The 41669-nt window shown below is 42.4% G+C and carries 32 protein-coding genes, 4 tRNA genes, 1 pseudogene and 1 riboswitch; of the genes and pseudogenes, 15 read left to right on the plus strand and 22 right to left on the minus strand.

Translation table 11 applies throughout. The features are described 5' to 3' along the window. Window positions 1-593: 593 nt before the first annotated feature. The 8 genes from SE27_RS11690 to secA all read right to left on the minus strand — a co-directional run bounded on the left by SE27_RS11690 (window position 594) and on the right by secA (window position 6990). Window positions 594-670 (minus strand) — tRNA-Pro (locus tag SE27_RS11690). Window positions 671-673: 3 nt separating this feature from the next. Next, window positions 674-749 (minus strand) — tRNA-His (locus SE27_RS11695). Between the two features lie 39 nt (window positions 750-788). Beyond that, window positions 789-865, minus strand: a tRNA-Arg gene (locus tag SE27_RS11700). Window positions 866-911: 46 nt separating this feature from the next. Continuing rightward, window positions 912-988, minus strand: a tRNA-Pro gene (locus SE27_RS11705). 149 nt (window positions 989-1137) lie between these two features. After that, on the minus strand, window positions 1138-2205 hold the full coding sequence (gene nadA, locus SE27_RS11710; protein WP_039623597.1) for a quinolinate synthase NadA: 1068 nt from the start codon (window positions 2203-2205) through the stop codon (window positions 1138-1140). Window positions 2206-2352: 147 nt separating this feature from the next. Then, entirely contained in the window at window positions 2353-3573 is a 1221-nt protein-coding gene (argJ, locus tag SE27_RS11715) for a bifunctional glutamate N-acetyltransferase/amino-acid acetyltransferase ArgJ (protein ID WP_039623598.1), read from the minus strand. A gap of 158 nt (window positions 3574-3731) precedes the next feature. Beyond that, window positions 3732-4091 (minus strand): hypothetical protein, encoded by a 360-nt coding sequence (locus SE27_RS11720; RefSeq protein WP_039623599.1) that lies wholly within the window; start codon window positions 4089-4091, stop codon window positions 3732-3734. 178 nt (window positions 4092-4269) lie between these two features. Then, window positions 4270-6990 (minus strand): preprotein translocase subunit SecA, encoded by a 2721-nt coding sequence (secA, locus tag SE27_RS11725; RefSeq protein ID WP_039623600.1) that lies wholly within the window; start codon window positions 6988-6990, stop codon window positions 4270-4272. 338 nt (window positions 6991-7328) lie between these two features. Between secA and SE27_RS11730 the strand changes: the two genes are divergently transcribed. Continuing rightward, on the plus strand, window positions 7329-7970 hold the full coding sequence (locus tag SE27_RS11730) for a peroxiredoxin (protein ID WP_039623601.1): 642 nt from the start codon (window positions 7329-7331) through the stop codon (window positions 7968-7970). Window positions 7971-8272: 302 nt separating this feature from the next. Here SE27_RS11730 and SE27_RS11735 read toward each other — a convergent pair whose 3' ends face one another. Genes SE27_RS11735 through trpA form a run of 4 tightly spaced genes read right to left on the minus strand, consistent with a single transcriptional unit; the run spans window position 8273 to window position 12334 of the window. Further along, window positions 8273-9367 carry an SPOR domain-containing protein gene (locus tag SE27_RS11735; RefSeq protein ID WP_039623602.1) on the minus strand — a complete coding sequence of 365 codons (1095 nt, stop codon included), beginning with the start codon at window positions 9365-9367 and terminating at the stop codon, window positions 8273-8275. After that, on the minus strand, window positions 9358-10641 hold the full coding sequence (gene folC / locus SE27_RS11740) for a bifunctional tetrahydrofolate synthase/dihydrofolate synthase (protein ID WP_039623603.1): 1284 nt from the start codon (window positions 10639-10641) through the stop codon (window positions 9358-9360). Before folC ends, SE27_RS11735 begins: the two co-directional genes overlap by 10 nt. Continuing rightward, on the minus strand, window positions 10638-11534 hold the full coding sequence (gene accD, locus SE27_RS11745) for an acetyl-CoA carboxylase, carboxyltransferase subunit beta (RefSeq protein WP_039623604.1): 897 nt from the start codon (window positions 11532-11534) through the stop codon (window positions 10638-10640). The genes folC and accD overlap by 4 nt, the downstream gene beginning before the upstream one ends. Next, a complete protein-coding gene (gene trpA / locus SE27_RS11750) occupies window positions 11531-12334 on the minus strand; it encodes a tryptophan synthase subunit alpha (RefSeq protein ID WP_039623605.1) in 804 nt (267 codons plus the stop codon). The genes accD and trpA overlap by 4 nt, the downstream gene beginning before the upstream one ends. Window positions 12335-12698: 364 nt before the next feature. Here trpA and SE27_RS11755 point away from each other — a divergent pair, with 364 nt between their 5' ends. Then, window positions 12699-14030 carry a Na+/H+ antiporter NhaC family protein gene (locus tag SE27_RS11755; RefSeq protein ID WP_039623606.1) on the plus strand — a complete coding sequence of 444 codons (1332 nt, stop codon included), beginning with the start codon at window positions 12699-12701 and terminating at the stop codon, window positions 14028-14030. A gap of 185 nt (window positions 14031-14215) precedes the next feature. Here the strand turns inward: SE27_RS11755 and SE27_RS11760 are convergent, their stop codons facing one another. The 4 genes from SE27_RS11760 to SE27_RS11775 all read right to left on the minus strand — a co-directional run bounded on the left by SE27_RS11760 (window position 14216) and on the right by SE27_RS11775 (window position 17970). Then, window positions 14216-15208, minus strand: a complete 993-nt coding sequence (locus SE27_RS11760; RefSeq protein WP_039623607.1) for a DUF2804 domain-containing protein — start codon at window positions 15206-15208, stop codon at window positions 14216-14218. Between the two features lie 175 nt (window positions 15209-15383). Continuing rightward, window positions 15384-15899 carry a DUF1543 domain-containing protein gene (locus SE27_RS11765; protein ID WP_039623608.1) on the minus strand — a complete coding sequence of 172 codons (516 nt, stop codon included), beginning with the start codon at window positions 15897-15899 and terminating at the stop codon, window positions 15384-15386. A 216-nt stretch (window positions 15900-16115) separates the two neighbouring features. Continuing rightward, window positions 16116-17345 carry a tryptophan synthase subunit beta gene (trpB, locus tag SE27_RS11770; RefSeq protein WP_039623609.1) on the minus strand — a complete coding sequence of 410 codons (1230 nt, stop codon included), beginning with the start codon at window positions 17343-17345 and terminating at the stop codon, window positions 16116-16118. Beyond that, entirely contained in the window at window positions 17329-17970 is a 642-nt protein-coding gene (locus SE27_RS11775) for a phosphoribosylanthranilate isomerase (RefSeq protein WP_039623610.1), read from the minus strand. Before SE27_RS11775 ends, trpB begins: the two co-directional genes overlap by 17 nt. Before the next feature lie 147 nt (window positions 17971-18117). Continuing rightward, a riboswitch (cobalamin riboswitch) is annotated at window positions 18118-18327 on the plus strand. 39 nt (window positions 18328-18366) lie between these two features. Here SE27_RS11775 and SE27_RS11780 point away from each other — a divergent pair. The 5 genes from SE27_RS11780 (at window position 18367) to SE27_RS11800 (ending at window position 24821) form a co-directional block, all read left to right on the plus strand. Then, the gene (locus SE27_RS11780) at window positions 18367-20211 is read left to right on the plus strand and encodes a TonB-dependent receptor plug domain-containing protein (RefSeq protein WP_039623611.1); all 1845 of its coding nucleotides are present in this window, start codon (window positions 18367-18369) and stop codon (window positions 20209-20211) included. Window positions 20212-20318: 107 nt separating this feature from the next. Next, window positions 20319-20897, plus strand: coding sequence for a cob(I)yrinic acid a,c-diamide adenosyltransferase (locus SE27_RS11785; protein WP_039623612.1), 579 nt, complete (start codon window positions 20319-20321; stop codon window positions 20895-20897). A 287-nt stretch (window positions 20898-21184) separates the two neighbouring features. After that, entirely contained in the window at window positions 21185-21901 is a 717-nt protein-coding gene (locus SE27_RS11790; RefSeq protein WP_039623613.1) for a glycerophosphodiester phosphodiesterase, read from the plus strand. A 211-nt stretch (window positions 21902-22112) separates the two neighbouring features. Continuing rightward, window positions 22113-23279 carry an acyl-CoA desaturase gene (locus SE27_RS11795; RefSeq protein ID WP_039623614.1) on the plus strand — a complete coding sequence of 389 codons (1167 nt, stop codon included), beginning with the start codon at window positions 22113-22115 and terminating at the stop codon, window positions 23277-23279. Window positions 23280-23378: 99 nt separating this feature from the next. Continuing rightward, window positions 23379-24821, plus strand: coding sequence for a protein adenylyltransferase SelO (locus tag SE27_RS11800; protein WP_039623615.1), 1443 nt, complete (start codon window positions 23379-23381; stop codon window positions 24819-24821). Window positions 24822-24930: 109 nt separating this feature from the next. Here the strand turns inward: SE27_RS11800 and SE27_RS11805 are convergent, their stop codons facing one another. Then, window positions 24931-25617: a response regulator gene (locus tag SE27_RS11805; RefSeq protein ID WP_039623616.1), complete on the minus strand. Its 687-nt coding sequence runs from the start codon at window positions 25615-25617 to the stop codon at window positions 24931-24933. Between the two features lie 13 nt (window positions 25618-25630). Continuing rightward, window positions 25631-27298: a sensor histidine kinase efflux regulator BaeS gene (baeS, locus tag SE27_RS11810; RefSeq protein WP_039623617.1), complete on the minus strand. Its 1668-nt coding sequence runs from the start codon at window positions 27296-27298 to the stop codon at window positions 25631-25633. 134 nt (window positions 27299-27432) lie between these two features. Between baeS and SE27_RS11815 the strand changes: the two genes are divergently transcribed. The 3 genes from SE27_RS11815 to SE27_RS11830 all read left to right on the plus strand — a co-directional run bounded on the left by SE27_RS11815 (window position 27433) and on the right by SE27_RS11830 (window position 32109). Then, the gene (locus tag SE27_RS11815; RefSeq protein ID WP_039623618.1) at window positions 27433-28050 is read left to right on the plus strand and encodes a hypothetical protein; all 618 of its coding nucleotides are present in this window, start codon (window positions 27433-27435) and stop codon (window positions 28048-28050) included. Window positions 28051-28356: 306 nt separating this feature from the next. Beyond that, entirely contained in the window at window positions 28357-30159 is a 1803-nt protein-coding gene (locus SE27_RS11825) for an acyl-CoA dehydrogenase C-terminal domain-containing protein (RefSeq protein ID WP_039623620.1), read from the plus strand. Window positions 30160-30327: 168 nt separating this feature from the next. Next, entirely contained in the window at window positions 30328-32109 is a 1782-nt protein-coding gene (locus SE27_RS11830) for an acyl-CoA dehydrogenase C-terminal domain-containing protein (RefSeq protein WP_039623621.1), read from the plus strand. A gap of 96 nt (window positions 32110-32205) precedes the next feature. Here the strand turns inward: SE27_RS11830 and SE27_RS11835 are convergent, their stop codons facing one another. Further along, window positions 32206-32652, minus strand: coding sequence for an RcnB family protein (locus SE27_RS11835; protein ID WP_039623622.1), 447 nt, complete (start codon window positions 32650-32652; stop codon window positions 32206-32208). Window positions 32653-32849: 197 nt separating this feature from the next. Here SE27_RS11835 and SE27_RS11840 point away from each other — a divergent pair, with 197 nt between their 5' ends. Continuing rightward, window positions 32850-33299 carry a hypothetical protein gene (locus SE27_RS11840; protein WP_039623623.1) on the plus strand — a complete coding sequence of 150 codons (450 nt, stop codon included), beginning with the start codon at window positions 32850-32852 and terminating at the stop codon, window positions 33297-33299. A gap of 86 nt (window positions 33300-33385) precedes the next feature. Here the strand turns inward: SE27_RS11840 and SE27_RS11845 are convergent, their stop codons facing one another. Both SE27_RS11845 and znuD read right to left on the minus strand, forming a co-directional pair. Beyond that, entirely contained in the window at window positions 33386-34849 is a 1464-nt protein-coding gene (locus SE27_RS11845; RefSeq protein WP_039623624.1) for a phospholipase D-like domain-containing protein, read from the minus strand. Between the two features lie 107 nt (window positions 34850-34956). After that, on the minus strand, window positions 34957-37011 hold the full coding sequence (znuD, locus tag SE27_RS11850) for a zinc piracy TonB-dependent receptor ZnuD (protein WP_039623625.1): 2055 nt from the start codon (window positions 37009-37011) through the stop codon (window positions 34957-34959). Between the two features lie 146 nt (window positions 37012-37157). On the opposite strand from znuD, the gene SE27_RS11855 reads away from it, so the two are divergent. The 4 genes from SE27_RS11855 (at window position 37158) to SE27_RS11870 (ending at window position 41279) form a co-directional block, all read left to right on the plus strand. After that, window positions 37158-37922: a DUF4184 family protein gene (locus tag SE27_RS11855; protein ID WP_039623626.1), complete on the plus strand. Its 765-nt coding sequence runs from the start codon at window positions 37158-37160 to the stop codon at window positions 37920-37922. Window positions 37923-38085: 163 nt separating this feature from the next. Then, complete coding sequence (gene aspS, locus SE27_RS11860) at window positions 38086-39876, plus strand: aspartate--tRNA ligase (protein ID WP_039623627.1); 1791 nt, start codon at window positions 38086-38088, stop codon at window positions 39874-39876. Between the two features lie 114 nt (window positions 39877-39990). Then, complete coding sequence (locus SE27_RS11865) at window positions 39991-40212, plus strand: hypothetical protein (protein WP_039623628.1); 222 nt, start codon at window positions 39991-39993, stop codon at window positions 40210-40212. 194 nt (window positions 40213-40406) lie between these two features. Continuing rightward, the gene (locus tag SE27_RS11870; protein WP_039624002.1) at window positions 40407-41279 is read left to right on the plus strand and encodes a lysophospholipid acyltransferase family protein; all 873 of its coding nucleotides are present in this window, start codon (window positions 40407-40409) and stop codon (window positions 41277-41279) included. Between the two features lie 31 nt (window positions 41280-41310). On the opposite strand, the pseudogene SE27_RS13930 reads toward SE27_RS11870, so the two are convergent. Continuing rightward, window positions 41311-41669: pseudogene (locus tag SE27_RS13930) on the minus strand (glycosyltransferase family 2 protein); the annotation flags it as partial.

The following is a 41669-nucleotide window of genomic DNA, read 5'->3' on the forward strand; positions in this document are numbered from 1 at the left end:
ACATTATAGGTGAAAAAAATTACCATGCAACCCCTAATTCACCCTTATTTTGTCGACTGCTTATTTATTCCGCAAAATAGCCGCTTTTTATTACTTTTTACACGCAAATGGCACTTGATTCATCAATTCACTGCGCATCTTCTCTGCTTTGTCTTGTTCTTGCCACAACAAAGCACGGCAATCGCTGTATTCAATGTAGCCATTTTGACTTAAATATCTTATATCTAATTTTTCACTTATAGGCGTTACTAAGAAAGCTGGCAGTTCTTTAAAAAAAGATCACCACCAAACAGCAAATAAGTATTAGAAGATTTTCAACAACAACCTGCGATATAAAAGCAAGACCACAAGAGATTTATCAAAGTATCTAACCAGACAATAGCGCACTCTCACTTAATTTGAGATACAGAGCCACTAAAAGCTCAAGCGCCTCATTAAGTAGCCAATTAAATAAGAAATTTAACAATGAAGAAAGAAGGGATACTTACAGGCAAGGCGCAAAATTTAACTGGCTTAAAGCACAAGAATTTTTATAAATTTCAGACATAAAAAAACCGCATTTAAGCGGATTATTTATGTCATCTTTAAGATGATGGTCGGAGCAGTAGGATTCGAACCTACGACCCCCTGGTCCCAAACCAGGTGCGCTACCAAGCTGCGCCATGCTCCGAATTGGGGTGAATGAAGGGGCTCGAACCCTCGACAACCGGAATCACAATCCGGGGCTCTACCAACTGAGCTACATCCACCATTACAACATTTTCAGATTCTAAACATCAAGCTACATATGGTGCGCCTGACAGGATTCGAACCTGTGACCATCCGCTTAGAAGGCGGATGCTCTATCCTACTGAGCTACAGGCGCATGACCTATGATATCGAAACATCATTGAATCTTTGCCTTGAAGAATTGGTCGGAGCAGTAGGATTCGAACCTACGACCCCCTGGTCCCAAACCAGGTGCGCTACCAAGCTGCGCCATGCTCCGATTCATCTCAGCTTGTACTGCAGTTCATGCGGTACGGTGTGCATTCTAGGCGTGACGATTAATAACGTCAACACCTATCTGCAAAAAAAACCAAAAAATCACTCTAGATGTATATTTATCAAGCATCTCAGCTATTTTTTATACAAATATTAGCGTTTTAAATTGGCGCTAAAGTTTAACATGCGATCTAAGGGCAATTTAGCCCGTTGTGCAAGCGCTGGATCGACGTGTATTTCTTGATCAGCTTTTTCTAAAACTGCCAAAATTCCATCTAATTCATTCATCGCCATCCACGGACAATGCGCACAAGAGCGACACGTGGCGCCTTCACCTGCTGTAGGTGCTTCGATTAGAATTTTATCGGGTACGGCTTGTTGCATTTTATAAAAAATGCCACGATCGGTTGCTACAATCAGATGTGTATTCGGCAAAGTTTGTGCCGCTTTAATCAATTGTGAGGTACTTCCTACTGCATCGGCGACATCGATGACTGATTCTGGTGACTCTGGATGCACCAATACCGCAGCATCGGGGTAGATGGCTTTCATATTGGTAATGCCACGTGCACGGAATTCTTCATGCACAATACAGGCACCATCCCACAACAACATATCTGCACCGGTTTTCTTTTGAATATAACGACCTAAGTGCTGATCTGGCGCCCAAATGATTTTCTCACCCAAACTGTCTAGATGCTCAATAATTTCAACGGCACAGCTTGACGTCACCACCCAATCTGCACGCGCTTTGACGGCTGCAGAGGTGTTGGCATAGACCACGACAGTATGATCGGGATGTGCATCACAAAATGCGGAGAACTCATCCACAGGACAACCTAAATCTAAAGAACAGGTCGCTTCTAAAGTAGGCATGAGTACGGTTTTTTCAGGAGAAAGAATTTTTGAGGTTTCGCCCATGAATTTCACACCTGCCACCACCAAGGTGGAAGCTGGATGATCTCGACCAAAACGTGCCATCTCTAAAGAGTCAGATACACAACCACCTGAGAGTTCAGCCAACTCTTGCACTTCAGGATCACAATAGTAGTGCGCGACAAGCACCGCATCACGCTTTTTGAGCGCTGCAAGAATTTGGCTAAATTTTTCTTGTTTGGCCTGATCACTCAAATGAATGTGTTTAGATTCGCCTAAGCCATCTAAATGCGCCTGTACAATCGATTTAGCCTCATTGGCAATTAAATTGGTCGCACTATTCATAAAAACATCTTCTCTATTGTTTATGCCCGTTACATCGGCCGCCATACATGTTACGCATCGTTCAAAATGGCAATATGCTTTTTGAAGCCATCCTTTAAAACATTACCTTATAAAAAAGCCTCACAACGGAGGCTTTTTTTCTTTTACTTAAGAGCGGTAGTCTGCATTGATCTTGACATAGTCATAAGACAGATCACAAGTATAGACTGTGTCTTTGGCCTCTCCGCGGCCTAAATCCACACGAATGGTCATTTCCGCTTGTGACATGACACGTGCACCAGCTTCTTCTGTATAGTCCTCGGCTGCACCACCATCTTTACAGATTTGCACATCATCTAACCAAACTTGAATTTTTTCAACATCTAAATTTTTCAAGCCGGCATAACCAATGGCAGCTAGAATACGCCCCCAGTTGGGATCAGAAGCAAAAATAGCGGTTTTAACCAAAGGTGAATGGGCAATGCTATATGCAATATCGCAACATTCTTGCGTGTCTGCCCCACCCTCGACCGTAATGGTAATAAATTTGGTTGCACCCTCACCATCACGCACAATCAGTTGGGCCAAACGCTTCATGATACGCGTTAAGACTTCTAAAACAGTGTGATAGCGTAGATCCTCTGTTGAGCTGATTTGCTTGCCACCCCCTTGACCTGTAGCAATAAAAATACAGGAATCATTGGTCGAGGTATCGCCATCAATGGTAATGCGATTAAACGAGACATTCACCGCTGTGGTTAAAAGCTGTTGTACCAATTCACGGCTGATTGGTGCATCGGTGGCCACATAGCTCAGCATGGTCGCCATATTCGGACGAATCATACCGGCACCTTTCGAAATTCCGGTGATGTTATAAGTGATACCGTCTAGCTGGAACTGCTCAGATGCACCTTTTGGTAAGGTATCTGTGGTCATAATGCCGATGGCTGCGTCCAACCAAGCATCTTCTTTTAATGAGTCGAGTGCGGGTTGTAAACCATTCAGCAAACGCTCTATTGGTAATTGCTCACCAATTACACCAGTAGAAAAAGGCAACACTTGGCTTGAGGCCACATCGCTCAGCTGCGCCAATTGGGCACAAGTGGCTTCAGCATTGGCCATGCCGATTTTTCCTGTACCAGCATTGGCATTGCCGGTATTAATCACCAAATAACGTGGATTATCTATTTTAAGATGTGCTTTACAGACATGCACAGGTGCAGCGCAGAAAGCATTCTGAGTAAATACCCCTGCGGCATTAGAGCCTTCTGCAAATTCAAAAATGACCAGATCGCGTCGGTTCTGATAGCGTACATAGGCCTCTGCTGAGCCAATTTTCACACCTTTCACCACATGCATTTGTGGCATTGTTACGTCGCCCACCGCCATCTTTAAACTTCCCAATCAGGTCTTAATAAAAATACAGCTTAGTAGAAATTTAGTTAAAAATCGAGCCTCTGCCGGTGTTTGTATGGTTTTTTATAAAATCCAGATTTAAACGCATAAAAAAACCAGTCCGCAGACTGGTTTTAACAGTAAACGAGCTTTTAGTTAGAGGCCGATTGCGCTGACACTGACAACAATACTTGCTTGGCTTTTTCTTGGCTTGCTGCTGACAATGCCGGATTAACCGCAGTAATACGATTGACGTTTGCGGCATTGGCCGCAGTCACAGCTGCGGTTTGTAATACGATAGGACGTTGGTTTGGATTGGCAAACGTATAACGAATGCCGGTACGTGGACTCATTACCGTAACGTTTTCATCTTGCACGCTGGCCGGTGCAGTGGTTGCGCCAACAGCAGCTTGAACTTTCGCGACAGTAGTCGTTTGCGGTGCATTATTTGCAAAAGCCAAAGCAGGAACGGCTAAAGCTGCGATCAGCAAGGGTTGTAATAGTTTTTTCATTATATTTCCACTTGTTCAAAATTCGATATGCAACTAAATAGCATTTAATGACGCGAGCTGCAAACATATTCATATAGCGTAAAACTAAATGATTCATTTCACTAGAATTAAAAAACTACCTTAATGAGATTGGGCTAAAAATATTAGCACCAAACCATTAAAGTGGTTATACAGTGGCTTAGATTTTACCGTGACACTGTTTATATTTTAAACCTGAACCACATGGGCAAGGCGCATTGCGACTGGCCGGTGGAATTACATTATTTTCATCAACTGGCGTAAATGGCGCGTCAGCTTCTTCAGTGACATCACCGGTCAACCCATCCATTTCGGCATGCGACAAGTTAAGTTGCATTGAATCTGCTTGCGCTTGTTGCTGAGCTTCCATTTCTGCAAGTTCTTCAGCAGTTGGCACATGTACCCGTGATAAATCAGTAATCACATCGGATTTAATGACTGCAAGCATGCTCACAAACAAGTTAAAGGCTTCTTTTTTATACTCTTGCTCGGGATTTTTCTGCGCATAACCGCGCAAATGAATCCCTTGACGCAAGTAATCCATTGCAGCCAAATGATCTTTCCAGTGACGATCTAAAGCACTGAGCATAAAGTGACGTTCCAGCATCGCTGCAGATTCATCCCCCATTTGCTCACGACGCTCACGATAGCGCGTCACAATTTCATCTGAAATACGTGCCACCAAAGCTTCTTCATCTAAACGACGATCTTGCTCTAACCACTGCTTAATCGGCAGGTTGATACCCAAATCATCGGTTAAGGCACGCTCTAAACCATCAATATCCCATTGATCATGAATCGATTCTGGCGGAATATAAGTTCCAATAACGCCTTTCATCACTTCATGATGCATTTCTTCGATATATTCTTGTAAGGTACTTTCAGTCAGTACTTCATCACGTTGAGAATAAATAATCTTACGTTGTTCGTTATTCACGTCATCGTATTTCAATAGATTCTTACGAATATCAAAGTTACGTGCTTCTACTTTACGCTGGGCATTTTCAATTGAACGCGACACCATTTTGTGTTCAATCGCTTCATCTTCTTGTAAACCCATGGCACGCATCATTCCCACGACACGGTCGCCGGCAAAAATACGCATCAAGTCATCTTCAAGCGACAAGTAAAAACGTGAAACCCCTGGATCGCCTTGACGACCTGCACGGCCACGCAGCTGATTATCAATTCGGCGTGATTCATGACGCTCTGAACCAATAATATGCAAACCACCCGAACTGAGCACCATGTCGTGATGTTGTTCCCACTCTGCTTTTAAGCGTTCTTCATCTGCAACAGTATGGTTTTCAATTTTGGCCAGTTTGGCTTTCCAGTTCCCCCCGAGCAAAATATCCGTACCACGACCAGCCATGTTGGTGGCGATGGTTACCGCATTCGGTGAACCAGCTTGCGCAATAATGTCCGCTTCACGCTCATGTTGTTTAGCATTCAACACTTCATGGATAATACCGGCTTCTTTTAATTTATCCGATAAAATCTCTGAAGCATCAATGGTGGCCGTACCAATTAAGATAGGCGCAACACCGGCTTCATGAATATTTTTAATTTCTTGAATAATGGCGTCGTATTTACCATTGCGATTTAAATAAATTAAATCGTTCATGTCATTTCGAACCATCGGACGATGGGTCGGAATTAACACCACATCCAGTCCATAAATTTCTTTCATCTCGGCGGCTTCAGTATCGGCAGTACCGGTCATGCCCGAAAGTTTTTTATATAAACGGAAATAGTTTTGGAAGGTGGTGGTGGCCAATGTTTGGTTTTCTGGCTGAATCTCTAGACCTTCTTTGGCTTCAACGGCCTGATGTAAGCCTTCTGACCAACGACGACCCGGCATAGTACGACCAGTATTTTCATCGACAATAATCACTTCGCCATCACTGATAATGTATTGCACATTCCGTTGATATAAAAAGTGGGCACGAATTGCCGCCGACACATGGTGTACCAAGTTCAGATTTGCCGCAGAATATAGGCTTTCCCCTTCAGCAAGCAGACCCATGCGAATCAATTCATCTTCCACTGTTTCATAACCAATTTCGGTCATTTCAACAGAACGCTGCTTTTCATCAATCCAAAAATGACCGCCATCTGCGACTTTTTCTTCTTTTTGTGGTTTCAGCTGTGGTGGAATACTGTTGATTGCAGCGTACAGCTGCGAAGAATCATCACTTTGACCTGAAATGATCAACGGGGTACGTGCTTCATCAATTAAGATGGAGTCGACTTCATCGATAATGGTATAGCTGAGTCCGCGTTGTTTTTTATCGCCCAGCGAGAACACCATGTTGTCGCGCAGATAATCAAAACCAAACTCATTGTTGGTACCATAGGTCACATCAGCACGATAGGCTTCAGCTTTTTCTGTCGGATTTTGCATGGAATAAATAATCCCAATGCTTAAACCTAAGAATTCAAATAATGGGCGGTTCAGTTCAGCATCACGTTGCGCCAAGTAGTCATTGACCGTAATCACATGCACACTTTCGCCACTGAGCGCATTCAGATAACAGGCCAAGGTGCCCATTAAAGTTTTACCCTCACCGGTACGCATTTCTGCAACTTTGCCTTCATGCAGGGTAATCCCCCCAATCAGCTGCACATCATAATGACGCATCCCCATAATACGTTTTGCCGCTTCACGACACACCGCAAATGCTTCTGGTAATAATTTATCCAGACTTTCGCCTTTGTTATAGCGTTGTTTGAATTCTTCCGTTTTTGCAGATAAGTCTGCATCGTTTAGTGCAGATATCGTCGGCTCGAGCGCATTAATCTTATCTACGATTTTACGCATACGTTTGAGTTCGCGCTCATTTTTGGTACCGAAGATGCCTCCGATCAGACTTGCCAACATGAATAGACTCTCTAAATCTTGCTTATCGAATGAATAAATTTTTTCTCAGTCGTTATTATGGTGCTAGAAATTTGAAGTACAAGGGTTTTGCACAAAACCAATCAAAAAATTCTGTCCACTTGTTCTAGCACGTGACAGCCAAGGAAAAACAATGTAACAAATTTTAAACAGTCAATATAGTCATAAAATCCGACATTTATCCGGATATTACAAATCAAAGCGGCTGCTATATTCTATTCGACCATAAACAAATACAAAAATGCTATTTCCTTTGCAAAAGAATTTGAGCCATATTGTGCTTTATAACTTTCAATAACAACTGCGTTGAGGCGATAACAATGACATTACGTTTAGGCGATACTGCACCCAATTTTGAACAAGATTCAAGTGAAGGCACCATCAATTTTTATGATTATTTAGGTGACAGTTGGGGGATTTTATTCTCTCACCCCGCAGACTATACGCCAGTCTGTACCACAGAACTGGGGTTTACGGCCAAATTAAAAGATGAGTTTAGCAAACGCAATGTTAAAGCAATTGCCTTGTCGGTGGATGATGCAGAATCACATCAAGGCTGGATTAAGGATATCAATGAGACGCAAAACACCACGGTCAACTTCCCGATTTTAGCCGACAAAGACCGTAAGGTTTCAACCCTATATGACTTTATTCATCCCAATGCCAGTGAAACCTTAACAGTACGCTCATTGGTGATTATTGATCCCAACAAAAAAGTGCGTTTAATCATTACCTATCCGGCTTCAACCGGTCGTAACTTCCATGAAGTGTTACGTGTGGTGGACTCTTTACAGTTGACGGATAAGCATAAAGTCGCCACGCCTGCCAACTGGCAACAAGGTGAAGATGTGGTTATCGTGCCCTCTCTACAAGATGAAGCTGAGATTAAACAACGTTTTCCTAAAGGCTACACCACAGTGAAACCGTATTTACGCTTAACGCCACAACCTGAACAAGACTAAATATTCAACTACTCTTAATTAAAAAAGCCCATCATTGATGGGCTTTTTTAATGTACTTTTCATATAAAATTTGCGTAATTAAATCTCTCATGATTTTTATCAGGTAATCAATCTTACAGGTTAATAGAGCGAACTTTATTAAATGAACAGTCTTTGACTCATTCCAAAATGATGCATTTAATTACTCTGCAGCACAATCAAGCACACACCGACTTCAATGCGCTAAATTGATAGCAACCGAAATTTTTTGTAAAAAAAATGGACTTAATCCGAGGATTAAATCCATTTTTCACTCAACCGGTTTAGCGTCGCTCAAGTGGAACCCACTCAATGACCCAAGCCGACTTCATATTTAAGCTTTCATCACCGTTAATCTTCTTACGTGCAGCATCTGCCGTCTCTCTGTTTTTAGACGGGCCAACCATAATTCGCACGCCTTTAGAGGTGGGGCTTTTGGTGACTTTATAGCCCTTAGCACGTAACTGTGCAGCGACTGCATCAGCATTGGCTTCATTGGCTGCCAAGGCCACTTGCACCATCCACTGTTTATCGCCATTTTCCAGCAAATCACGGGCTTTTTCAGCTTCGGCCTTTTTCTCAGCGTCTGCTTCACGCTTGGCTTGCAGTTTTTTCTGTTCTGCCAGCTTTTTCTCCGCCTCTTGCTTTTGATCGGCCTTTAGTTTTGCGGCAGTCTCATCTTTGGCTTTTTGTTCAGCCAATTTTTTTTCTGCCAGTTTACGTTCCGCTATTTTTTGCTCCGCCAGCTTATTCTCAGCAGCTTTTTGTTCTGCTAATTTTTGCGCGGCTGCTTTATTTTCAGCTGTTTTTAGTTCAGCTTGTTTCTTTTCGGCATCAATTTGACGTTGATTTTCAGCTAATTTTTTATTCGCATCAGTTTGCTGCTGTTGCACCTTTTGCTGTTGTAACTTTTTTTCCGCAATCACCTTATCCGCAGCCAAACGTTTTTGCTTAACTGCATCATCTTCAATCAATTCAGGCGGAATATTATCTGAGCTTTGCTGCGCTTCAAGACGATGCGCATTTAAGGCCGCATATTCTTCTGCGGCTTTACGCGCAGCATCCGCTTCAGCTTGCTGCTGTGTGACCAAAAACTCTGCCGCTCGGGCTTCTTGCTCAGCCACGGCTTTTTCACGGCCACGGCGCTGCTCTTCAAGTAAGCGTTTTTCCGTTTCAACATCTACCGTTAACGGTTGCAGTTGAACCATCTCACCCTCACCCGTAGGTCTTTTCGGCTCAACCTGTGCGCTACGTTCTGGTGCTTTTTGTTCGTTTTGATAGATTTCGTCTTTGCCTTTTAACAGTAAAGCCGCCAATAAAACGCCACCACCTAATAAAACAACGCCACCCATCCACCGTTGTTTGCTATTCATTGACATTGTTGCAAATACTCCCATACCGCTTCTAAGGTATGAAATGAACCACATACCAAGATCAGCTGATTATTTTTTGTTTCATTCAGGGCTGATTTAAAAGCCAACTGCACAGTTTCAAAGTGCTGTACGGTTTCTGCCTGTAAGGCATCCTCCAACTGGCGCATGGTTGCTGCACGTGGTACGTTTAAAGGCGCGATTTTCCATGTTAAAACAGTCGATTTCATCAATTCCACCACGGAATTGATGTCTTTATCTTGCAACATAGAAAATACACACAGCACTTCTGTGTACTGTTTATTGTATTCTAAAAATTTTCGCAACTGCTTTAACAAAAATTCAACGCCATGCGGATTATGACCGGCATCAAAAATTACGGTTTTGGCTTGAATTTGACGAATTTCAAAACGTCCTTGCAGCCGCGCCTGCGCAATGCCCTGTTGTAGCGCTGCCTGCGTTACCTTTAAGCCACTAACCAAAATTGCAGCAACGGCTGTGGCTAAGTTTTCTACGGCAAGTGAACCTAGCGGTAATGTTAAGGTGGTGCCGGGACTGGCAAACAACCAACTTTGCCCATCATCGCTATATTGATAAAAATAATCACGATCAGCGACATACAGTCTAGCCTGACATGCCTCGACTTTATCTTGGATGGCCTGAGGCAAAGACTGAGTTGAGCCAAAAACCACGGGAATGTTCGGACGAATAATACCTGCTTTTTCAAAAGCAATTTTTTCAATACTGTCGCCTAGCCAATCGGTATGATCAAGCCCAATATTGGTGATCACGGCGACATCGGGCGATATGACATTCACCACATCTAAGCGACCACCGAGTCCCACTTCAAGCACCCAAACATCACATTTTTGAGCCTTAAAAATCACAAAAGCCGCCAATGTGGTGGCCTCAAAGAAAGAGAGGCTTAAATCACATGCGCGACGTGCTTGATCGACTTCAACAAAAGCATCCACCAAGCTTTGATCATCCACTTCAATACCGGACAATTTAACCCGTTCATTAAAGCGGTAAATATGCGGCGATTGATATAGTCCCACTTGATAGCCTTGTGCATTTAAAATGGCTGCCAAAGTGGTGCTGGTTGAACCTTTACCATTGGTGCCTGCCACGGTCAATATGGTGGCCTGTGGCCGCATAACACCGAGTTTTTGCGCCACGGGAATCACCCGTTCTAGGCCTAAATCAATACCCGTGACGTGAACATGGCTCCAATAATCGAGCCATGTGTTTAAACAGTCTGTTGCAAGTGGTGCTGTGTTCAAGGCAAATTCATCAGTTTCGCGACAATACGATATACAGTATCACGTAATGCGTGACGATGAACAATTTGATCGATTACCCCATGATCAAGCAAATACTCAGCACGTTGGAACGGTTCTTCCAATTTTTCACGCACTGTTTGCTCAATGACACGTTTACCGGCAAAGCCAATCATGGCTTTAGGTTCAGCAATATGTACATCACCCAACATTGCCAATGAAGCAGTTACGCCGCCATAAACAGGATGAGTCAGTACCACGACATATGGTAAACCGGCTTCTTTCATACGCTGAATAGCAGCAGCAGTGCGTGCCATTTGCATCAACGACAACATGCCTTCTTGCATACGCGCACCACCAGATGCTGCAAAACAAATTAAAGGTTGTTTGTCTTTGATGGCCTGTTCAGCCGCTTGTACAAAACGGTCACCCACAACCGTACCCATTGAACCGCCCATAAAGTCGAATTCAAAGGCACACGTCATCACCGGCATGCCTTTAAGCACACCTTGCATGACCACCAAAGCTTCGGTTTCACCGGTTTTCTTCTGTGCTTCAGCCATGCGCGCTGGATAAGGTTTGCTGTCAACGAACTTTAATGGATCTTTTGCGACAAATTCTTGACCCAGCTCAATTTTCACTTGATCGAGAAACCAATTTAATCGATCACGGGCTTTCATGCGCAAATGTTCATCGCATTGCGGACAAACATACGCATTAAATGACATCGCGGTACGTGTCACTAAAGCGTGACATTCAGGACACTCAATGGTCGGTTCTGTAAAAGTGGCTTTGAGTGCAGTTTGCTCATCGGGGGCGTGAATACCCGGAACATGACGTTCCGTCCACGGCGTCGCTGGGCTTAGAATTTGGCCTAATTTGACTTCTTGATTCATACTAACTCATCGAGCGCAGCTCGAAGCTCCTTGACTGTATTAACCGTTTCAAGCACGGCTTGCTCTGGTGCTAGATTTGCAAATTGTTTAACAAAGGCACTGCCGACAATGACCGCATCTGCGGCTTGACCCATTGCTTTTGCAGAGGCAGCATCACTAATTCCAAATCCCACACCGACCGGAATGTCAGTCACAGCTTTAATTTTCTGGATACGGGCCGCAGCTTCAGCAACATCTAAAGTTGCCGCACCCGTAACGCCTTTCAAGGACACATAATAGATAAAGCCACGGGCTTGCTTCGCCACATGTTGAATACGTTCATCCGTTGAAGTCGGTGCCAGTAAGAAAATTTGATCCATATCGAATTTCTTCAATACGGTATCGAAATCTGCGGCTTCTTCTGGCGGTAAATCGACCAAAAGAATGCCATCCACACCGCACTCATTGGCATATGAGACAAATTTTTCATAGCCAATCACTTCAACCGGATTTAAGTAACCCATTAAAACCACCGGTGTACGGGTGTCTTTTTGGCGAAACTCTTTGATCATATTCAATGCATCTAAGGTACTGGTGCCACCTTTTAACGCACGTTCTGCTGCAAGCGCAATGACTGGACCATCTGCCATTGGATCTGAAAATGGTAGTCCCAGTTCAATGACATCTACTCCTGCCTCAACCATTTGATGTAACAATGGAACAGTTACTTGTGGCTGAGGATCACCCGCCATCACATAAGAAACTAACGCTTTACGCTGTTGAGATTTAAGCTGTCCAAAACGAGTGGCTAAACGTGACATAAGAGTATGCTTTCCTTGAATTATTTAGAAACTGAGCAGTTGGCTTTGTAGAAATACAAGACAACGCATTGTAACGCTATTTTTTACCCATTGAATAGGGTCAAAAAAGCTCACACGACTCTCGACTGACAATCTCATTTTTTCAGAATAATCCGAGACCACCATTTACGGCCATTTAGCATTTTTTCTCAATGATCAAAGATGCCTAATTTTGCTATTTAAAAAAATATCCAATATTAAGATAAACTTATTTTTATTACTAAAAACTTGATAAAAATAGATAAGTTAGCTTTTACATTTAATATTTTATGAAATAGCAAAACCTGCACTATACTAGACCGGAATTTCCTTCCTTTTGTTTTTTATGACTCCCAATGCTCCAGATCAAGTGCCCGCACGTGCGCTGGCACTGCTGCCTCTTCTTGTCTTTTTGGCCATTTTTTTAGGTAGTGGTATCTATCATTCCATGATTGGTACTGAGTTGGCTTTTTATCAAGTCAAAGCACCCGTTGCGGCTTTTCCAGCCATTATTTTGGCCGTGCTACTGTACCGCGGCAAAGTGAATCTAGCGATAGATGAATTTTTACAAGGCGCCAGTCATCCCAATCTAATTTTAATGTTTATGGTGTTTATGTTGGCCGGCGCTTTTGCCAGCGTCAGCAGCGCCATTGGCAGTGTCGATGCCACCGTTCAAATGGGATTATCGGTAATTCCCTCTGAATTTGTACTGCCGATGCTGTTTGTGATTGCTGCTTTTATTGCTACAGCCATGGGCACATCCATGGGTACAATTGCCGCCTGCGCTCCTATTGCTTTTGGCTTTTCACAAGTCACGCATATTGAAGCCGTGTATGCCATTGGTGCAGTGGTGGGCGGTGCCATGTTTGGTGATAATCTATCAATGATTTCAGACACCACCATTGCGGCAACTTCTAGCCAAAAAGTTGCATTGCGGGACAAGTTTAAAGTCAATGTATGGATTGCTGGCCCTGCCGCTGTGCTGACCATTGTGCTTTATGCATTGATTAGCCATGATGCACAAAGCATTCATTACCAAGCCTATAATCCGTGGTTAATTGTGCCCTATGCCGCCGTTTTTGTATTGGCTTTTTCACGTTTGCACGTGGTGGCCGTTCTCACTTTAGGGATTGTGTTCTCCGGCCTGATGGGCTTACTGGTCAATCCTGATTTTAATTTACTACAGGTTAATAATTCGATCTATGCTGGCTTTATCGGCATGTTTGAAGTGGCACTGTTGTCGATGTTCTTGGGCGGTTTATCGGCCATTATGCAAAAAGAAGGCGGACTACGTTGGCTAATTGAACGAATTTACAGCTTGACGCGTTTGCTTAATATTGGTCGCCAACGTGCCGGTGAATTGGGGATCAGTTGTTTGGTGGTATTTTCCAATTTATTTGTGGCCAACAATACCGTTGCGATTATTCTCTCTGGCGATATGGCGCGTGAAGTGGCGCAAGAATATGCGGTAGAACCGAAACGTGCTGCGGCCTTTATGGATATTTTTTCCTGCATTGTACAAGGCGTGATTCCTTACGGCGCTCAAATGCTATTGGCCTGCTCAATTGCTCAGATGTCCCCTTTGGAATTAATTGGGCATATCTATTACTGCTGGATATTAATTGTTTTTGCCGTTTTAGCCATTGTGTTTCGTTTACCTAAATTTAAAACACGCTAAAGCCATGCATTGCAGTTGTTTTAAAAAAATGCCGCTCAGCATCAGTTGAACGGCATTTTTATGATTCACTTAAGTATTTAAAAATCAAAGATAAAAATTCAATCTCAGCTTAATCTTGGCATGTTTTAAATTGCCTTGAAACTCAAAAGTCGTTGAGAGATAGATACACCATCGATAACTGGGCATTACCACTTGGCATAATGCTGCTCTAACAGACCATATTCACTGTTCAAGACAATTTCTTGCTCATCGAGTTGAATGGTGCCGGTAATTTTGGCTTGCCACTGACTAAACTGACTCCCAACCAATCTCAAATTTAGATTTTCATAACGACGCCAACCGGTACGAATTTCTAATTTTAATTTTTCATCCAATGATCGAATGGTCCAGTAGCCTTCTGCTTCGGCTTGAAACAAAACATCGCTCAGAGGATATAGAACACCATTAATCCACAAACAATTTTCATTGCCAAAACTTTCATTCACCCCTGAGGCTAAATTTAAGCCAATCCGCTGATCGTGTTGATCCCAAAAATTACAAGACAACCAAAACCATGCCGTTTCGGGACGTAAAAAACCACAGGTGTCATCTAATGCAGCTAAGGTTTTTTCATTAAATTGAATGATTTGTGACTGTTTATTGACAAAAAAACCTTCACAGGCCAACGTGTTGAGCTTTTGCGTATAGGTCCAACCATTAATTCCGGTCGGGCTACACATGCTGAATGCGTCTGTGCCGGCACAAAAAATACGCGCACTGAGTTTAATTTCGCCATATTTGGTCACATGAATATAACGCACGCCATTGGCATGTTGGATATCGATTTGAAAAGGCGATTTAGCAAAGGAACTTTGATTGTAAAGGGGTTGTTCATCAACATTCGTCTGACGCGATAAAAAATTAATGGCATTCCATTCTAAAACTTCATGGTTTTGATGATTATACACATAGATAAAAGCATGCCCTGCCCAACCAATATCAGCGATCGCCAAACCAATGGTGTAGTGTTCATGTTGAATACAACAAAATTTGAATTTTTTATACTTTAATCGCTTACGCCAACCGGTCAGCACTTTGCCATACGGGGTTTTATATTGATATTGATCTAAATCGATAACCTTGGGAAGTTTATTGAAACGTCCATAATTGGGCTGTCCATTTAATTGAATTAAATCCATTTATTTAATTCCATCTAGCTAAGAGATCATAGATTGCATCGGCTTATTATGCCTATAAAACTGTATAAAAACAGTGCAAGCCATCATTGTGAATAGAAAAGTTACAAAAAACCCACCTATTCTTTTAAGTTTATAAATTTATTATTAATATTTATGAATCAGTAAGATAAATTAATTATCCATTCAGCATGAGATAAGTGTTTTTCCATTGATTGCCCGAAAACTGCCCTTCACGCAAGTGTACATAACGCCCATGAATCTGATCGATGGCAATACAATCATCTACCTCTAACACCCGATCGGTATGCTGCTTCTGCCAGTGCTGGGCAAAGTATGCTTGACCACGTTGCTTGGCCACCATGGCATTTTGCGCCACCACCAAAACATAGCGATGCAGCTCACCAAACTCACGGGCATCATAACCGCCCAAATTAATCAGATACAGTTTTTGATCGGCCTGATTGGACTGTGCATTAGAAAATTGGATTTGATATTGAATGCCTTCAAATTCGACACCATTTATTTGTGCCCAAGCATCAATATGTAAGCCTTTTTGTTCAGCAAACCATGCATTTTTAAGCTGCGGATAAACCTGCTCTAGTGTATCGCCCACGGCCAACACCACATCATGCACTTCGGTATTGGCGCGAGCATGACGCCCACCAAGCATCACAATAAACAGACTGGGCATTTATTTCTCCAAAAATTCGATAATAATTGATTCAAGGAATGATCGAATTCAACACTAAATATTTATTTTAATAGTGAGTTATAGCACTCGTGGATTAATTAACAGCAAATATTCTAAAAAAAATCGCGCTAGGTCTTCACCCAACACGATTCTTTCAAAACATGACACGGACTCAGCTAGAGCTTTCTCTCAAAGGGAAAGACTGAGTATCGAGCATTACATCTCAACCATTTCTACACCGTCAAGCCGCGCCACAGTCATTAAATCTTTATCACCACGACCAGAAACAGTGGCAATAATAATTTGATCTTTCGACATGGTCGGCGCCAATTTGGTCACATAGGCCATGGCGTGTGCACTTTCTAATGCCGGAATAATCCCTTCAATTTGGGTTAAATCACGGAAACCTTGCAGCGCTTCATTGTCGGTAATCGGCACATAATTGACACGTTGCATATCTTTTAAGAAGCTATGTTCAGGGCCAACACCTGGATAATCCAGACCTGCCGAAATCGAATGGGTCTCAATAATCTGACCTTGTGCATCCGACATTAAGTAAGTGCGATTACCATGCAACACGCCAACATGACCTGCATTCAGTGGTGCAGAATGACGACCGGTTTCAATGCCATCGCCTGCCGCTTCCACGCCATACATTTTCACATCTGCATCATTTAAAAATGGATAGAACAAGCCCATCGCATTTGAACCACCGCCCACGCACGCCACCAAAGCATCAGGTAAACGGCCGGCCTGTTCTTGAATTTGCTTACGCGCTTCACGACCAATAATCGACTGGAAATCACGTACCAATTGTGGATACGGATGCGGACCGGCCACTGTACCAATAATATAATAGGTGCTGTCGACATTGGTGACCCAATCGCGCATCGCTTCATTCATAGCATCTTTAAGAGTTTTTGAGCCACTTTGCACCGGTACAACCGTCGCACCCAATAAACGCATACGATAGACGTTCATGGCTTGACGTTTCACATCGTCTGCACCCATGAATACCACACACTCCAAACCTAAACGCGCAGCAATGGTTGCAGTGGCAACGCCATGCTGACCTGCGCCAGTTTCGGCAATGATGCGTTTTTTACCGGACAATTTAGCCAATAAAGCTTGACCAATGGTGTTATTAATTTTGTGTGAGCCTGTGTGGTTCAGATCTTCACGTTTTAAATAAATCTGCGCGCCACCCAATTCTTTTGACCATCGTTCAGCGTAATAAAGTGGACTAGGACGACCTACATAGTAGGCAAGATCACGGTCGAATTCTGCTAGAAACTGGGCATCATCTTTCATACGGAAATAGAGTTTTTCTAAATCCTCTAAAGCTGCCATCAGCGTTTCTGACACAAAACGTCCGCCATGAATACCGAAATGCCCGCGTTCATTTGGGAATTGGGTATAGTCAATCACATTATTTTGCTGATCCACGTTGGACTCCTTGCATAAAGTGTTCAATAAGTTGCTGGTCTTTTATACCTTTTGCGGACTCTACGCCACCACTCACATCCACGGCGTAAGCAGCAGTGGTTTGAATTGCCTGTTCAATATTGTCAGGTTTTAAACCCCCTGCCAAAATTAAGGCAATATCGAGTTTAGGAAATGCTGACCAATCAAATTGATGGCCAGTGCCGCCTTTTAGCTCAGGATGCCACGCATCTAAGAGTACTGCACTTGCGCCCATTTGTTGATAACTTTTTATGATATTAATCACATCCAGATCTGGTTTCATTTGAATGGCTTTATACCAACGACGACCTAACTGTTGGGCAATTTGTTGACACTGCGTTGCTGTTTCATCGCCATGGAATTGCAATATATCCACGGGTGCAACTTTTAGAACCTGTGCAATTTCACTGCAGCTGGCATTAACAAATAAACCCACGGTTTGTACATAAGCGGGCACATGCTGTACCAATACTTTGGCTTGCTCAGCCGTCACACTTCGTGGGCTGGGTGGATAAAATACAAAGCCAATGGCATCCACACCTGCCTCTACCGCCGCATGAATATCTTCAACTCGGGTGATACCACAAACTTTCGTACGAGTTCGCATACAATTTCAGACTCTTATCGTGCTTGATTTACCATCGACCTAGGAAATATAGAAGCAAATGAAGGCAATGTAAACTTAAAAACTTGAGCGAGCTTGATGCCGATTATGCTTTACATAGATTGTGTAATTGGCATACAAACTTTATACTGCGCGCCAAATGCAACAAGTCTAAGCATTCACTTTAGGGAAGTTGGTGAAATTCCAACACTGCCCCCGCAACGGTAAAAATGAAAAACCTATCAAATTAAATCCTTGAGATTCACGCCACTGCATAACATATGTGGGAAGGTGGATAGGTAAATATCAATCTTGATATTACATTTAAGTCCGGAGACCTGCTTGTTGCGCCATTTAACTCAATCATTCACGGGGGGTGAATGTATGGAGCGTAAAAACATGTCTACTCTTTTTCAACCTACCGCACTTGTAGGTGCTATCGCTCTAGCGATGGGTTTTTCTGTATCCGTACAGGCGAATACCGATTCTTCTGTAAATGCATCTTTAGAAACGTTGGTGGTGACTGCCTCTCGTTCTGAAGAAAAAATTGAGAATGTTCCAGCACGTATTTCAGTTATTGATGAAAAAACGCTAGAAAAAAATCCTATATTAAACTTATCTGATATTATTCAACGCGATCCTTCTGTTTATATCAAACAAAGCGGCGGAATGGGACAAATCTCAGAAATAGCATTACGAGGCACTAAAGGCGTTCATACTTTGGTTCTTAAAGATGGTGCGCGCTTAAATAGCCAAAATGAACTTGGCCCTTTATATCCAGCATTTTTAGACACAACTGACCTTCAACAAATTGAAATCTTAAAAGGACCGGCCTCAGTACAATATGGTAGTGATGCAATTGGCGGTGTGGTCCAGTTAATCTCGAAAAAACCTTCAAAGTCAGGAGCTGAATTAACGGGAATTTATGGCGAAAACGATACCTATAAAACCATCGCCAAAGTGAATGTCGTAAATGATCAGGGTTTATATGCGCAGATCGGCGGACAGCGATTAGAGAGTGATGGCACGCGTATTTTAGAAAGTCAATCCACATCAGAAAAAGCCAATTATGATCAAAAAGGTTACACTGCAAAAGTGGGTTATTTTCAAGAAAATAATATAGATGCTTCTGCATCAATTACTGAAAATAAAGGCGTCAGTATTTTTAGCAATGACTACATTACAAATACAGCACAACGTCAATTTGTAAACCGTATAATTAATGCCAAAGTTAACTATAATATTTTACCTGATTTAACTTTAAACGCTCATTATGCCAATGTACAAGATAAACAGAACGTCCCTACCTATGCTTCATATTATAATACTGAAAATAATCAAAGCGATTTGAACTTAAAATGGAAGTTCAATCCGAATCAAAATATTTTGGTGGGTGCAACATATAATGATGCAAATTATAAAAGTAATACTATTTTAAAAAGTGATCAAAGTATTGATAGCACTGGTTACTATTTTCAGCATCAATTTAGAAATGAGCTATTTGACACTCAAGTCGGTGTACGCATAGAAGATAATGAACGTTTTGGCACTCATACTGTTGGCCAAGGTGCAATTCGCTATCACTTCTTACCAAATGCCAGTATATATACCAATATTGGATCTGCATTTAGAGCACCGTCTTTAAATGAGCTATATTCACAATGGGGTGGTAATGAAAATCTGAAACCCGAAGAAAGTATTTCTTACGAACTGGGATTGGATTATGGCATTACCAGCAACTTATTGGCCAATTTCTCTATTTACCGCACAAATATCGATAATCTGATTGTTTACAATGTAGCGACGAATGAGAATATTGGGAAAGCCACCTTTACAGGGGGTGAGTTGGGTCTAAAATGGCAGCAAGATGACCTATTTCTATCCACTCAATATGCTTATGTCGACACAGAAAATAAAGCCAGTGGTCTAGAAATCGCTTATCGTCCGAAACAAACTGTGACGTTAAGTGCCGGTTTGGAAAATATGGTTTACGGAGTAAGTGCTTCTATCATTGCACGCTCTAACTCGAATACCAGTAATAGCGCTAACCCGATTAAGGTTCCGGGTTACGCAACCATTGACTTAAACGCTTTTTGGAATATCAATCCAAATGTAAAAGTCTTTACCAATATTCAGAATATTGGTGATGTTGAATATAGAGAATCTCTTAATACTTATCCTACTAACGATTGGTACATCAACGGTGGTCGCTTAGCCTCTGCGGGCGTAACGTTTAAATACTAAGCTCTAAACACCAAAAACACCTTTAAAACAGCGCAGTTTATGGATAATGTTTTGACCGGCATTATCCTTTTTTATGACTTTTAAATTTAAAACGCAAGGAAAAAATTATGGGTCACCGTTTAAGTAAAATTTATACACGTACAGGCGATTCGGGCACCACAGGACTTGGTGATGGTTCACGCGTTGCCAAAGATGATTTACGTATTATCGCCTTAGGTGATGTTGATGAGTTGAACTCATGTATTGGTATTTTACGCGCGCAAATTGCAGTCAGTACCGTTGAAGACAAAGCTATTTGGGATAAATCGTTAAGCCTCATTCAACATTGGTTGTTCGATTTGGGCGGTGAAGTATGTATTCCCAATTACAATATGGTATTACCGCTTTCGGTTGAGTTTCTGGAAAGTGAAATTGACCGGATGAACGAAGCCTTACCAATGCTCAAAGAGTTTATTTTACCAGCGGGCACGCTCGCCTGTAGTTATGCCCATCAAGCACGTTCCGTCTGCCGCCGCGCAGAACGCAGTTTAATGACGGTACATAGCCGTGACCAAAATATTCAAGCTGCATCACTACAACTACTGAATCGTTTATCGGATTGGTTATTTGTGGCATCACGTGCTTTACAACGCGCTGAAGGTGGCTCTGAAGTGTTGTGGCAAAAAAATATTAATGAAACAATTTAAGCATTTCACGGCTTTCTTTTACAGCTAAAAAGCCTTATAAAAATCTAAGTTCAGTGGCGCTATAAGTAGCGCTACTGAATGAAAATCTAAAAATTGAGTTCCCGCATAACAACAGATTTTATCGGACAATGCCGCCGATCCTCGCTTCTACTCAAATAAAAATCTCGCCAAACTTAGCTAAGGGCTTTCTTTTTACCCTAAAAGATATAGCACGGATCAATCAACACTTTTCCAAATTCAAAATTTCGTCTTATGATAAGTCCACAGCATTTTAAATTGAGTTGCTTATGAACATCATTGGTCATCGCGGTGCGCGAGGCGAAGCACCTGAAAATACCTTGGGTGGTTTTCAATACCTGCATGATTTGGGTGTTCGCGCAGTAGAGTTTGACGTTCGTCAACTTGGGGATGATGAACTGGTGGTCATGCATGACGATAATTTTATCCGTACCACAGGCATGGATAAAAATATTTATGCATGCACCAGTTCTGAATTAGCCGCTTACAACCAAGCCTTTATTTGGATGGATTGGAAAGCTGTTGAAGTCACGCCCACACTACAACAAGCACTTAAAATTATGCATAATTTTGAACATCTTGAAGTGGAAGTGAAAGCTGTAACCGATATACAGGCTGCTGAAAAGCTAGTGATTGAATTACAAAAACAACTGCGAGGCTTTGAGCAAACGGCAGTGATTACCAGTTTTGATCTAAAAATCCATCACGCCTTGCAGCAACAAAAATCAATCTTTAAACGCGGTTTATTGGTTGAGCACGACATTCAAGAAAAGGCCATTGCACAAGCTTTAGAATTTGACTGCTGCCAAATCGGTTGGATGGATCAATTGGCCACGGATGCAATGATTTGCGCCACTCAACAGGAAAATTTAAATGTCAGCGTTTGGACGGTGAATGACGTTGAACGTGCTAAATACCTGCAAAGTTTAGCCATTAACGGCCTAATTACTGACTTTCCAAAAATGATGCAACGCCATCTAAAATAAAGCCTTTCTTTCACACGCAGCACACTGAATAAAAGCAATCAAATTGGCTTATTATTCTGTTACTGTTTAGTACAATACGACTGTAGAATAATGCTGGTGAAGATTTATTCGCTCATGTTAGTATGAGAAAGTTTTAATCCCTACAAATTTTATTGAATTCACTATTCATTTATATCTAACCTGAATTCAGGTTCTAGGAGTGCTGTTGGAGATGAATGCTCCCCTACCCAAAGCCCCAATTAACTGGGTTGCAATGTTCGCATTGGTCCTCTTACCAATTGTGGCTGTAATCGCTATCCCTTTATATGCTTATCATCATGATTTTAGCTTAGGCGCATGGATTAGCTTATTTGTACTACTGGGTGTGAGTAGTTTAGGGATTACTGCGGGTTATCATCGTTTATGGGCACATCGTGCTTATGAAGCGACCTTACCATTAAAAATTATTTTAATGCTTATGGGCACGTTTGCTGTGCAAAATAGTATTTTATTTTGGGCTTCAGGCCATCGTACACATCACCGTCATGTTGATGATATCGAACAAGATCCGTACTCCATTAACAATGGCTTTTGGTATGCGCATATGGGTTGGATGCTACGTAACTATCCAGCAGCAGAAGCAAACTATAAAAATGCACCGGATCTGTTAAAAGATAAGGTGGTCATGTTCCAAGACAAGTATTATGTTCCTTTGGTAATTGCAGTACACGCTGTCATTTTAACCACAGTCGGTTGGGCTGTAGGTGATATGTGGGGTGTGTTATTACTGGGCGGTTTACTGCGTCTAATTTTAAGTCATCATGTCACTTTCTTTATTAACTCCCTGTGTCATATGTGGGGCAAACGTCCTTACACCGATGAAAACACCGCACGTGATAATTTCGTTTTAGCCATTGCCACATGGGGCGAGGGTTATCATAACTATCATCATATCTTCCAATATGACTATCGTAATGGCGTGAAATGGTGGCAGTACGATCCAACCAAATGGCTGATTTGGTCATGCTCAAAACTTGGTTTAGCCAAAAATTTACGTCGTATTCCAAGCTTTAATATTAAAAAAGCAGAATTGGCAATGCGTTTTAAATATGCTGAACAAGATTTGGCCGTATATGGTCATAATGTCAATGAAGATATGGCCACAGCAAAGCTGCGTATTGCACAAGAATATGAAGCCTTTACCCAAACCTTAAACGACTGGGCGAAACTAAAAGAACAAGAGATTCAAGTCAAGAAAGCTTCAGTGGCTGAAAAGATTCATCAAATGGATCATAAACTCAAAGTTGATTTTCAGTTGCTTGAACAGCGTCTTGCGCATCATCGCAATACGTTAAAAATTCTCATGCGCAGTGTTAAAAAAAATCCTATTTCTGAATAAGATACTGTGACGATAAAGCCCCTTCTTGGGGCTTTATTTATTTCTACGGTTTAAGTTTGCTATAGTCATACTCTTTCTGTTTATTGTTTAGATGGTCTTATGCATTTTAATTCTCGTTATCCATCGCTCAATCCACGCCTCTTTCATCATCAGTCGCCTGTCCCTTTAAAAGGTGCCAAAGCCGGGCATTTTAATGCCGCACTAGCCGATCAATTACAATGGTCAGCCAGCGACCAAGCCGCTTGGGTTGAAATTTGTAGTGGTCAGAAAACCTTTACTGAGTTTGAACCGTTGGCGATGGTCTATGCCGGTCATCAATTTGGACAATGGGCCGGCCAATTGGGCGATGGGCGTGGCTTACTGATTGCACAGATTCTAGATCGAGACCATCAAACCATTGACCTACATTTAAAAGGCGCAGGCTTGACTCCCTACTCACGTATGGGGGATGGACGCGCGGTACTGCGCTCAGTGATTCGAGAATATTTAGCAGGTCATGCACTGAATGCTTTAGGCGTCGCATCGAGTAATGCGGTGGGTTTTACCACATCAACCCAAGGCGTACAGCGCGAAACAGTAGAAATGGGCGCGATGCTGCTGCGTAGCTCAGACTGCCATATTCGTTTAGGACACTTTGAGTGGATTAATCAATATCAACCTGAATTACTAGCAGAATTCACTCAAAAATGCATAGAGTGGCATTATCCTGAATGTCTCGATGCAGAACAGCCCATTTTAGCCTTTGCCACCCAAGTAATTCAGCGCACGGCGGTGATGATTGCCAAATGGCAGCTGGTCGGTTTTGCCCATGGCGTGATGAACACGGATAATCTGAACATTAGTGGCTCTACTTTAGATTTTGGCCCTTATGGTTTTATGGAACGTTTTCGTCCCAATTGGATCAACAATCATTCAGATTACAATGCACGCTATACTTATCAGCAGCAACCGAGTATGGGGCATTGGGACTTATGGACATGGCTGAACAACTTAATTCCTTTGGCCAAGCCGGAACAAAAAGAGCAATTTAAACAGGATTTAGCACAATGCCTAGAACACTTTGAAGCGACCTTTTTAGAACATTACCAACTTGGGCTATCTCAGAAAATGGGTTTACCACATTTCCACAAGGACAGCTTTAATTGTGCGATGGCCTTTTTACACATTTTACAAAGCGAACAGCTTGATTACACCGGCAGTTTTATTCGCTTGCAAAATCAAGCCTATACGGCGCTGCGTGATGATTGCCTCGATACACGGCAGTTTGATGCCTTCTTAACCCAGTATCAGACTATTCGTGAAAACCAAGCAGTTGATGTACTCGATGCTGAAATGCGTTTGGCCAATCCGCAGTATATTTTGCGTAATCACATGGCGCAAAAAGCCATTGAGCTGGCACAGCAAGATGATTTTTCCGAAGTGGAACGTTTATTTCAGTTACTCAGTCAGCCTTATCGCAAGCAAACAGAATTAGAACAAGCAGAAGATTTAGTCCCACCACCAAGCGATGTGCCGGAGGTTATGGTCAGTTGCTCGTCATAAAAGACTGAACATCCGTAGAGAAAATTTAATCACAGCGTTTAAATCAAAACAGCGAATAAATCCAAAATTTATTCGCTGTTTATATCTTTATGCTGAAAAGAAGATCATTTTAATCTTCTGGATATTCAAAACGATATCCCACGCCATATAAGGCTTGAATCCATTCATGACGATTACCGGTTTCAGCGGCATCAGAGATTTTACGGCGTAAGTTTTTAATATGACTGTCAATGACGCGATCCGCCACATCAAAACTATCTGGATTGATATGATCAAGCAATTGCGCACGAGAATAGACTTGTCCGGTATGATCTAAAAATAATTCCAATAAACGAAATTCCGTGGGCGTAAGATTCAGCGTCTTTTGTTGATACCAAATCCGTTGTTGCGCTTTGTCCATACGAAATAAGCGATTCTGTTCAGGCTCAATCTGACGATCTAAACGGCGTAACACGGCTTGTACACGCGCCACCAATTCTTTCGGGCTAAAGGGTTTACAAATGTAATCATCTGCGCCCATATTCAAGCCCAAAACTCGGTCGATCTCTTCGGTACGTGCAGTCACCATAATAATGGGAATATCAGACTGTTCACGCACTTTACGGCACATAGTGAGCCCATCCATCCGTGGCACCATCAAATCTAAAATCATCAAACTGGGTTTACGCTGCATAAAGCTGTCATACGCGGCTTGACCATCATGAAACATACTGACCTCAAAACCGCCAGCTTCTAAATAGTCGCGTACCAATTCTGCAAGTTCAACTTCATCTTCAACCAGCATAATGTGTTTCATGAATCTTGTTCCTTTATGAGTTCAACTGTTTTGGAAAAGTCAGTTTGCAACGCAAACCACCCAATGGAGAATGTTCAAAGCTCAACTCGCCGCCTAAAGCCTGTGCAATTTTAACCGATAATGCCAGACCTAAACCGGTACCGCCGGTACTGCGTGTACGCGAATCATCCACACGATAAAAACGCTCGCCCAAACGGGCCAACTGCACATCAGTTAAGCCAAAGGGACTATCGTCCACCATCACACTCCAATGTGTGGCCGTCTGCTCGGTATGAATATGAATCTGGCCGCCGGCTTCGGTATAGCGCACACTATTGCCCAGCAAGTTGACCATAATTTGTTTAAAACGGTCTATGTCTAATTGTAAACGCGTTCCCTCACCCTCAATCGACACCGACAAATCGGCTTGTTCAAACTTAGGTTTAAAGTTGTCCACTTCTTGCAGTATCACCTGCCACGGATTCACTGGCGCAAAGTAACAGCTTAGCTGCTGCGCTTCGGCTTGGGCTAAATCGGCTAAATCTTGGGTCAATTTTTTTAAGCTGGTGACTTGGCGGAGCATGGCCTCAAAATGAGTTGCAGTCGGTTTACGAATCCCATCTTGCATGGCTTCAATTTGTGCTTGCAGCACGGCCAGTGGTGTTTTTAACTCATGTGACGTATCTGCCACCCATTGACGACGTGACTGTTCATGTTGGTCTAAAATAATCGCCAGTTGATTAATCTCATTGGATAAATCGCCCAATTCATCATTCCGATTAATCTTTACTTGGTGTTGATAATGCCCTTTGGTCAACTCGCGTGTGGCATTTAATAGACGCTGAATCGGCTTTTTAAAATAAGTTGCCAACAGTAAAGCGGCAATCAAACTACTGATTAAGGTCAATGCATAGATCAGCAACAAATAGCGTTTTTGATTACTAAAAAAATTGATACTCAATGCATCATCTTGACTGAGCACGGGTTTTAAACCTAAATAACCGACCACTTTATGGTTGACTACAATAGGACGATAGGACACTGGAACATCTGAGATTTCACCGACCACAAACTGCTTATTGGCATCATATAAAGACAGTCGCGAACTCAATCCTAAGCGATCTGGCATCGAAATAAACTGCTTTTTCTTGCTGCTGTTTTGTACAAAGTTTGGTGTGCCCGCTTCACTTTTCTTATCGGTTCGCAGCACATTGTTGCTGTTGGCGCCCAGTGGAAATTTCAAGCCATCAAACGGTTGATATTCAGAAGGCAAATTCATCTCAATAATGCGCAGCTCTTCCTGATTCAGGGTTTTCTTTTGCTGGCTGGCTTTATCGTCTAAATGCGGCGTTACATTCAGCAAGGAATTGACTTCAAAATATTGCTGTTGCAGCGCAATATCATACTGCCTACGCAACCACCAACGCGACAATTTATCATAATCATCTGCGGCGGCGTCGCCCTCAATTTGCAATATTTGTGCTTGAATGGCGTTGCCCCAATCATGATAAACATGGTAGACGCCTGCCAAATTAGCAATCACTTGATCGAGCTTTTGCATCTCTACATCTGCCACATAACGCGCAAAATTCTTTTGCATGGTCCAATGCAACACGCCTAAGCTAACGGTGGTAATCACCAAGGTGGTGAGCAATACGGTTAGAAATAAACGTAAGGCAATCGGAATGCGACGAATTTTCAAAAGCAAAATCTCAACTGTGCAGTTTAAGGCCTAATTGTAACTAACCCTGTACTGAAAAACTCTTCATTGTTTCTTCATCTTTATTGTCTATTCTTATACCAGCGAATAAAGTTCTGTCTTAAGGAAGAATAAACATGCAAATGATGACAAAAATTGCTTTAGTCAGTGCCAGCGTATTGAGTATGGGCGTATTGAGTGCCTGCCAATCCACCAATACGGCCAAAGAAAATGAACCCAGTCACAGCATGAAACAGCATCACGCTGAACATCAAATGAAGATGACGCCTGAACAACGCGAACAGCGCCAACAGATGCATGCTGAACGCAAGAAAATTTACGCACAAATCAAACAAGCTTGTGAGCATAAAAGCGCAGGTCAGTCGGTACAAATTAAAGCCGGTGAAAAGACCATTGCAGGAACTTGTGCAATGACGTTTAAACCCGATCAACAAGCAGCGAAAAATATGCGTGCGGAACAACGCGATATGAAAGCTCAACATCGTCCGATGCGTGGTGAAATTAACGGTATGCACATGAGAGGTGCTGAGCCTTTAACCGATGCGCGCCGTGCGGAGTTAACCCAAGAATTTTCGCAACGTTTGGCCGAACGTCAAGCCAAACAACAGGCCATGACAAAAGCCTGCCAAGGGAAAACGAGCGGTCAAGCAGTGCAAATTAAAATGGGTGAACACAGTATCAATGGCCAATGCCAATTACGTTTTCAACCACAAACAGCGGTAGCCAACAGCTAATGTGTAACGCCTAGTGAATCAAAAATAAAAAAAGGTGCTTGAATGCGCCTTTTTTTATGCCGCGCAATTGTGCCTTGTTTGACTATCCACCATGCACCCTCAACGATAAAATCTTTTAGAGTCAATATACTTAGCAATTTCAATGCAGAAAACTTTGACTTTACAGTCACCAAGAAAAGTACTGCAGAGGTTGTACCAAATAGCAAGATGTTGCACGATTGAGACATAGAAATGCGTGTCACAGAAGGCACGTTGCATTGTTGATTAGGATTATAAGCTGGTTAAACCAGTATTGAGGAAACCGATATGCCACAATACAAAGCGCCGTTACGTGATATGCAATTTGTGATGCATGAATTATTAAATGCTGAACAACATTATGCAAAATTGCCTGCATTTCAAGAAAATGTAAGCCGTGAGTTGGTTGATCAATATTTAGAAGCTGCTGCTGATTTTTGTGAAAATGAACTGTCTCCGATTAATCAATCAGGCGATAGCGAAGGTTGTACGTGGAATGATGGCGTCGTTACGACCCCGACTGGCTTTAAAGAAGCGTATCAAAAATATATCGAACTGGGTTTCCCATCTCTTGCTGTACCAGAAGCACATGGCGGTCAAGGCCTTCCAGGTTCACTTGGCACCACCATTTCAGAAATGGTCGGGACTGCGAACTGGTCTTGGGGCATGTATCCAGGTCTTTCCCATGGTGCAATCCGTACTGTTGAACACCATGGTTCTGAAGAACAAAAAGCGGTTTATTTACCTAAATTAGTCACCGGTGAATGGACTGGTACCATGTGTTTAACTGAATCACATGCTGGCTCTGACTTGGGCATCATTCGCTCTAAAGCAGAACCAAATGCAGATGGTAGCTATTCCATTACCGGTGAGAAAATCTTTATTTCTGCCGGTGAACATGACATGGCAGAAAATATCGTTCATATCGTGTTGGCACGTCTGCCGGGTGCGCCAAAAGGTACCAAAGGTATTTCACTCTTTATCGTGCCTAAATTCAACGTAACTGCCGAAGGCGAAGTTGCTGATCGCAATGCAGTACGTTGTAACTCGATTGAACATAAAATGGGTATTCACGGTAATGCCACTTGCGTGATCAACTTTGATAACGCCAAAGGCTTCTTAATTGGTGCTGAAAACCGTGGTCTAAACTGCATGTTCACCTTTATGAACACTGCACGTATTGGTACTGCTGTACAAGGTGTCGCAGCTTCTGAAGGTTCGTTCCAAGGTGCACTTGCGTATGCCAAAGATCGTTTAGCGATGCGTTCGCTTTCAGGTGCTAAAGCGCCAGAAAAAGATGCCGATCCAATTATCGTGCATCCTGCTGTACGTAATATGCTCCTCACGCAAAAATCATTTGCAGAAGGCGGTCGTGCCTTGGTTTACTTACTATCGCAATATGCCGATATCGTAGAACAAGGTGCCACTGAAGAAGAACGTAAAGCAGCTGACAACATGTTGTCATTGTTGACCCCTATTGCTAAAGCATTCTTAACCGAAACTGGTTCAGAAGCAGCAAAACACGGTGTACAAGTGTTCGGTGGCCACGGCTTTATTTCTGAATACGGTATGGAACAGATTGTTCGTGATACACGTATTGCCTGCATCTACGAAGGCACCACTGAAATTCAAGCACTGGATTTATTGGGTCGTAAAGTTTTGGGTACACAAGGTGCAATGTTGAAAGACTTCACCAAAATGATCCACAAATTCGCTGAAGCCAATAAAGACAACGCAGCAATGACAGAATTCCTTGAACCACTGACTGCTCTGAATAAAGAGTGGGGTGATTTAACCATGCAGATTGGTATGCGTGCGATGCAAAACCCAGATGAAGTGGGCGCAGCAGCAGTCGACTATATGTATTTCTCAGGTTATGTCACTTTGGCATACTTGTGGGCACGTATGGCATTGGTTGCACAAGAAGCACTTGCAGCCGGTAGCAGCGAAGTGGACTTCTATAATGCAAAAGTCATCACTGCACGTTTTTACTTCAAGAAAATCCTTCCACGTGTACGTTCACATGTCGATGTTATTGCCAGCGGTGTTGATACATTGCTTGCTTTAGATGCTGAACATTTCGCATTCTAATTTTATGACGTGTTAACGTGATCAACAGGAGAAGGACCGTCATTAATTTGGCCGTCCTTTTTCTTTATAACAGATAAAAAATTAATCTTTAGTCGTCTAACACGCGTGTTTTTCATCGCTTAGACTGATCCAAGTAAACTGAATTAAACTCTATACAGGTGACCCGCTATGCCAATTTATAATGCACCGCTTGCTGACATGAAATTTATCTTAAATGATGTGTTCCATGCTGAACAATTTTTTCAGGCTAATGAAAATCTTGCCCATGTCGATGCGGCAACCGCAGAAGCTATTCTAGAAGAAATGGCGAAATTTGCACAAAACGTAACCTTACCGATTAACCGTAGCGGCGATGAAGAAGGTGCAACCTTTAGCAATGGTCAAGTCACCACCCCTGCTGGCTTTAAAGAAGCCTTTAAGCAATATGCCGATGGCGGTTGGATTGGTTTAGGTGCTGAGGAAGAATGGGGCGGTCAAGGCATGCCAAAAATGCTGACTGTATTAGCCGATGAAATGCTATTCGCCACCAACCCATCATTCTTGCTCTATCCGTTGCTCTCTGTAGGTGCCGGTATGGCGTTAAACAGCTATGCCTCACAAGAGCAAAAAGAAACCTATTTGCCTAAAATCTACTCGGGTGAATGGTCAGGTACTATGTGCTTAACCGAACCGCATGCTGGTACTGATTTAGGGATTATTAAAACCAAAGCTGAACGTAACCAAGATGGCACCTACAACATTACCGGCACTAAAATCTTTATTACCGGTGGTGATCACGATTTAGCAGAAAATATTATTCACTTGGTGTTGGCAAAGACTCCGGATGCGCCTGCTGGTTCACGCGGTATCTCACTGTTTATTGTGCCTAAATTCTTGGTCAATGCAGATGGTTCTGTCGGTGAACGTAATGCCGCAGCACCGGGTTCAATTGAGCACAAAATGGGGATTAAAGCATCTGCCACTTGCGTGATGAATTTTGATGGCGCCAAAGGTTACTTGGTCGGTAAAGAAAATGAAGGTCTCGCGGCGATGTTCGTGATGATGAACTACGAACGTTTATCGATGGGTCTACAAGGTCTTGGCGCTTCTGAGTTTGCTTATCAAAATGCGGCACAATATGCCACTGACCGTATTCAAGGTCGTAGTGTCTCTGGGATAAAATCACCCAATAAAGTTGCAGACAGCATTTTAGTGCATGGCGATGTACGTCGCATGTTGTTAAATGCCCGTGCCAACAATGAAGCATCACGTGCCTTTGCAGTGTATGTGGGTCAGCAATTGGACATCACCAAATTCTCAACCGATGCTGAAGCAGTGAAAGCGGCCAATAATCGCGTGTCATTACTCACCCCAGTGGCCAAAGCTTATCTGACTGATACGGCCTTTAATGCCGTGATTGATGCACAAATGGTCTTTGGTGGTCATGGTTATATTCGTGAATGGGGCATGGAACAATGTGTTCGTGATTTACGTATTTCACAAATTTATGAAGGCACCAACGGCGTTCAATCGCAAGATTTAATTGGTCGTAAAACCATTAAATGTAATGGTGTATTTATGAATGAATACATCACGGAAATTCGTGATTTTGCCAATAACCTTGATGCAGATTTAAACTTCATTAAAGATGCCACTTTAGATGCAGCCACTGAAATTGAATCTGTAACGCAATTTATTTTAGAAGCCGCGGCTGAAAATTCTGAATTTTCTAATGCAGCCGCTGTTGATTACTTACATGCAGTTGGCTTACTCAGCTTCTCTTATATGTTTGCACGCATGGCCAAAGCAGCCAAAGCCAAAGAAGGCGAGTTTTATCAAAACAAACTGTCTTTGGCTTTGTACTTTGTACAGCGCATTTTGCCTGAACTTAGCTTACGTATTACCAAAGTGAAAGCCGGTTCTGAAGTGGTGATGAACTTTAGTGAAGACTACTTTACCAACCAATCATAAGAGTAGTTAAATTAAAAAACGCCTGCCTTGTCAGGCGTTTTTTAATGCACAAATAAAACCATCGCCGCCCCATTGCATGAGCTTAGCTTTATGCCCTTAACGATTCGACATCAACACATAGTGTCCATTTTGATACACCCAGTAAGTGCCTTTGGGCGGTGCAGGTAAACCTAAATTTTGCCAATCCGTGACCACACTATAGCTGGAGCTTTCAATGCGTGCGCTATTTGGATCGCCATTGACCCAACTATAACTTTGTGAATTCTGAGTGATGGTGGTGGGCGCTTGATATTGGATACTGATGCCCGGCCGTATAACTGGATAACCGCCATAAGGTGGATAAGGGCTATTCGGATAGTGCGGATAAGATTGACTCGGATAATGCGGTCGATTCTGCGGATAAGATTGATTCGGGTAATACGGACGATGCTGATTCTGTGTGCGATCGATGCCTTGATAGTTCGACCACTGATTTTCCGCCTGTGTACTGGCCGAAACACCACACAGCATAGCCAACACCGTATAGACAACTAATTTTTTCATGAGCGTATCCCCATCTGCTTTATTTAATTTGAGATATACCTTTTATCTTACACGTCAGTGCTTGATCAAAGATGGATAAAAAAACATCTCATGCAATATTTTGTACAGCCTAGACTGTAATCATTTGCGGCATGCATGCCGTTAAATCGCTCTGCACTTTATGCTAAGATCATCTTTTTATTCTGGGATCAAATAGCGTGGCTGATTTAAATTTTGACCGTCTGCATCAATTTTTTTGTAAAGTACCAAGCGTACAAGAAGCCTTAATTGATGCCTATGGTTCCGATGGGCAACATACATGGTGGTTTAAATTTCAAATTAATATTGAGCATCCACTGGCTTGGCAAACTGTGCAAGAGTTGGCCCATGTGCTGAATTATATTTCCAAGAATGAACGTCTGCCTACTCAATTCCTCCCAGTTTCTCCGCCGCCGTATATGAATGGTGAAGCCAAAGAGTTTTTAGCGTGGGTGATTCAATGCAATCATGTCGACTTTCCACCCGATGTCGTCTGTGATTGGTTAGAAGCGCGTTTACCAAAACCGGTAGACGATGAAACCCAGTGGACCATCAAAACCGACTTAGCTGAACTGGATAAGATAAAAGATGCTGATTTAGATCAATTGGTTCCGCCAAATCCGCAATAAAAAAAGCGCATTCAGCGCTTTTTTTATGGGCAATATAACCTCGTCCTCAGCCTTTGCGATAAAAAGACAGCGGGGATGAGGCTAATTTAAAAAGTAGATAAACCACTCCACTCCATTAAACCATACAGCGCATATTTAAGCTGAGATTCATCCGCATATTGGCTATAAGCGACACTCATATTTTTACCGTCTAAATTTTCCCATGCCGTATCGAAATATTGATTGGCATCGTTAAACACGGGCGCTTTCGCTACACCTAGGACGCGTAAATCACTTTCTAAATTATAATTTTTAAGATTACGCGCGGTAAAATTGGCTGAACCTAAAATTAACTCTGCTTGTGCAGCATCGTGCTTGATGATCATTTTGCTGTGGCACTGCTCACCTTGGGTATTACACCAACGCACCGTGATACCGGCAGCATTTAATTCGGAGGCCACTTGACGATTGGGAATACCATTTTTTTGTCGACCAAAGGCATCTTTATTCGGATCCAGCAATACGCGTAGTTTTACCCCGCGCTGATGTGCGGCAATCAAGGCTTTTACAATCTGACGTTCAGATAAATAAAACATCGCCAAATCAATCTGCTGTTGCGGTTTAGCAGTTTTAATTAAGGTTAAAGTGGCCTCATAAATAGCTTCCTCAGTTAATAACTGTACCTGCGGTAAGGATTTTTCTGCTTCAAACTCACCGACAATCACCATCGGAATATCGCCTTTTGACATACGACCGACGGCTTGTTCTGTTTTTAGTACATCAATTGCGGTATTACCGGTCACGATTAACGCCACATTTGAATGGCGTGAACTGCCATCGTGCGGATTGGCTGAGGTAACCAAAGCTTTCCAACCTTGCGCAGTATCGACCACCAAAGTTTTACGATGATTGGCTTTAAAATTAAACAAATTAAAATAACTACGCAAAGTGATTTTTTCATTCCCAAAGGGATTCGGCAACCAGCCCTTTTCCACATTATTGCCTAAACCTTGACAGCAAATATACCAAAAGCCCGACCACAACGGATTAGAGGCACGCAGTGGGGTTAAATCGGTTTCAATGACATTAATTCCAGCGGCACGTAGCTTTTGATAATGCTGCGGCATGACGCCGCCATAGACCGAATTAATCGGATCGGTGATGACTTTAATCTCAATATTTGGTTGCACACCATGCTTTAAAATTAAGGTTTCGGTTAATTGCTGGGTTAATTGACGCTGTAGCAGCGTCGATTCACCAACCTCTTGATTGAATAAAAACATATCCAACACAATGGTGGTTTGAGCCTCATCAATCATTTTTAACATTTCATCAAAAATATGATGTTGTTGCTGTTGTTTGCCCTGCGCATCCATATAGGTTTGATCAGCTATAAATTTCACTTCGGCATGACGCAATTTACCGGTAAAATCCAGTCCTTCAGGCAAGGGTTTATAGCTATGATAAACCGCCGAAGAAAGATAGCCCAAAGCCAATAAACCAATCAGTACGCTGACATAATGGCGGCGCGACCAATTTAATTTCTGATGAATTCGTTGAAAAATACGCATAACAAAAAACCTAGTCCAATGTGATTAGACTAGGTTTTATGGTTTGATTTTTCAAGAGGATTTCTGTGAAACCTACTCAGAATACTGCTCAGTTAGCGCCACGTTGCTTAAAACGAAAAATCGACCCCAAGGCTAAAGTTACGTCCCACTTGTGGAATATTCGCTAAGAACGAGGCATGTGAATAGACTTGATCATCAAGTAAGTTGTTGGCTTTTAAATAGACGCGATAATCATTGTTTTTCGCATATTGTCCGGCATACGCAACACCCAAATTGACCATGTTATAGCCTGCGGTTTCATTTTCATAGGCGCTGATTTTGTCTTGCTTAAAGACATGGTAATACTCGGCTAAACCGGACCAATGATCATCAAAGTTGGCATCGACTTTACTACCTAAACGACCAGCGGGAACGCGCGGTGCATTGTCACTGTCAATTTTACCACGCACATAATCACCCAAGACACTCCACTTATACGTCTCATTCAAGGCATAGCTGGCTTGCGCCTCGACGCCATAAAACTTGGCTTTGTCTTGTGTGTATTGTACTAAGCGAAAATCTTTAAACTGATCCAGCGTTTGTGCATAAATATAATTATCGAACCAGTTGTGATACAGATGCACATGATAATCAAACTGATCTTGTTCATAATGCAAAGCCAACTCTAAATTGTTGGATTTTTCTGCAGTTAAATTTTCGTTGCCTCGCTCATAGGTGTTGGTGGCGAAATGCTTGCCCTCTGCATAGAGTTCCTGCGCCAACGGTAAACGTTCTTGATGCGAAGCCACCAAGGATAATTTATAGTTCGGAGCGAATGCCCAATTTACCGCGCCAAAATAAGACAATCCATAATCATCAAAGTCTTTTTGCTTGGAATCAATCTGAATTTTTTGCTGCTCTACACGGCTAGAAAGCTCGACATGCAGAGCGTTAAATTGCTTATGCTCTAAAGCAAATAAGCTCCATTTTTGGGTTTTATTCGGTGCCAGTAAAGACTCTTCACCGCTAATATTCAGTTTTTGTTGATTATACTGTGTCCCAATCACCCCTTCCCAATCGGCAATCGGATGATGCAGCAGCTCTAAACGCGCATCATAACCTTGGCTTTTAAAGGTGGTCATGGCAATATTTTCTTCTAACTCGTCATGTTTGTAGTCAGTATAACTGGCATGTGCGCGTAGCTTTTGAAAACCGGCGAAAGGATCGTTCAATTCAGTCCTGAAATCATAACGCTGTGATTTTAAATCCACCCAAGGCCCAGCGTGTTCATGCTCTTCATCATGATCATGTCCATCGTGATCCAGCACATGGTCGTCATGGTCGCCACAATGTAACTGATTGCCATGCGTATGACAGTCTTCATATTCATGACTATGTCCAGGTAAGCCATATTGATCTTGACGATTACTATAGGAAATACCGCTAAAACCACGCTCATAAATCCAAGATAATCCGAGATTCAGCGTTTCCCCTTTGGCAAAAGTGTTGTCGACGCGGCGCTCCTTTTCTCCTTCATGCAGATAATCGGGGGCAATATAATTCTGAGCATCCTTTTTCAAGCCTTCAACACGCAATGCCACTTGGCTGCCTAACGCCACCGTTGCACCGGCACTGGCCAGCTTTTCATCACTACCGGAGTTGTAACGCAGACCCACTTGACCCTCATAGCCTTTTTCTGGCATTTGCGTTGGAATTTTTTGATCGGTCACATTGACCAAGCCACCAACTGTGCCTGCGCTATATAACAAGGTCGATGGCCCACGAATAATTTCAACTTGTTGGGCTAAAATAGGATCAACCGTCACCGCATGATCGGGGGATAAACTGGACACATCAGCAGTTTCTGAGGCATGTTGCAGGACTTTAACCCGCGGCCCATCTTGCCCTCGAATCACCGGACGACTTGAGCCTGCACCATATTGATTAGACGAGACGCCAAGTTCTGTGGCCAAAGCCTCCCCAATGCTGGTGCCACGTTCAGCCAAAGTTTTATGCGTAATCACCTGATCCGCTACAGCAAAATCGACTGCCGATTGCTGTAACGGATGCGCTTGTAATTGAATCGTGGCCAATTGTTGACTTTCAATGGCATCAGCGGCAAAAACTGCAGGGCTGATAATGGCAAAAATAGATAAGGTAATGAGATTTTTATGCAGCAACATGAAACCGACTCAAAGCTAGAATTTTTAGTTATTGTTATAATATAACATTACAATGCTTTTGCAATAAAAAACATTTCTTTTCTGGTCGGTTGGCTAAACTGAGCCCCTATCGCATTAAATAATGATGCAATCTAAAAGATTTTTACATGCCCTTTACCTTGTCTCATGCTGTTCTTGCCCCGCCGCTGTCTAAATTAACTGGTCATAGACTACCCATTGCCGCACTGGCCATTGGCTGTATGGTGCCAGATTTAATCCGCTTGTTCAGTAACAGCCAAGATGCTCACACTCATCTTTGGCGCGCACTCATTCAACCTGATCTGTGGATGGGTTTAGCATTTGCGCTGCTGTGGTACGCGCTATATCGGCCAGTTATTTATCGCTTTTTGGGGATCCAGCACGATTTAGCCCTACATAGTTTTTCCAGTGCTATTCGGTTTTTCATAAGCATCAGTCTAGCCATTCTATTGGGCACCGCCACACATATTATTTGGGATGGCTTAACCCATGTCGATTTTAGAACTTTTGCTTTTCACGACTGGTTAAGTCAAAACATCACCTTATTTCAGTACAGTTATCCGCTGCACCGAATATTGCAAATTGGCAGTTCCATTTTAGCGCTACCGATAATCGGCTGGATGTGTCGGCAATATTATCGGCAATATCGTAACGTTATATCAGTCAGTTTAAAGATTAAAATTTTTGCGCTGACCTTGCTCTTGCTCTCTCTGTTGGTGGGCGCGCTATCAACTTGGGATTACGCGCGTTACTTTGCGCCAGACATTTGGCGCAGTGAGCTGTACTTTTTTATAGGTAAATCGATTAATGAGTTTACCCAAGCCGCGCTGCCAGTATTTACTTTAGGCTGCCTGCTGTTTTTATTTTTGGATCGCGGCCATCGTTTGAATTAACCGCTATAACGCTGGATTAAAAAATGTTTTTGCTGGATTTAACGCTGTTTTTCCATCTAGCGGTTGTGACAAAAACCCCAAAGGGGCATAATTCAGCATTCAAAGGCGGTACGCTGTTTACGTATACGCTTGCCTTAAACCATATAGTTGGATTGTTTACGCTATGATGCGAACTCATTACTGCGGTACTTTAACCGAAACTCAAATTGACCAAACCGTAACCTTATGCGGTTGGGTTCATCGTCGCCGTGACCACGGTGGGGTGATCTTCCTTGATATGCGTGACCGCGATGGTCTGGTACAAGTGGTCATTGACCCAGATACCCCAGAAGCGTTCTCAACTGCAGACAAAGTACGCTCAGAATTTGTGCTTAAAATTACCGGCCGTGTTCGTCGCCGTTATGAAGGCACCGAAAATGCCAATATGGTCAGTGGTCAAATTGAAGTATTGGCCAAAGACATCGAAGTTTTGGCTGCATCTGAAACCCCGCCATTTCCACTGAATGATGAAAATACCAATATTTCTGAAGAAGTGCGTTTGAAATATCGCTTCCTCGATATTCGTCGTCCTGAAATGCTCGATCGTTTACGTTTCCGCTCTAAATTGACCAATCTGATTCGTAACTATTTCGAAGAAAATGGTTTCTTAGACGTTGAAACCCCAATTTTAACCCGTGCAACCCCTGAAGGTGCACGTGACTATCTCGTGCCAAGTCGTGTATCTAACGGTAGCTTCTACGCATTGCCGCAATCACCACAGTTGTTTAAACAATTGTTGATGGTCGGTGGTATTGACCGTTATTACCAAATTGCCAAATGCTTCCGTGATGAAGACTTGCGTGCCGATCGTCAGCCAGAATTCACCCAGATCGATGTTGAAACATCGTTCATGAGTGACGATGACATTATGGATTTGATGGAAACGTTAACGGTTAAAATGTTCAAAGAACTTTTAAACGTTAATTTCGACAAATTCCCACGTATGACTTATGCCGATGCCATGCGTGACTATGCGTCTGACAAACCAGATATGCGTATTCCGTTGAAATTGGTTGACGTTGCCGACATGATGCAAGACGTTGAGTTCAAAGTTTTTGCAGGTCCTGCTAAAGACCCGAAAGGTCGTATTGTGGCACTTCGTGTACCGGGTGCTGGCGCATTGCCACGTAGCCAAATTGATGAATATACTAAATTTGTCGGTATCTATGGCGCGAAAGGTTTGGCCTATATTAAAGTCAACGACCTTGAAAAAGGCATTGAAGGCTTACAATCTCCAATCGTTAAATTTATCGAGCCAATCGTGCTGGATTTATTGAAACGTGTCGGCGCTGAAAATGGCGATATCGTGTTCTTTGGTGCAGATAAAGCCAAAGTAGTGAACGATGCTATGGGTGCATTGCGTATTAAAGTCGGTCATGACATGAAACTAGCAACCTGCGAGTGGGCACCACTTTGGGTGGTTGATTTCCCAATGTTTGAAGAAACCGATGATGGTAAATGGACTTCGGTACATCACCCATTCACACTACCAAAATCAAGTGTAGAAGAGGTGAAGAATAATCCGGGTGCTGCGCTTTCAGTTGCTTATGACATGGTCTTGAACGGTACTGAAGTGGGCGGTGGTTCATTGCGTATCTTTAACCTAGAAATGCAACAAGCGATTTTTGCTGCATTAGGCATTGATGAGGAAGAAGCTGAGGAGAAATTCAGCTTCTTGCTCAATGCATTACGTTATGGTGCGCCTCCGCACGGTGGTTTGGCCTTTGGTCTGGATCGTTTAGTGATGCTGATGACGGGTGCTTCTTCTATTCGTGACGTAATTGCGTTCCCGAAAACCAAAACTGCGGAATGTCCATTAACTCAAGCACCTGCACCAGTTGAGCCAAATCAATTGCGTGATTTGGGGATTCGTTTACGCGAAAAACCAAAAGCTGAAGTGAAAGACGACGCTTAATTCTTGCATTGAACTTTAAAACCCTGCTCTGGCAGGGTTTTTTATTACGTTGAGATCAAGACTCGGCAGTGGCATAATAGCAGTCTATTCCTGCTTTATTGCGAGCACTCCCCTATGGCTATGCGTCCTGCTGTACGTCGTCGCGCCCTTATGCTGATTGTATTTTCGATCGTACAATGGTTGTTTATGCGTTATATCTTAGCCAATGGTTTGTTTAACATGGATACCAATCAACGTATTCTGTATTTTTGCGTGAGTAGCTTAGGCGGCGCTTTACTTATTTTTGTCAGTTTAATTTATATGGTGTTAAAAGGAAATGCAGATCAAGCTCAATAAATAGTTGCACTTGATTTCAATATTTTCGGCCATAAGCTGCGCCCATTTACAACACTACGATTATTTTCAATTTTATCAAGATTTTCATTTTCTTTAGTAATCTTACAAATAGCGTAATTCTGTCATCTATATAGAGCTTTAAGAAAGAAGATTTTCAAGCTCACATCATCTACTGATTATCGAGTTACGCTATGCTGTATTTTTTCCTTAAATTTTTGGCCTTATTCCCGCTACGTTGGCTACAACATTTAGCACAGGCTGTGGCAATACTGTTGTGTTCGTACCCTTCTTCTATGCGACGCATTACCCAGATTAATCTGCAATTGGCCTATCCTGATTTAACCGAGCAGCAGCATCAAGCACTGGTTAAACAGAGTCTAAAAAGCCAATGCATGACCTACATAGAGTCAATTAAAATTTGGGGCAGCTCACCTGAATATGCTTTATCGTTAATTAAAGACGTGCATGGCGCAGAGCTGTTTATAACAGCTTTAGCCAATCCTCATGGATGCCTTGCTGCCGCACCGCATTTTGGCACTTGGGAGCTACTGAATGCGTGGCTTAATCAATATACCTCGCCAGTCATTATGTATAAGCCAAATAAAAATCAGGCGATAGATCGCTTCATGTTGCAATCGCGTCAGCGTTTAAAATCAACCTTAGTTCCCACCAATGAATTAGGCGTAAAGGCTGTATTTAAGCATGTTAAAAATGGTGGATTTTCTATTATTTTACCTGACCATGTCCCCAAAGAATCAGGCGGGATTTATTCTCCTTTCTTTGGCAAACAGGCATTATCTTCAACTTTGGTATCTAAAATGGCGGTAAAAACACAATGTGCTTTAGTCGGTTTAAGTTGTATTCGACGTGCTGATTTATCGGGTTTTGAGTTAATTGTGACTGAGCTGGCTGCGGATATTTCCTCGAAAGACCTACAGTTATCGGTAGATACATTAAATCGGGAAATTGAGCGTATGATTAGTGTGGCGCCAGAGCAATACTCTTGGGCATATAAGCGCTTTCGTCGAGCTGAATCTGGAGACGATATTTATCAAAAAATAAAATAGTGATATTTTCTTCAATCTGATATAGCTAAGCTTAGATAGCTCCAGTCATTAAATAAGAAATTTTCATAAAATAATATTTTAGTTTACTTAATTTTTTGATAGGTTTGAGTTTATATTGCTTAACAATATTAAATTTTGCTTTTTTAAATAACACTTCATCTTGATACTTATTTAATATTTCAATAAGTTCAGTGAACATGAAATCTAAATCGGCTGACATATTGTTTTCATGTATTCTGTAGTAAGCTAAAAATTCTGGTATACATAATATTTTTTTACCCTTCTTTGTTAATCTTAACCATAAGTCCCAATCCTCAATTTTAACATTTGCATCAAAGCCGCCAATTTCTAGTAAATCTTTTAAGTTATGCATTTGAGTTGGTGCATATA

Origin of the sequence: Acinetobacter harbinensis (assembly GCF_000816495.1) — a bacterium.
In the GTDB taxonomy this organism is placed as follows: Bacteria; Pseudomonadota; Gammaproteobacteria; order Pseudomonadales; family Moraxellaceae; genus Acinetobacter; species Acinetobacter harbinensis.

Bases quoted from the DNA above. Each gene is read 5' to 3' on its own strand.
- nadA (WP_039623597.1), bottom strand. From the start codon at position 2,205: ATGAATAGTGCGACCAATTTAATTGCCAATGAGGCTAAATCGATTGTA.
- argJ (WP_039623598.1), bottom strand. From the start codon at position 3,573: ATGGCGGTGGGCGACGTAACAATGCCACAAATGCATGTGGTGAAAGGT.
- SE27_RS11720 (WP_039623599.1), bottom strand. From the start codon at position 4,091: ATGAAAAAACTATTACAACCCTTGCTGATCGCAGCTTTAGCCGTTCCT.
- secA (WP_039623600.1), bottom strand. From the start codon at position 6,990: ATGTTGGCAAGTCTGATCGGAGGCATCTTCGGTACCAAAAATGAGCGC.
- SE27_RS11730 (WP_039623601.1), top strand. From the start codon at position 7,329: ATGACATTACGTTTAGGCGATACTGCACCCAATTTTGAACAAGATTCA.
- SE27_RS11735 (WP_039623602.1), bottom strand. From the start codon at position 9,367: ATGTCAATGAATAGCAAACAACGGTGGATGGGTGGCGTTGTTTTATTA.
- accD (WP_039623604.1), bottom strand. From the start codon at position 11,534: ATGAATCAAGAAGTCAAATTAGGCCAAATTCTAAGCCCAGCGACGCCG.
- trpA (WP_039623605.1), bottom strand. From the start codon at position 12,334: ATGTCACGTTTAGCCACTCGTTTTGGACAGCTTAAATCTCAACAGCGT.
- SE27_RS11755 (WP_039623606.1), top strand. From the start codon at position 12,699: ATGACTCCCAATGCTCCAGATCAAGTGCCCGCACGTGCGCTGGCACTG.
- SE27_RS11760 (WP_039623607.1), bottom strand. From the start codon at position 15,208: ATGGATTTAATTCAATTAAATGGACAGCCCAATTATGGACGTTTCAAT.
- SE27_RS11765 (WP_039623608.1), bottom strand. From the start codon at position 15,899: ATGCCCAGTCTGTTTATTGTGATGCTTGGTGGGCGTCATGCTCGCGCC.
- SE27_RS11775 (WP_039623610.1), bottom strand. From the start codon at position 17,970: ATGCGAACTCGTACGAAAGTTTGTGGTATCACCCGAGTTGAAGATATT.
- SE27_RS11780 (WP_039623611.1), top strand. From the start codon at position 18,367: ATGTCTACTCTTTTTCAACCTACCGCACTTGTAGGTGCTATCGCTCTA.
- SE27_RS11785 (WP_039623612.1), top strand. From the start codon at position 20,319: ATGGGTCACCGTTTAAGTAAAATTTATACACGTACAGGCGATTCGGGC.
- SE27_RS11790 (WP_039623613.1), top strand. From the start codon at position 21,185: ATGAACATCATTGGTCATCGCGGTGCGCGAGGCGAAGCACCTGAAAAT.
- SE27_RS11795 (WP_039623614.1), top strand. From the start codon at position 22,113: ATGAATGCTCCCCTACCCAAAGCCCCAATTAACTGGGTTGCAATGTTC.
- SE27_RS11800 (WP_039623615.1), top strand. From the start codon at position 23,379: ATGCATTTTAATTCTCGTTATCCATCGCTCAATCCACGCCTCTTTCAT.
- SE27_RS11805 (WP_039623616.1), bottom strand. From the start codon at position 25,617: ATGAAACACATTATGCTGGTTGAAGATGAAGTTGAACTTGCAGAATTG.
- SE27_RS11815 (WP_039623618.1), top strand. From the start codon at position 27,433: ATGCAAATGATGACAAAAATTGCTTTAGTCAGTGCCAGCGTATTGAGT.
- SE27_RS11825 (WP_039623620.1), top strand. From the start codon at position 28,357: ATGCCACAATACAAAGCGCCGTTACGTGATATGCAATTTGTGATGCAT.
- SE27_RS11830 (WP_039623621.1), top strand. From the start codon at position 30,328: ATGCCAATTTATAATGCACCGCTTGCTGACATGAAATTTATCTTAAAT.
- SE27_RS11835 (WP_039623622.1), bottom strand. From the start codon at position 32,652: ATGAAAAAATTAGTTGTCTATACGGTGTTGGCTATGCTGTGTGGTGTT.
- SE27_RS11845 (WP_039623624.1), bottom strand. From the start codon at position 34,849: ATGCGTATTTTTCAACGAATTCATCAGAAATTAAATTGGTCGCGCCGC.
- znuD (WP_039623625.1), bottom strand. From the start codon at position 37,011: ATGTTGCTGCATAAAAATCTCATTACCTTATCTATTTTTGCCATTATC.
- SE27_RS11855 (WP_039623626.1), top strand. From the start codon at position 37,158: ATGCCCTTTACCTTGTCTCATGCTGTTCTTGCCCCGCCGCTGTCTAAA.
- aspS (WP_039623627.1), top strand. From the start codon at position 38,086: ATGATGCGAACTCATTACTGCGGTACTTTAACCGAAACTCAAATTGAC.
- SE27_RS11865 (WP_039623628.1), top strand. From the start codon at position 39,991: ATGGCTATGCGTCCTGCTGTACGTCGTCGCGCCCTTATGCTGATTGTA.